Annotated in this window: 48 protein-coding genes and 2 pseudogenes (2 of these 50 only partly in view); 27 read left to right on the top strand and 23 right to left on the bottom strand. The window is 62.8% G+C overall.

Annotated features, from left to right (window positions below):
* A protein-coding gene (locus DLM46_RS26140; RefSeq protein WP_115105328.1) for an ATP-binding response regulator crosses the window boundary here: on the top strand, positions 1–1,807 show its 3' portion. 74 nt of this gene lie to the left of the window's left edge; the window shows 1,807 of its 1,881 coding nt (coding positions 75–1,881); its start codon lies beyond the left edge, outside the window; its stop codon occupies positions 1,805–1,807.
* A gap of 71 nt (positions 1,808–1,878) precedes the next feature.
* On the opposite strand, the gene DLM46_RS26135 is transcribed toward DLM46_RS26140, so the two are convergent.
* The 3 genes from DLM46_RS26135 to DLM46_RS26125 all read right to left on the bottom strand — a co-directional run bounded on the left by DLM46_RS26135 (position 1,879) and on the right by DLM46_RS26125 (position 4,696).
* A complete protein-coding gene (locus DLM46_RS26135; RefSeq protein WP_115105327.1) occupies positions 1,879–2,733 on the bottom strand; it encodes a helix-turn-helix domain-containing protein in 855 nt (284 codons plus the stop codon).
* 365 nt (positions 2,734–3,098) lie between these two features.
* Positions 3,099–4,439, bottom strand: a complete 1,341-nt coding sequence (locus DLM46_RS26130) for a type II toxin-antitoxin system HipA family toxin (RefSeq protein ID WP_115105326.1) — start codon at positions 4,437–4,439, stop codon at positions 3,099–3,101.
* Positions 4,440–4,441: 2 nt separating this feature from the next.
* Positions 4,442–4,696, bottom strand: coding sequence for a helix-turn-helix transcriptional regulator (locus DLM46_RS26125; protein WP_115105325.1), 255 nt, complete (start codon positions 4,694–4,696; stop codon positions 4,442–4,444).
* Positions 4,697–4,982: 286 nt separating this feature from the next.
* Between DLM46_RS26125 and DLM46_RS26120 the strand changes: the two genes are divergently transcribed.
* The 4 genes from DLM46_RS26120 (at position 4,983) to zwf (ending at position 8,872) form a co-directional block, all read left to right on the top strand.
* Complete coding sequence (locus DLM46_RS26120) at positions 4,983–5,306, top strand: FAD-dependent oxidoreductase (RefSeq protein WP_279635226.1); 324 nt, start codon at positions 4,983–4,985, stop codon at positions 5,304–5,306.
* Positions 5,303–5,935, top strand: a complete 633-nt coding sequence (locus DLM46_RS26115) for a C39 family peptidase (RefSeq protein ID WP_115105324.1) — start codon at positions 5,303–5,305, stop codon at positions 5,933–5,935. Before DLM46_RS26120 ends, DLM46_RS26115 begins: the two co-directional genes overlap by 4 nt.
* A gap of 229 nt (positions 5,936–6,164) precedes the next feature.
* Positions 6,165–7,118 carry a bifunctional Delta(1)-pyrroline-2-carboxylate/Delta(1)-piperideine-2-carboxylate reductase gene (lhpI, locus tag DLM46_RS26110; protein ID WP_115105323.1) on the top strand — a complete coding sequence of 318 codons (954 nt, stop codon included), beginning with the start codon at positions 6,165–6,167 and terminating at the stop codon, positions 7,116–7,118.
* 272 nt (positions 7,119–7,390) lie between these two features.
* On the top strand, positions 7,391–8,872 hold the full coding sequence (zwf, locus tag DLM46_RS26105; RefSeq protein WP_115105322.1) for a glucose-6-phosphate dehydrogenase: 1,482 nt from the start codon (positions 7,391–7,393) through the stop codon (positions 8,870–8,872).
* Positions 8,873–9,011: 139 nt separating this feature from the next.
* Here the strand turns inward: zwf and DLM46_RS26100 are convergent, their stop codons facing one another.
* The 3 genes from DLM46_RS26100 to tssJ all read right to left on the bottom strand — a co-directional run bounded on the left by DLM46_RS26100 (position 9,012) and on the right by tssJ (position 11,869).
* Complete coding sequence (locus DLM46_RS26100; protein ID WP_115105321.1) at positions 9,012–9,791, bottom strand: DotU family type IV/VI secretion system protein; 780 nt, start codon at positions 9,789–9,791, stop codon at positions 9,012–9,014.
* Complete coding sequence (tssK, locus tag DLM46_RS26095) at positions 9,788–11,134, bottom strand: type VI secretion system baseplate subunit TssK (RefSeq protein ID WP_115105320.1); 1,347 nt, start codon at positions 11,132–11,134, stop codon at positions 9,788–9,790. Before tssK ends, DLM46_RS26100 begins: the two co-directional genes overlap by 4 nt.
* A 108-nt stretch (positions 11,135–11,242) precedes the next feature.
* Positions 11,243–11,869, bottom strand: coding sequence for a type VI secretion system lipoprotein TssJ (gene tssJ / locus DLM46_RS26090; protein WP_115105374.1), 627 nt, complete (start codon positions 11,867–11,869; stop codon positions 11,243–11,245).
* Between the two features lie 374 nt (positions 11,870–12,243).
* Here tssJ and DLM46_RS26085 point away from each other — a divergent pair, with 374 nt between their 5' ends.
* The 9 genes from DLM46_RS26085 to tssA all read left to right on the top strand — a co-directional run bounded on the left by DLM46_RS26085 (position 12,244) and on the right by tssA (position 23,060).
* Positions 12,244–12,948: a tetratricopeptide repeat protein gene (locus DLM46_RS26085; RefSeq protein WP_115105319.1), complete on the top strand. Its 705-nt coding sequence runs from the start codon at positions 12,244–12,246 to the stop codon at positions 12,946–12,948.
* 37 nt (positions 12,949–12,985) lie between these two features.
* Positions 12,986–13,534, top strand: coding sequence for a type VI secretion system contractile sheath small subunit (tssB, locus tag DLM46_RS26080; protein ID WP_115105318.1), 549 nt, complete (start codon positions 12,986–12,988; stop codon positions 13,532–13,534).
* A 14-nt stretch (positions 13,535–13,548) separates the two neighbouring features.
* Positions 13,549–15,039: a type VI secretion system contractile sheath large subunit gene (tssC, locus tag DLM46_RS26075; protein WP_115105317.1), complete on the top strand. Its 1,491-nt coding sequence runs from the start codon at positions 13,549–13,551 to the stop codon at positions 15,037–15,039.
* Between the two features lie 72 nt (positions 15,040–15,111).
* Positions 15,112–15,615, top strand: coding sequence for an Hcp family type VI secretion system effector (locus DLM46_RS26070; RefSeq protein ID WP_006052923.1), 504 nt, complete (start codon positions 15,112–15,114; stop codon positions 15,613–15,615).
* An 85-nt stretch (positions 15,616–15,700) separates the two neighbouring features.
* A complete protein-coding gene (gene tssE, locus DLM46_RS26065; protein ID WP_115105373.1) occupies positions 15,701–16,180 on the top strand; it encodes a type VI secretion system baseplate subunit TssE in 480 nt (159 codons plus the stop codon).
* 103 nt (positions 16,181–16,283) lie between these two features.
* Positions 16,284–18,122 (top strand): type VI secretion system baseplate subunit TssF, encoded by a 1,839-nt coding sequence (gene tssF, locus DLM46_RS26060; RefSeq protein WP_115105316.1) that lies wholly within the window; start codon positions 16,284–16,286, stop codon positions 18,120–18,122.
* Positions 18,086–19,180, top strand: coding sequence for a type VI secretion system baseplate subunit TssG (tssG, locus tag DLM46_RS26055; RefSeq protein ID WP_115105315.1), 1,095 nt, complete (start codon positions 18,086–18,088; stop codon positions 19,178–19,180). The genes tssF and tssG overlap by 37 nt, the downstream gene beginning before the upstream one ends.
* Positions 19,181–19,215: 35 nt before the next feature.
* Positions 19,216–21,891, top strand: a complete 2,676-nt coding sequence (gene tssH / locus DLM46_RS26050) for a type VI secretion system ATPase TssH (RefSeq protein ID WP_115105314.1) — start codon at positions 19,216–19,218, stop codon at positions 21,889–21,891.
* 65 nt (positions 21,892–21,956) lie between these two features.
* Positions 21,957–23,060: a type VI secretion system protein TssA gene (gene tssA, locus DLM46_RS26045; protein ID WP_115105313.1), complete on the top strand. Its 1,104-nt coding sequence runs from the start codon at positions 21,957–21,959 to the stop codon at positions 23,058–23,060.
* Positions 23,061–23,142: 82 nt separating this feature from the next.
* Here the strand turns inward: tssA and DLM46_RS26040 are convergent, their stop codons facing one another.
* From DLM46_RS26040 to DLM46_RS26020, 5 genes are all read right to left on the bottom strand, one after another.
* Positions 23,143–24,090: an OmpA family protein gene (locus DLM46_RS26040; protein WP_115105312.1), complete on the bottom strand. Its 948-nt coding sequence runs from the start codon at positions 24,088–24,090 to the stop codon at positions 23,143–23,145.
* Positions 24,091–24,094: 4 nt separating this feature from the next.
* The gene (gene tagF / locus DLM46_RS26035; protein WP_115105311.1) at positions 24,095–25,087 is read right to left on the bottom strand and encodes a type VI secretion system-associated protein TagF; all 993 of its coding nucleotides are present in this window, start codon (positions 25,085–25,087) and stop codon (positions 24,095–24,097) included.
* Positions 25,084–28,965: a type VI secretion system membrane subunit TssM gene (gene tssM / locus DLM46_RS26030; RefSeq protein WP_115105310.1), complete on the bottom strand. Its 3,882-nt coding sequence runs from the start codon at positions 28,963–28,965 to the stop codon at positions 25,084–25,086. The genes tagF and tssM overlap by 4 nt, the downstream gene beginning before the upstream one ends.
* Positions 28,966–28,972: 7 nt before the next feature.
* Positions 28,973–29,197 (bottom strand): hypothetical protein, encoded by a 225-nt coding sequence (locus tag DLM46_RS26025; protein WP_115105309.1) that lies wholly within the window; start codon positions 29,195–29,197, stop codon positions 28,973–28,975.
* A gap of 159 nt (positions 29,198–29,356) precedes the next feature.
* Positions 29,357–30,202: a M15 family metallopeptidase gene (locus tag DLM46_RS26020; RefSeq protein ID WP_165848059.1), complete on the bottom strand. Its 846-nt coding sequence runs from the start codon at positions 30,200–30,202 to the stop codon at positions 29,357–29,359.
* Between the two features lie 125 nt (positions 30,203–30,327).
* On the opposite strand from DLM46_RS26020, the gene DLM46_RS26015 reads away from it, so the two are divergent.
* Positions 30,328–31,284 (top strand): hypothetical protein, encoded by a 957-nt coding sequence (locus DLM46_RS26015; protein ID WP_115105307.1) that lies wholly within the window; start codon positions 30,328–30,330, stop codon positions 31,282–31,284.
* A gap of 139 nt (positions 31,285–31,423) precedes the next feature.
* Positions 31,424–31,627 (top strand): annotated as a pseudogene (locus tag DLM46_RS26010) (nucleoside hydrolase); the annotation flags it as partial.
* A 36-nt stretch (positions 31,628–31,663) separates the two neighbouring features.
* Here DLM46_RS26010 and DLM46_RS26005 read toward each other — a convergent pair.
* Positions 31,664–32,620 carry a LysR family transcriptional regulator gene (locus DLM46_RS26005; protein ID WP_115105306.1) on the bottom strand — a complete coding sequence of 319 codons (957 nt, stop codon included), beginning with the start codon at positions 32,618–32,620 and terminating at the stop codon, positions 31,664–31,666.
* A 99-nt stretch (positions 32,621–32,719) separates the two neighbouring features.
* A complete protein-coding gene (locus DLM46_RS26000; RefSeq protein ID WP_115105305.1) occupies positions 32,720–33,772 on the bottom strand; it encodes an NAD(P)-dependent alcohol dehydrogenase in 1,053 nt (350 codons plus the stop codon).
* Between the two features lie 318 nt (positions 33,773–34,090).
* Here DLM46_RS26000 and DLM46_RS25995 point away from each other — a divergent pair, with 318 nt between their 5' ends.
* Positions 34,091–35,056 (top strand): AraC family transcriptional regulator, encoded by a 966-nt coding sequence (locus DLM46_RS25995; protein ID WP_115105304.1) that lies wholly within the window; start codon positions 34,091–34,093, stop codon positions 35,054–35,056.
* Positions 35,057–35,066: 10 nt separating this feature from the next.
* Here the strand turns inward: DLM46_RS25995 and DLM46_RS25990 are convergent, their stop codons facing one another.
* On the bottom strand, positions 35,067–35,480 hold the full coding sequence (locus DLM46_RS25990) for a VOC family protein (protein WP_115105303.1): 414 nt from the start codon (positions 35,478–35,480) through the stop codon (positions 35,067–35,069).
* A gap of 32 nt (positions 35,481–35,512) precedes the next feature.
* A complete protein-coding gene (locus DLM46_RS25985; RefSeq protein WP_115105302.1) occupies positions 35,513–35,854 on the bottom strand; it encodes a zinc ribbon domain-containing protein YjdM in 342 nt (113 codons plus the stop codon).
* Positions 35,855–36,547: 693 nt separating this feature from the next.
* Between DLM46_RS25985 and DLM46_RS25980 the strand changes: the two genes are divergently transcribed.
* Entirely contained in the window at positions 36,548–36,850 is a 303-nt protein-coding gene (locus DLM46_RS25980) for a putative quinol monooxygenase (protein WP_115105301.1), read from the top strand.
* 124 nt (positions 36,851–36,974) lie between these two features.
* Here DLM46_RS25980 and DLM46_RS25975 read toward each other — a convergent pair whose 3' ends face one another.
* Positions 36,975–38,480 carry a sensor domain-containing diguanylate cyclase gene (locus DLM46_RS25975; RefSeq protein WP_208866330.1) on the bottom strand — a complete coding sequence of 502 codons (1,506 nt, stop codon included), beginning with the start codon at positions 38,478–38,480 and terminating at the stop codon, positions 36,975–36,977.
* 278 nt (positions 38,481–38,758) lie between these two features.
* On the opposite strand from DLM46_RS25975, the gene DLM46_RS25970 reads away from it, so the two are divergent.
* On the top strand, positions 38,759–39,691 hold the full coding sequence (locus DLM46_RS25970) for a 2-hydroxyacid dehydrogenase (protein WP_115105299.1): 933 nt from the start codon (positions 38,759–38,761) through the stop codon (positions 39,689–39,691).
* Positions 39,692–39,745: 54 nt separating this feature from the next.
* A complete protein-coding gene (locus DLM46_RS25965) occupies positions 39,746–40,234 on the top strand; it encodes an OsmC family protein (protein ID WP_115105298.1) in 489 nt (162 codons plus the stop codon).
* 72 nt (positions 40,235–40,306) lie between these two features.
* Here the strand turns inward: DLM46_RS25965 and DLM46_RS25960 are convergent, their stop codons facing one another.
* A complete protein-coding gene (locus DLM46_RS25960; protein ID WP_115105297.1) occupies positions 40,307–42,865 on the bottom strand; it encodes an adenosylcobalamin-dependent ribonucleoside-diphosphate reductase in 2,559 nt (852 codons plus the stop codon).
* Positions 42,866–43,355: 490 nt separating this feature from the next.
* Positions 43,356–43,643, bottom strand: coding sequence for a DUF3331 domain-containing protein (locus DLM46_RS25955; protein WP_115105372.1), 288 nt, complete (start codon positions 43,641–43,643; stop codon positions 43,356–43,358).
* 340 nt (positions 43,644–43,983) lie between these two features.
* Between DLM46_RS25955 and DLM46_RS25950 the strand changes: the two genes are divergently transcribed.
* The gene (locus DLM46_RS25950) at positions 43,984–45,063 is read left to right on the top strand and encodes an AI-2E family transporter (protein WP_115105296.1); all 1,080 of its coding nucleotides are present in this window, start codon (positions 43,984–43,986) and stop codon (positions 45,061–45,063) included.
* Between the two features lie 38 nt (positions 45,064–45,101).
* Here the strand turns inward: DLM46_RS25950 and DLM46_RS25945 are convergent.
* Both DLM46_RS25945 and DLM46_RS25940 read right to left on the bottom strand, forming a co-directional pair.
* A pseudogene (locus DLM46_RS25945) lies at positions 45,102–45,316 on the bottom strand (esterase family protein); the annotation flags it as partial.
* A 5-nt stretch (positions 45,317–45,321) separates the two neighbouring features.
* A complete protein-coding gene (locus DLM46_RS25940) occupies positions 45,322–46,443 on the bottom strand; it encodes an OpgC domain-containing protein (RefSeq protein ID WP_115105371.1) in 1,122 nt (373 codons plus the stop codon).
* A 545-nt stretch (positions 46,444–46,988) separates the two neighbouring features.
* Here DLM46_RS25940 and DLM46_RS25935 point away from each other — a divergent pair.
* The 3 genes from DLM46_RS25935 (at position 46,989) to DLM46_RS25925 (ending at position 50,260) form a co-directional block, all read left to right on the top strand.
* A complete protein-coding gene (locus DLM46_RS25935) occupies positions 46,989–48,149 on the top strand; it encodes a porin (protein WP_115105295.1) in 1,161 nt (386 codons plus the stop codon).
* Positions 48,150–48,329: 180 nt separating this feature from the next.
* Entirely contained in the window at positions 48,330–48,746 is a 417-nt protein-coding gene (locus DLM46_RS25930) for a hypothetical protein (RefSeq protein ID WP_115105294.1), read from the top strand.
* Between the two features lie 518 nt (positions 48,747–49,264).
* Positions 49,265–50,260 (top strand): peptidoglycan DD-metalloendopeptidase family protein, encoded by a 996-nt coding sequence (locus DLM46_RS25925; protein ID WP_115105293.1) that lies wholly within the window; start codon positions 49,265–49,267, stop codon positions 50,258–50,260.
* Between the two features lie 51 nt (positions 50,261–50,311).
* On the opposite strand, the gene DLM46_RS25920 is transcribed toward DLM46_RS25925, so the two are convergent.
* Both DLM46_RS25920 and DLM46_RS25915 read right to left on the bottom strand, forming a co-directional pair.
* On the bottom strand, positions 50,312–51,130 hold the full coding sequence (locus DLM46_RS25920; protein ID WP_115105292.1) for an alpha/beta fold hydrolase: 819 nt from the start codon (positions 51,128–51,130) through the stop codon (positions 50,312–50,314).
* A 400-nt stretch (positions 51,131–51,530) separates the two neighbouring features.
* A complete protein-coding gene (locus DLM46_RS25915) occupies positions 51,531–51,929 on the bottom strand; it encodes a hypothetical protein (protein ID WP_115105291.1) in 399 nt (132 codons plus the stop codon).
* Between the two features lie 442 nt (positions 51,930–52,371).
* Between DLM46_RS25915 and DLM46_RS25910 the strand changes: the two genes are divergently transcribed.
* From DLM46_RS25910 to DLM46_RS25900, 3 genes are all read left to right on the top strand, one after another.
* Complete coding sequence (locus DLM46_RS25910) at positions 52,372–52,827, top strand: (2Fe-2S)-binding protein (protein WP_115105290.1); 456 nt, start codon at positions 52,372–52,374, stop codon at positions 52,825–52,827.
* Position 52,828: 1 nt separating this feature from the next.
* The gene (locus tag DLM46_RS25905; RefSeq protein ID WP_115105289.1) at positions 52,829–55,075 is read left to right on the top strand and encodes a xanthine dehydrogenase family protein molybdopterin-binding subunit; all 2,247 of its coding nucleotides are present in this window, start codon (positions 52,829–52,831) and stop codon (positions 55,073–55,075) included.
* A gap of 131 nt (positions 55,076–55,206) precedes the next feature.
* Entirely contained in the window at positions 55,207–56,487 is a 1,281-nt protein-coding gene (locus DLM46_RS25900) for a c-type cytochrome (protein WP_115105288.1), read from the top strand.
* Between the two features lie 73 nt (positions 56,488–56,560).
* Here DLM46_RS25900 and DLM46_RS25895 read toward each other — a convergent pair whose 3' ends face one another.
* A protein-coding gene (locus DLM46_RS25895; RefSeq protein WP_115105287.1) for an amino acid ABC transporter permease crosses the window boundary here: on the bottom strand, positions 56,561–57,048 show its 3' portion. The gene runs 169 nt beyond the window's last position; only the last 488 of its 657 coding nucleotides appear in the window; the start codon falls outside the window, past its right edge; the stop codon is at positions 56,561–56,563.

Raw genomic sequence — 57,048 nt, 5'->3', positions numbered from 1 at the left:
GACCGCGCTCGCGGCGCCGGCCGGCGCGATCGGCTACCTGCTGTACGCGAACCTGCTCAATCCGCGCGCCACTGAACAGTTGACCGGCACTTACGACGGTTTCTACTGGGACGCCGCGCAATTGCAGATTGCCTACGCGCGCTTCGAGAACCAGCTGCTGCTCTATCAGTCGGGTGTCGATGACGACTATCCGCGCTTGATACTGCACTACCAGCTGCTGCAATCGAAGCTGCACGTGATTGCCGGGTCGACGCGCCGGCTAACAGCCCAGCTCGCGCTGCTGCAACGGCAACGGGACGAAATCCAGTCGCTCGATCATCTGCTGGGCGGTATCGGGCCCGAGGTCGATGCGTTGCCCAGCGATCGCAGCCACGCCAACGAGATCGTCGCGGCGTTGCGTGCGCACTGGAACGAGGTCAACGATCTCGCGTTGAGCCGACGTTTCGCGGATGTGGCGGACCGCGAAGCGATGAACCGCGATTTCATCGACAAGCGCCGCCTGCTGTTCGCCGGCGGACTGCTGCTGCTGTTGCTGTCGGCGGCGGCGACCACGCTGCTGGTGCTCAACGGCCGCCGCCGCACGCGCCTGATGCATCAGCAGCATGCCGCGCTCGAAGCGGAGCACCAGGCGAGCCGCGCCGCGCGCGAGGCGAGTCTCGCGAAGGATGCGTTTCTCGGCATGATCAGCCACGAACTGCGCACGCCGTTGCACGCGATCGTGTCGTCGATCGAATTGCTGGGCTTCAACTTTCATTCCGAAGCCGACCGCAAGGTGATCCAGCGGCTCGAAACCGCGGCGCGTCATCTGGAAGCGCAGATGAAGGACCTGACCGACTATGCGCGCCTCGGCGCCGGCAAGCTCGAGTTGCGCCACGAACATTTCGAGCCGCGCGAGCTGCTGGCGTCGATCGTCGACGAGCATGCGATGGCGGCGGCCGCGCGCGGTCTCAAGCTCGAAAGCGAAGCGAGCGGCGTGAGCGGCCTCGTCGATTCCGATCCGCACCGCGTCCGGCAGATCGTCAACAACCTGGTCACCAACGCGATCCGCTATACGGAAACCGGCACGGTGCGCCTGCGGCTGAAGCAACGGCCGGCGGCGCTGATCTTCGTGGTCAGCGATACGGGGCCGGGCGTGCCGAGCGCGCAGATTCCGCTGATCTTCCAGGAGTTCACGCAGCTGGATGCGTCGCGCACGCGCCGCTTCGAGGGCGCGGGCATGGGGCTGACGATCGTGCAGGGACTGGTCAGGCTGTTCGGCGGCTCCGTCGACGTGGCAAGCACGGTGGGCGAGGGCACGACCTTCACGGTAACGATTCCGGTCACGCCGGTCGCGGCCGCGGCGCCGCCGGACGTGGCGACGCACGCCGAACCGGGCGGCGCGCGGCCGTGCGTGCTGATCGTCGACGACAACCGGCTGATTCGCGAGTCGCTCAGCGAAATGGTCGCGCACATGGATTTCGACGCGCACGCCGTCGCCAATGCCGATGACGCGCTGGCGTGGCTCGACGCCCGGCACTGCGACGTGGTGTTGCTCGATCTGCACATGCCGGAGCGCGACGGCTATACCTTTCTCGCGGACTTCGCCGCGCGCGGAGGGCCGTCGGCGGGCGTGCCGGTGATCGTGGTCAGCGCTTATGCGCCCGAGCCGGGTGCGCGGGGTGTGCTAGGTGTAGCGGATGGGCAGGGGCAGGTGCAGGGCGGAACAGCCGGGTCGCAGCCGTTTTTCGATGCGTTATTAAAGCCGGTACATTACGAGGAACTGCGCAGCGCGTTGCAGCGTGCATTGGCTTCGCGGCATATGGCGTGATGCGGCGTCCCGGGTTCGCGCAGGGAGGTGGGCGTCAACCTGAGCCGCACCTTCAGCCGCTTGCCGGCGCGTCAGGGCCGGTTGAGCCGCTTGGACAGATCGGCGACGAGGATCGCCATGCGCGCCGGCTTTTCATAGCAGGCGACGTCGTAATTGCGGATGACCTGGCTGATCTCCGATTCGCTGGCCTTGCCGGTCAGCAACTCGCCGGTCAGCACGAAAATCGGCGCGTCCGGATTCTCCGACGCGCGCACCGAGCGAATCGCCGCTGCGGAAGTTTGCGAGCCGAACAGCCAGTCGATCACCACGCCGTCGAAGACCTGCGTTTGCAGTTGCTCGCCGAATGCCGCGAGGCCGTAAATCGCTACCGCGGTGAAACCGCTCCGCTCCAGGTAGTCGCGCAGATTGTCCGCGGAGGCCTGATCGTCGTCGACCACCGCGATGGTCGGCTTATCGGTTTCGGCGCGGCGCGGATAGATCTCGATCTTGTGGACTTCGTACGCGCTTTGGTAGAGCGTGCCGTCGTGACGCGCGACGCGCCATTGGCCGAGCTTCGAGTAGGCGACGAATTCCGGGCGGCTGCCCGGTTCGAGCGCGGCGCCCACCCACGCGGTGCAAGCCAGCTCGAGCGCGCCGATGCAGAACACCGCTTCCTGGGCGATTGCGCCGACCATGCCTGGATCGAGCGACTGCGCGCCGAACAGTTGCGCGGCGGGTTCGCCATACACCTCGGCGACCTTCTTGATCTGCGACAGGGTCCACGGGCTGTTGCCGCGCAGCTTGCGGTGTCCCTGCGAAAAACTCAGATCGAGGATGCGGCATAGTTCCGTGGTTTGCTGGCGTTTGCCGATGCCATGCCGGCTCATCAACTCGCGCACACGCTCGGCGACTGCGATGGAGTCAGGTGAGTTCGTTTCGTTGGCCATACTGCGTGAGAATCCGCTGTCTTAAAGGGTGGCTCTGGGGAGCGCGATACGATCGCGCAGCATTGCCATGCGTCGGCAAGGCTGCGCGCGGGACAGCAAATGTATCAAAAAAAATATCGCAGACTGTAATTTTGTTTGACCGTCGCCGAGCCGGTCGGGGCGGGGCTCGAAACGGACAAATTCGGCGACTCGCTTATGCGTTCCGAATCAAATGTATTTTACCGATGAAACCTCGCCGCATCTGTAGAGAAATATGTCGGATTTGTCCGGACATGTGCGACGACGCGCTTCGCCGAGGCCGCTACGCCGTGTGTATCGCCGGCGCGCGCCCCATGCAGATCCCATGCATGTCCCCACGCGGGTTTTTACTCCGCGGGCATTTTCTCGAGTTTGGCCGCCGAGTTTTTCAAACCTTTGAAGATGCGCTCGGCGACCTTGCCCGGGAACCGTTCGGGCAATTCGGCCGAGACCCGTTCGATGACCTCCGGCGTCTGTTCGATCAGCCGCTGGATTAGCGGCTCCGCGTTCGCGCCGTATGAGCACTTCAGCGCCATCGTGTTGAAGTGGCGCCGCTGCACGTCGCGGAACGCGTCGTGTTTACTCCTCGACCACATCGCCATGGCAAGCTTGGCCTTGAACCATGACCACTGGTTCGGGCCGTTGCCTTCCACCGGCCAGATCGACATCACGTCGTAAAGCGGCGTCAGGCGGTACTGTCCGCCCGGCAACAGGCGAATGCTGAAGTTCTTCGCGTGGCCGTCCGGCGCCGCCAGCAGCCAGAACAGGATCTGGCTCGCCAGCAGCGTTTCGAGATCCTGCTGCGCGCTCACCGATTGCTGGAGAATCCGCGCGAGGTCCAGCACGCCCGGGCCGCCCTCGTTTTCGTATTTGCGGTGCGACGGCACGCCGTACACCTGGCAAAAATCTTCCTGCGGCAGACGCAGCAACCATTGCCCGCTCGAATGCAATTGCCGGTCGAAGCGCTCGACACTCAGCACCCGCTGCTTGCCGAAAGTCAGGATCTCGGTGTTCGCGACCGGCAACCCATAGGCGCGCAGAATCCGCAAACACAGCCATTCGTTTTCGACCGAGGTGCTGAGGTCGGCCAGCCGGTTGCCTACCAGTCCGAGCGGCAGCTTGAAGATATGCGTGGTGGGCGTGGCGCCATGCGGCCGTTGCCACTTGCCCTCGTGCCGAAGCAGCGCGGTTTTCTCCTGGGCGCCGGCGAGCGAGATGCGGAAATCGTCGGCCTCGTCGGGCGTGCCGAGCGCCGGATTGCCGACGGTGCGCGCCAGCATGGTCTCGATTTCGCTGTCGGAAAGCGGCGTGCCTTCGATCCGCTCGACGCCGACCGGCGCGTCGTCTTCGGCGAGCAGCTGGACGGCGCCCACGCAATCGCGGCCGATGGCTTGCAGCAGATCGAAGGCGTCCAGCGTTTCGGTCTGGTAGCGTTGGGCGATACGCTTTCTGATCGCCTCGCTGTCCGGCAGCAGATTGTCGAAATAATTCAGCACCCGCGGTCCTTTGAGCGCGCTGTTGCTGGGCGTGAACGGCAGTGACAGCGAAAGCGGGCGGCCTGCGGCCGATGCGACCCAGGCGGGATCGTAGGCGAACTCCATGGAGCCGCGGGTGGGAATGCGCCAGGCGCCGACACGTGCGCCGTTGGCCCACACCGAAAGCGCCCGCGAATGGGTTTGGCGGCCCATGCTTACCACTCGACCAAAGGCGCCGGCTCAGGCGCCGGCTGGGTCTTGTCGCGTACCTGCAATTGCAGGCCGTAAGCGCCGCACAATGCCAGCAACTGAGTGAGGGTGAGGGCGGCGGCATCGGTTTCCAGCGCCGAGATACGGCTCTGGCTGACGCCGATCCGTGCGGCGGCTTCCGCCTGGGTCAGGCCCGCCTGCCGCCGGCCGGCGGCAAGCAACTGGGCCATCTGGTCCGGAGTGGCGACGAGGTGGATCATGGCAAATTATCCGCTGGACGAATAAATGCACTTTATGCGTGTGGCAGATATTTGTCAATTATTCGTGTGGCGGATATTTGCAGAATATCCGTTTGACGAATAAACGACAATTATCTGTGCTGCGAATAATGGTTGTCTATCGACAAGGCACATATCGCATCCGCTGCCCGTCAGCGCCAAAGCTGCCGCCGTCCGGTTCTCCCGGGCGCGGCAGCATTGCAGACAAGCGAGCCGCCTGCGAAGATTAGGCCCACGCTTAAAACCCGTCCGAACACCCGCCCGCCCGATGACCACGACTTACCCGCTGCATGCGAGTTTCACCCGTGCCGACCAACGGTTCCCGAGGTTCGCCGATGTCGTGATCGCCGGCGCCGGCATCATGGGCTGCGCCGCCGCCTACTATCTCGCGCGACGCGGCCTCTCCGTGGTGGTGCACGACAAATCGCGCATTGCCGGGCAGCAGTCGTCGCGGGCGTGGGGGTTCGTGCGCCAGCGGGGCCGCGAAGCGGCCGAAGTGCCGCTGATTGCAGCGCTTCTTCGACGGCACGATGCAGCGGCCTCGCAGCATGCTGTAAAAAAATTTCCCCTTCACTCTTCGCGCGACTCATGAACGAACCGACGCTACGCCACACCGGAGTGCCGTACTACACGCAATGGGGCAGCCCTGAATGGGTGCGCCACATTGTCGAGCAACAGGGCGACCCGTGCGACGATCCCGGCTGGCAGCGCAGTGGTTTCACCGAGCCCGAGCGTTACCGGTTCTGGGCCAAACGGCTGTGCGGCCTGACATGTCTCGAATCGGCGCTCGACTACTGGCGCATCGAACACGCGCCGCGCGCGGCGTTGCTCGACGAAGCGCTGCGCCGCGGCGTGTACCGGATGCGCGACGACGGCGGTGTCGACGGTCTGATCTACCGGCCATTCGCCGACTGGACCGGCGAGGCGTTCGGCATTCAGGTCGAGGTATTGCCGCAGGCGCCGCTCGAAGAGCTGGCCGCGCGCATCGATGGCGACACGCTGGCGATCGTCTCCGTGAGCCCGGAGATCCGCTATCCCGAACGGCCCAATCGCCGCCAGGGCGGGCATCTGATTTTGCTGCACGGGCGCGACCGCGGCGGCGCGTGGTTTCACAACCCGTCGGGCGTCGCGCCGCATCAGGCGGATGTGTATTTGCCGTTCGCGACGATGGCGCGTTTTTACGCCGGACGCGGCATGACGCTGACCCGCGCCGCGCGCTGATGTTCGAGCCGCGCGACCATGCCGATAGGTACGGCGGCTATCTGAGCGAGCCGGTCAGCGACACGCCGACTCCGGCATCATCTTCGTGCGCGTCGCGCAACGCTATCCGCACGGCGAACTGGGCCGCGATGAAACGCTCGCCAACGAATCGGTGACCGGCACGCACGCAACTGAAAGCAACTGAACGCAACTGAACGCAACCCATCGCAAGGACTCGACAAACACGCCTATGACCCGCCCGACCACGCAGATTTTCGACGCCGCCGCCACCGCGCGGCTGATTCCGTATGCGGCGCTCGTCGACGCCTTGAAACGCGCGACCATCGACTATGCGCGGCAGCGCATCGCGAGCCCTGAGCGCCTCGTCGTGCCGCTCAACGACGGCGGTATCATGCTGTCGATGCCGGCCACCGCGCCGGATCTCGCGATCCACAAGCTGGTCAATGTGTGCGCGAGCAACGGAGCGCGCGGCTTGCCGACGATTCACGGCCAGGTGATGGCCTTCGACGCCGACACCGGGGAGACGCTCTTCATTCTCGACGGGCCGACGGTGACCGGAAGGCGCACGGCGGCGATGTCGATGCTCGGCATCGAGACCTTCGCCACCATTGCGCCGCGTGAATTCCTGCTGATCGGCACCGGCACGCAGGCCGTCAACCATCTGGAAGCGATTGGCGAGCTGTATCCCGACGCGCGCGTCTGGGTGAAGGGCAGTACGCCCGCACGGGCCGAAGCGTTTTGCGCCGCGCATCGCGAGCATGGTGCACAGGGTGCTGATGCACGCGACCCGCAGCCACTGGCGGATCCTGACGCGAACATTCCCGAGTCGATCGACGTCGTGATTGCGCTGACCACCAGCAAGCGGGTCGTCTACGACGAAGCGGCGCGTCCGGGGCGGCTCGTGATCGGCGTCGGCGCGTTCACGCCGGCGATGGTCGAGATCGGCGCGCGCACGATCGCGGGCAGCGCGCTTTTTGTCGACGACGAAGCCGGCGCGAAGCACGAAGCCGGCGATTTCATCCAGGCGGGTGTGGATTGGGCGCAGGTCGGCGGAATTGCCTCGGCGCTGGACAATGCCGTGTCGATGCCGTCGGGAAAACCGGTCGTGTTCAAGAGCGTCGGCTGTGCGGCGTGGGATCTGGCGGCGTGCCGGGTCGCGCGCGAAGCCTTGTCAGGCGGCTGAACGCGGGTCGCCGGAAGGCTTTAAACATCCCTTTAAAGTCCTGGCAAGGACTCGGCGAGCGCGAGTCAAGTCCTGGCAAAAGGCTCGGCAAGCGTGTGCTTCACCGGAGCAAGTTGGCATATTGCGCCAACCTGCGGCACATGTTGCCGTGCAAACAATCTCAAAACGTTGCACCATAGACGTTTGCCAGAAAAAAGTGCCGGTCAGCCGGCGCTTTCGCCTTTTTCTGTCCCTTGACCGACGCCCTTTCTTCACGACGTTGCGACCGCGCTATGACGACTAAACACGCTTCTGCCACCCCCGACCTGCCGCTCGACATGATCATTTTCGGCGGCACCGGCGACCTGTCGTTCCGCAAGCTGCTGCCGGCGCTCTACATGGCGCATCTGCACTGCAACCTGCCGCCGGACACCCGCATTCTCACGATCGGCCGCAAGCCCTGGTCGCGTGAGGAGTACATCAACGAATTCATGGAATCGAAGGCGAAGCCCTTCATCGAAAAGAAAGCCTTCGATAGCGGCGCCTGGGACAAATTCCTGTCGCTGTTCGAGTACGTGCGCATGGACGTCGACTCGATCGAAGACTACGAGCGCCTGAAAGCGGTGTCGCGCCCCGGCGTGAGGCGCGTGTTCTATCTCGCCACGTCGCCGGATCTGTTCACGAATATTTGCGACAACCTGGCTGCGGCGGGGCTCGTCGACGGGAATTCGCGCGTCGTGCTGGAAAAGCCGCTGGGTCACGATCTGGCGTCGGCGCAGGAAATCAACGTAGCGGTCGGCAAGCATTTCAGCGAAGCGCAGATCTACCGGATCGACCACTACCTCGGCAAGGAAACGGTGCAGAACCTGATGGTGCTGCGCTTTGGCAACGCGATTTTCGGGCCGCTGTGGCAGGCGCCGTATATCAAGCGCGTGCAGATCACGGTGGCCGAAGAGGTCGGCGTGGGCAGCCGCGCGGGTTTCTACGACAAAACCGGCGCGCTGCGCGACATGGTGCAGAACCATTTGCTGCAGCTGCTGTGCATCGTCGCGATGGAGCCGCCGGTGTCGCTCGATCCGGACGCGGTGCGCGACGAAAAGCTCAAGGTGTTGCGCTCGCTGCGCCCCATGACGCCCGAGGATATCGCGCGCGATACCGTGCGCGGCCAGTACACGGCCGGCGCGGTGAACGGCGAGCCGGTGAAGGGCTACCTCGAGGAAGACAACGTGCCGCCCAACAGCCACGCCGAGACCTTCGTCGCGTTGCGCGCGTATATCAACAACTGGCGCTGGGCCAACGTGCCGTTTTTCCTGCGCACCGGTAAGCGCATGCAGAAAAAAGTGTCGGAGATCGTCATCGAGTTTTCCGAGCTGCCTTTCTCGATCATTCCGAGCGGCGGGCGCAACTACGGCAACCGTCTCGTGATCCAGTTGCAGCCGGAGGAATCGATCCAGCTGCAAATGCTCGCGAAGGAGCCGGGCAGCGGCATGCACATGCTGCCGGTGAATCTGAACCTCGACTTGCAGCAGGCCTTCACCGAGCGCCGCGCGGAAGCCTATGAGCGTTTGCTGATCGACGTGATTCGCGGGCGCCTGACGCACTTCATGCGCCGCGACGAACTCGAAGCGGCGTGGGCATGGGCCGAGCCGATTCTGGAAGGCTGGAGCAAATCGGGCGAGCGGCCGCGCGGCTACACGGCAGGCACTTTTGGACCGGCGGCGTCGACTGCGCTGATGGCGCGGGAAAATGCGGTGTGGGCGGAAGAGTCGCAGTAAGCGGTTCTTCGGCGTGACAGGAAGGTGGTAATGCAAAGGCGGCCGCGCGTGAGCGGGCCGCCATTATTTTTTGCAGGGTTGCGCCGTCTCATTACGCCCCTCCGACGGCCTCGCGACGCCTCCTCGACGGCAACTCGAATTACGGCAAGGAGATCGTCAGCGTAGCCGATTGCGGCCCGAGCTTGACCACTTGCGAATACGGCGCGAGCGTGCGCAGCGTCTGATCGCGCAGATACGTGTTCAGGCCGAGGTAAGCCAGCAGCCCGACCAGCGCGAACACCGCGCCGATCGACCACAGCGGCACCTCGCGCTTGAGCCGGTGCGCGACCTGGTCCGGCAGCGGCCAGTGCGGCGCGAACGGCGCGCGCTTGCCCTTCATATGCGCGATTTCATCGCCGATACGCGCGGTCAGATACGCGAGCTTCTCCGGCCCTTCGAGCAGATACTTGCCCTGAAAGCCGAGCAGCAGACACATGTGAAACACCTCGAGAGATTGCAGCCGGGCGGCGCCTTGCGCGCGGCATTCCTCGAGATACTGAAAGAATTTCTCGCCCGCCAGCTGCTCGCCGAACAACACCAGCTGCAGCGGACGGCGCTCCCAATCGGTACGGATTCTGAACGTCGACGACAACACCGATTCGTCGATCGCCGCGCAGAAAGCAAACTTCGACGCGTACAGGTCTTCCGCCGAGGCGTTGAGCTTTTTCGCGCCGCGTTCGAAGTCGCCGAGAAACTGCTGGATACGCTGGCTGAATTCGTGCGCGTCGCCGGGCTCGCGGCCGTTCTTCAGCAGGAACAGCATGAAGAAGCCGTCGTACAGCAGATCGAGCAGCGAGCGAGCCTGGTAGCTCGGCTCGGCGGCGGGGGCGGGCGTCGCGGCAGGCGTGCTGCCGCCAAACAGGGAAGGCGCGTAGCTCATGATGTGACGGCGATCAGTTCGAGTTGAAGATCGTTGATGCCCGACGGTGCGTAGATCATCGCCGATTGGGCCTGCAACATGCGGTCATACAGCGCGCCGCGCGATTCGAAGGAGAAGTAGCATGCGCCCGGCCGGACCGGAATGGCCGGCGGCACTTGCGGCGTATAGACGAGCCGCACACCCGGCATTGCCGAGAGCACCAGTTTGTCGACGTCGTCCGGTGCGCCGACCTTGAAGCGCGCGGGCACGGCTTCGACGAGTTCGGCGGTCGGCATGTCCGCCGACACCGCGATATAGAACATGGTCTTGTCGTCGATCTTGCCCGAGTCGAGCCGGCCGGCATGGAACGACGGCCGTACCTCTTCCAGCGCGATCGCGAAGTAGCGCGTCGAGATCACCGTTTCGAGCAGATCGCGCAGGATCGTGTCGAGCCGCGCGAAGCCCGGGCCCGGATCGTCGTGCCGATAAGCGGGCAGATCGGACAGCGCATAACCCTTCGAGAACGTCATCAACTGGCCGGCAAGACGCAGCAGCTCCTGGAACAGGCGCTCCGGATGCAGCGCCGGGTGCTGATACAGATGCGCGAGCGACGCGAACGCCGCGCTCGCGGTGTGCAGCAGCCAGAACGACGCGATGTCGCCGGAACGGAACTCGATGATGTTCTTGGTTGGCTCGCGGTGAAAACCGTACAGCGCATTGACCTTGGCTTGCAACGCGTCGATCAGTTGACGCAGCCGCTGGTGCAGGATCGCCGATGCGTCGATCGCGAGGCAGGGCGGCACGAAGCTGTCGTCGATCTCGAAGCCGGAAGTAGCGGTGCGGCGCACGCGCACGAGCGGCACCGACAGCAACTGGTCGCGCGGCTCGCTATGCGCAATGAGTTTGACGCTGGTCTTCAGGAAGGTGATGTCGGCTTCGGCGGCGTCGGTGAAATGGTCCGGCACCGGCGTCTGCTCGCTCACGTAACGCGACACGAAGCCCGCGTTGCTGTCCTGCGAATAGTTCGCGCCGGTTTCGCGCAGCGGATGCAGCGCCAGATAAAAGATGAAATCGTTGATGCCGTCGGGCAAGGTGTCCAGCGCAATCGGCGGCGGCAGGCCGTCGGCTTGCGGCGCGGAGTAGAGCGCGCCGTCCGGAAACACCAGCGACAGTTCGCTCGCGCGCAGCACATTGCTGCCGAGCGCATCGCGGTCGAAGCGCACCGAACGCACGCCCCAGTTGTATGGCTGGATCGCCTGAATCGATTCGAACAGGCGTGCTTCGTGATAGGCGTCCTGACGCTGAAAATGCTGCGGCCTGAGAAAGAGGCCTTCCCCCCAGAGCACTTTTGCGGAATAACTCATCTCAAACCTGTTATATGCGTTCAGCTTGTGACGCGCCCGGTGATAACCGATTCGAGCGCCGCATTGTTAATTCTCTAAAAACTGTTAAATCGTATTTGCCCGGCATCTTTAACCGCAACTCACGGAAGAGAGCATATTCAACGGTTGCGCAGGCAATCCCTGTTCAGGCGGGATCACTGTGCCGTTGGTCACCGTCATTGCGCAGTTATGCAGGCCGACCATTATGCCGGATTTCTCCGACTTCGCCGGATCGAAGGCGAATTTCCAGCGCTGCATCGCAGGATCGCGGAATAGCGCGACGATACCGAATGCCTGCGCTTCACGCGAGACTTTTTCAGTGACAACGTAGCGCTGACCCGGGATCAGCGTCACTTCACGCACATTCAGCAAATCGCCGCCGAGCGTGGTCTTTTCCTTCTCCGGATCCGTAAAAGCGTCGAATGGCGCCTGCTGGAATGAAGTGGGGTCCTTCAGCACGTAAAGCCGTACGACTAGCGCCAATGGGCGCTTATCATTGGCGGCATTCAGATTCGGCGCGGCATACAACGTGAGCCCGACATTGCGCGGCGGCTTTTGCGCATCGGGCACATCCGGCTTACCGAGGCCGCTGGCCTGCAAAGCCGCGTTGGCAGCGGCTCCCAGCACGGTCACGCCGGCCGCGCAGCCGCCCAGAAGCGCGCATGCGGCGGCGTTTGCAATCAACAGCGATGCACGGCGAACAAGACGCGAATTCATATACATCGACCGGCTCGACGCCGTCCCCCCGTCAAAACACCAATAACGAAACCAATCGGGCAATTCGCGGCAATCTGTGGCAGCGCTATGCAGTGCAATGCCGTTTTATGCGAAGCGCATTACCGTCACAATACTTTCATGTTGGCTGCCGGCCGAGCGGAAATTTTTTCCGTTCTCTGCTTTGCCGCTATTGCGCCAGGAAACAATTTCTGCATGCATCATTTAAATTTTCCGCATGCGGTTTTTTTGTGCAATGCTTCTTCACACGAAAGTTGAATTATCGAAAATTGGCCTGTACTATACCCGCGCACTTGAAGCAAAGCAAAACTCCGGTTTCTCCTTGAATTAAAAAATTCGCACGTCGGTGAAAAACGATGAATGAGCGTCTGTTAGTAAAATTATCTGGGGTAGTGTTGGCATGCGGCGTGATTGCCGGCTGCGCGACACAAGGCAACAATACAGCGACCACACCGGAGGCTTTTAATAAGCAACTCGCGGACGCCGATACCGTCGCCAAGGGCGGTGATCAGGATCGCGCAATCGCGCTTTATCAGCAACTTTCCAAGTCCGATCCGACCCGCGAAGAACCGTGGTCGCGCATCGCGCAGATCCAGTTCACGCAAGGTCATTACGGCCAGGCCATCGTCGCCGCGCAAGAAGCGCTGCAACGCGATCAGACCGACCGTCAGGCGAAGAGCGTTCTGGCTGTAGCCGGCCTGCGCGTCGCCACGCAATCGCTCGGCGAATTGCGTCAGGATGCGTCGCTCGCGGGCGATGCGAAGTCCGACGCGCAAGCGCTCGCCAAGCAACTGCGCGACACGCTCGGCGAAGCCACGTTGTTCCCGCCCGATCCAAACGACAAACCCGCGGTCAAGAAGAAGCGCATCGTTCGCCACGTTGCGAAGGGCAAGCCCGCAGATGCGGCGGATACGGCCACCACCAGCGCGGCGGCTCCGGCTGCTACGCCTGCTGCTCCGGCAGCGCCTGCGGCACCCGCGCCGGCCGCTGCGGCACCTGCCGCACCCGTCAAAGCCGCAAAGAGCGGCGGTGCATCCGATCCGTTCAGCGCACTGCGCTGATCCACATGCCTGATTCATCTGCATCCGGGAGCCGACGATGGCGAAAAAAGAAAGCATTCAAAAACGCTTGCAAAAAGTGCGGCCGCCCCGCGTTCAATTGACCTATGAGGTCGAGCGCGGCGATGCGATTGAAATAAAGGAGTTGCCGTTCGTCGTCGGTGTGGTGGCCGATCTGGCGGGGCAGTCCGAAGTCGAACAGCCGAAGCTGCGCGATCGCAAGTTTGTCAACATCGATCGCGACAATTTCGACGACGTGATGAAAGCGATCGAACCGCGCGCAGCGTTCCAGGTTGAGAACCGCCTGAGCGAAGCCGGCGGCAAATTCGCCGTCGACCTGCGTTTCAAGTCGATGGCCGATTTCGATCCGGATGAAGTGGTCGCGCAAATCGAGCCGCTCGCGCGCCTGCTCGAAGCGCGTTCGAAGCTCGCCGACCTGCGCAACAAGCTGGCCGGCAATGACAAGCTCGAGGATCTACTGAGCGAAGTGCTCAACAACACGCAGCAGTTGCACACGCTGGCGAAAGAGCAGGGCAACGCAGCGGACCAGCACGCCGGCGTGCCGGATCATGACAAGCAGGGCGAATAAGTACGGGGTGTGAGATGAACCAGCAAACGGCAGCAGCCCAACTCGCCACCGCGCAAGGCGGCACGGAGTCCACGCTGCTCGACGAAATCGTCGAGAAAAGCCGCGTGGCGAAGTCCGATTCGGAACACGCGCGCGCGAAGGACCTGATCGGCGAGCTCGTGCATCAGGTGCTCGACGGCACCGTGGTGGTGTCCGACAACCTGTCGGCCACGATCGACGCGCGCGTCGCGGAACTCGATCGCCTGATCTCCGCGCAGCTGAGCGCGGTGATGCACGCGCCGGAATTCCAGCGTATGGAAAGCACGTGGCGCGGTCTGGACTACCTGTGCAAGGAAAGCAATACCGGGGCGACGGTCAAGATCAAGGCGCTGCACGCGCCCAAGCGCGACCTCGTGCGCGACTTCAAGACCGCGATCGAATTCGATCAGAGCGCACTCTTCAAGAAGGTATATGAAGAAGAGTTCGGCACCTTCGGTGGCGCGCCGTTCGGCACGATCATCGGCGACTTCGAAGTGACCCGTCAGCCGGAAGACGTCTATTTCATCGAGCAGATGTCGCACGTGGCGGCTGCCGCGCACGCGCCGTTCATCGCGTCAGCGTCGCCCGAATTGCTGGGCCTTGAAACCTTCGCCGATCTCGGCAAGCCGCGCGACCTCGGCAAGGTGTTCGACACGGTCGAGTACGCGAAGTGGAAGTCGTTCCGCGACGCTGAAGACTCGCGCTATGTCGGATTGACACTGCCGCGTTTTCTCGGCCGCCTGCCGTTCAATCCGAAAGACGGCGCGACCGCAGAAGGCTTCAACTTCGTTGAAGACGTGGACGGCACCGATCACAGCAAATACCTGTGGTGTAACGCGGCGTGGGCCTTCGCGGCACGCCTGACGGCCGCATTCGACGACTTTGGCTGGTGCGCGGCGATTCGCGGCGTGGAAGGCGGCGGTCTGGTGGAAGATCTGCCCACCCATACGTTCAAGACCGACGACGGCGAAGTCGCGCTGAAATGCCCGACCGAGATTGCGATTACCGATCGCCGCGAAAAAGAACTGAGCGACCTCGGTTTCATTCCGCTCGTGCATTGCAAGAACTCGGATTACGCTGCGTTCTTCGCCGCACAATCGGTACAGAAGCCGAAGAAGTACAGCACCGATAGCGCGAATGCGAACGCCGTGTTGTCCGCGCAGTTGCAGTACATCTTCTCGGTGTCGCGCGTTGCGCACTACCTGAAGGCGATGATGCGCGACAAGATCGGCAGTTTCGCTTCAGCCGGCAATGTCGAAGTATTCCTGAACCGTTGGATCTCTCAGTACGTGTTGCTGGACGACAACGCGACTCAGGAGCAGAAAGCGCAGTTTCCGCTGCGTGAAGCATCGATACAGGTCTCGGAGATTCCGGGCAAGCCTGGTGCGTATCGTTCGGTCGCGTTTCTGCGCCCGCACTTTCAACTGGACGAGCTGTCGATCTCTTTGCGGCTTGTCGCCGACCTGCCGAAACCGGCAAATTCATAAACGAAGTCAGAGCACCCGTGCGGGCCGCACGGGTAGGCTGTTAAAACCACCTCTTTGGGGAGTCGATGAGTTATGAAGGACATCTATTTAAAATTCGGCAATCCGGCGATCAAGGGCGAGTCCGCCGATAAGGATCATGCTGGCTGGATCGAAATCGATTCGTGGAGCCACTCGATCACGCAGCCGCGGTCGGCAACGGCTTCGACGGCAGGCGGTCACACGTCCGAGCGTTGCGAACATGCTGATATGCAGTTCACTAAAGATATCGACGTGGTCAGCCCGCTGATCTATCAACACGCATCGGGCGGCACGACGTTCGACGAAGTGACGATCGACTTCATGCGCTCGGACGGCGAAGGCAACCGCATCAAGTATCTGGAAGTAAAACTCAAGTACGTGATCATCTCGAGCGTGACGCCGAGCGTGGTGGGCGAAGGCCTGCCGAGCGAACAGTTTTCGCTGAAGTACGCTGCCGTGCAGTGGAAGTACACGCAGCAGAAGATCGGCGGCAACCAGGGCGGCAACGCGCAAGGCGCGTGGAGCCTGACGAAGAACGACAAGACGTACGCGGTCTGATGTCGGGGCGCACACGGCGCGCGCGATGCGAATTCGTTTGCGCATGCTGTGTTCGCTTCGCATCGAACCGGTTCTTCGGTACCTGATGAAACGCTTCGAACCCAGCTTTCTCGACAAGCTGTTCGACGACGAACCGCATCTGCCGGCTTCCCCGGCGATGCGGCAATTGTCGTTGGACGAATTGAAGAGCACTGTCGCTCGCGATGTCGAGGGGATCCTGAACACGCGGATCGCGCTGACCGAGCACGAACTGGCGGCGCTGCCGGAATGCCAGCGCTCGGTGCTGACGTACGGTCTGAACGATTTCGCGGGCCTGAGCCTCGCGAGCCATTACGACCGCACGTTCATCTGTAAATCGATTCAACAGGCAATTGCGCGGCACGAGCCGCGTCTGCAACAGGTTGCGGTAACGCTCGAGCTGAACGAACAATCGACCAACGCGCTCAACTTTGCGATTCAGGCGCTGCTGGTCGTGCACCCGGCAGAAGAACCGGTGAGTTTCGATGCGATGCTGCAGCCTTCCACGCTGCAATACTCGGTGACGCGCGCACGCGCGAAGCTTTAGTACCGCACTTTAGTACCGCACTTTAGTACCGCTGTTCTGCCGCCGTTACGCGCGACGGTGGCGATAGTTTGGGCGGAGATGGTTCAGGTCCGGGGATAGATCGATGGAAGAATTGCTGCCGTATTACGAGCGCGAATTATCATTTCTGCGGCGCTATTCGCGCGATTTCGCCGAGCGCTATCCTAAGATCGCGGCGCGTCTGGCGATGTCCGGCGAGCACTGCGAAGATCCGCATGTTGAGCGGATGATCGAATCGTTCGCGCTGCTGGGCGCGCGCATCAACAAGAAACTCGACGACGACTACCCCGAATTCACCGAAGCGCTGCTGGAAGTGCTGTATCCGCACTACCTGCGGCCGTTTCCGTCGTGCTCGATCGCGCAGTTGGGCACCTCCGCCGCGCTCAGTCACCTGACCGAGCCGGTCCTGGTGGCGCGCGGCACTGAACTCAAATCGAAGCCGATTCGCGGCGTGCAATGCCGTTTCCGTACCGCCTACGACGTGACGCTGGCGCCGATCCGTATCTCCGAGGCGAAATACACGTCGGTGGCGATGGCGCCGAGCGCGACCATTTTGCCGGGCAACGCTACCGCGATCGTGTCGATCACGTTCGAATCGACGGCGCCGCAACTCGATCTGTCCGCGCTGAAAGTCGGCACGCTGCGCACGCACCTGCACGGCGAACAATCGTTTATCGCGGCGCTGGCCGATTGCCTGTTCGTCAACGCAATGGCCACCTATGTGGAACCTGACCGGCGCGGCGTGTGGAAGCAACTGCGTGAATCGCCGCTCGTGCAAGCGGGCTTCGATGAGGAAGACGCGCTGATCGACTATCCGGCCAAATCGCACCCGGCGTACCGGCTGCTGACCGAATACTTCGCATTCCCCGAAAAATTCAATTTTGCCGACTTCGATCTGGCGGCGATGACGCGCGCGAGCGGCCGCTGCCAGCGCCTGACGCTGCACGTCGTGCTCAAGGAGGTGCGCAGCGATTCGCACGTCGCGCGGCTGCTCGATTCGTTGTCGGCGCATCATTTCCGGCTGTTCTGCACGCCGGTCGTCAATCTGTTCAAGCAGCACGGTGAGCCGATCCGGATCAGCCATCAGGCGATTTCGTATCCGGTAATCGCCGAAGCGCGTCGCGCGTTTGCGTATGAGGTTTATTCGATCGATTCGGTGCAGCTCGTCAGGCAGCAGGCGCATGAAGAATCGGTGATCGAATTCCGGCCGTTCTATTCGCTGCATCATGGCGAAGCGGCGCGGGCGGGGCATTACTGGTTCGCGCGGCGCAACGGTTGGGTCGCGCAAAAAAGCCCGGGCTACGAGACCGAGATTTCGATCGTCGATATCGACTTCGAACCGGCCGCGCCGCAAACCGACACGCTTAGCCTCGATTTGACCTGCACCAATCGCGACTTGCCCGCTGGCCTCGCGGTGGGCCTCGAGGGCGGCGATCTGTCTCTCGAAGGCGGTTCGCTGACCGGCAGCATCACGATGCTGCGCCGGCCGACCCCGAGTGTGCGCTTCGAGCGCGGGCGCGCCGCGCACTGGCGCCTGATTTCGCATCTGGCGCTGAATCATGTATCGCTTGCCAATAGCGGCTTGTCGGCGCTCAAGGAAATGCTGGTTCTGTATGATTTGCGGCGCACGGCGGTGTCCGCACGGCATATCGACGGGCTGGTGGGCATCGAGCAGCGCTCGGCCGTGCAATGGCTGCCGGGCAAACCGTTCGCGACGTTCGTGCGCGGCATCGAGATCCGTTTGACGATCGACGAAGAGCATTTCGTCGGTACGAGCCTCGCGTCGTTCGTGCGGGTGATCGACACGTTTTTTGGGCTGTACGTGCATCTGAACAGCTTTGTGCAACTGGTCGTCGTGTCGAAGCGTACCGGCGAGGAGGTCCTGCGATGCAAACCGCGCAGCGGCGAATCGATTCTGGCGTAGTCGAGCGGCTTCTCGACGAACCGCATCGCTTCGAGTTTTTTCAGGCGGTGCGGATTCTCGAGAAGTGGTTCGCGCAGCAAACGCCGTCAAGTGCTGGACGTCCTGGCGAAATCGTCGCGCAGCGGATTGCCTTTCGCAATTCGCTGTCGATGTCGTTTCCGCCGAGCGAAATTCACAGCGCACAGTCTTACGACGAGACAGGCGCAGCGCTGAAAGAGCAACGGCAGCGCACGGCCGCACTCGCAGACGGTTCGCTTCGCAAGGTCGATATCACGCCGGCGTTTTTCGGTTTGCTTGGTGGCCAGGGCGCATTGCCGTTGCATTACACCGAGCAGATCATCGAGCGCGAGCAGATCAGGCGCGATCGCGCGGCGCGCGAGTTCTTCGATGTATTTTCCAATCGCGCGACCGCGCTGTTTTACGCGGCATGGAAGAAATACCGGCTGCCGTTTCATTACGAACTGGATCGCGACGAACGCTATCTGCCGCTGTTGCTCGCGTTGGCCGGCGTCGCCGACGACGACACGCGCAACAGCCTGCAAAGCGGCGACGGCGCGCTGTTCGACGAAGCGATTGCCGGCTACGCACTGGCCGCGCGGCATCGGCCGGTGTCGGCGGCGTATCTGCAACGCACGCTGTCGGAGTACTTCAAGATGCCGGTGCGCGTCGAGCAGTTCGTCGGCAAATGGTACGACGTGCCGCGCGATCAGCTCTCCGTGCTCGGCAGCGTCAACGCGACGCTCGGCGCCACCGCGCTGGCGGGCGAACGGGTCTGGCAGCGCGACATGCGCGCGCGGCTCGTGATCGGACCGCTCGACAAACAGAACTACGAAGCTTTCTTACCCGGCGCCGAGCGCGCCGTCGCGCTCGAACGTATGCTGACGCTGCTCGCCGGCGTGACGCTCGAATACGAGGTCTCGCTGGTGTTGCGCCGTGCAGAGGTGGGCGCAAGCATTCTTGGCAACGGCGCACGCCTCGGTTGGGACGCGTTCCTGTGCACCCGGGAAGCCGACCGCGATCGCGCGGATGCCCGCTACGAATTGCACGTGATTCACTGACCATAACGATAGAACCTGGACCCGGATCGCACGACATGAGCACGTCCCTCAACACCCTGATCGCCAAACTGAATCCGACCTGCCGGCAGGCGGCTTTGCTGGCGGCGAACAATTGTCTCGCGCGCGGTCACTATGAGGTCGACCTTGAACATCTGCTGCTGGCGCTGCTCGATGAACCGGCGAGCGATGTCGCGCTGGTGCTGCGCGCGAGCAAGGTCGATGCGCACGCGCTGCGCGCCGATCTCGAGCGCGAGTTGCAGCGGTTGAAAACCGGCAATACGCGCACCCCGGTGTTCTCGATGCATCTGATCGCCCTGCTCGAACAGGCGTGGCTGATTGCATCGCTCGATTCGCAGATCGGGCGGATTCGGTCGGGGCATCTGTTTCTGGCGCTGCTGAGCGCGCCGGACCTCGCGCAGTTTGCCGAGCGCATGTCGCCGCTGCTGCGCGATGTGCGTGTGACGGATCTGAAGCACAAGTTCGACGAGCTGACCGCCGGGTCGCGTGAAGTCGAACGCAGCCAGGCAACGGAGAACGCGCCTGAAGGCGCCGGGAACCCGGCGGCGGCCGATGCAACGCCCGGCGCACCTTCGAAAACGCCCGTCCTCGATACTTACACGAGCAATCTCACGCAACGTGCGCGCGAAGGCAAAATCGATCCGGTGATCGGCCGCGAAGGCGAGATTCGCCAGACCATGGATATTCTGATGCGCCGCCGGCAGAACAATCCGATCATGACGGGCGAGGCGGGTGTCGGCAAGACGGCGGTGGTCGAAGGACTCGCGCTGCGCATTGCAGCGGACGACGTGCCCGCACCGCTGAAAGGCGTCGCACTGCATGTGCTCGATATGGGGCTGCTGCAAGCCGGTGCGAGCGTCAAGGGCGAATTCGAGAACCGTCTGAAGAACGTGATCGACGAGGTCAAAAAGAGCCCGCATCCGATCATTCTATTCATCGACGAAGCGCATACGATCATCGGCGCCGGTGGCCAGGCCGGGCAGAACGATGCGGCGAATCTGCTGAAGCCGGCCCTGGCGCGCGGCGAATTGCGCACCATCGCGGCAACCACCTGGAGCGAGTACAAGAAGTACTTCGAAAAAGACGCGGCGCTCGCGCGGCGTTTCCAGGTCGTCAAGATCGAGGAGCCGAGCGAGACGCTCGCAGCGGCGATGCTGCGCGGCATGGCGGCGTTGATGGAAAAGCACTTCAACGTCCGCGTTCTCGACGATGCGATTACCGAAGCGGTGCGTCTGTCGCATCGCTACATCAGCGGACGTCAGCTGCCGGACAAGGCGATCAGCGTGCTCGACACCGCCTGCGCGAAGGTCGCGCTTGCGCATAGCTCGACGCCCGCAGCCATCGACGACACGAAAAAACGGCTCGAACGTATCGACGCTGAAATTGCCGCGCTGGAACGCGAAGCGGCGAGCGGCGCGCTGCACGACGGGCGGCTCGCGGAACTCCGCAGTCTGCGAGAAGAGGACCTCAAGGCTCTCGCCGAAGACGAAGCGCGCTACGACAAGGAGCGCGCGCTGGTCACGGAGATCGTCGGCTTGCGCGCGGAAATCGACGCGGCGCGGGTGAGCAGCGCGGACGCCGGGCAGGTGGAAAAGGCGCAGCAGGCGCGCGAAACGCTTGCCATGCGCGTCGCCGAATTGCACGCATTGCAGGGCGGTCAACCGATGGTGCCGTTGCAGGTCGACGCTCACGTGGTGGCCGAAATCGTCGCCTCGTGGACCGGCATTCCGCTCGGCCGCATGGTCAAGGACGAAATCCAGACCGTGCTGAACCTGCAGCCGCTGCTTGCCGCGCGCGTGATCGGTCAGGACCATGCGCTCGAAGCGATCGCGCAGCGCGTGCGCACCGCCAGCGCGAATCTCGAAGACCCGAACAAACCGCGTGGCGTGTTCATGTTCGTCGGACCGTCGGGTGTCGGCAAGACCGAAACCGCGCTGGCGCTTGCCGATGTGTTGTACGGCGGCGAACGCAAGATGGTCACGATCAACATGAGCGAGTATCAGGAAGCACACAGCGTGTCGGGCCTGAAGGGCTCGCCGCCGGGTTATGTCGGTTACGGCGAGGGCGGCGTGCTGACCGAGGCGGTGCGGCGCAATCCGTATTCGGTGGTGCTGCTCGACGAAGTCGAAAAGGCGCATCCGGATGTGCTCGAAATGTTCTTCCAGGTGTTCGACAAGGGCACGATGGACGACGCCGAAGGACGCGAAATCGATTTCCGCAACACGCTCATCATTCTGACCTCGAACGTCGGCTCGCAAGCGGTCATGCAAGCGTGCCTGAACAAGAGCGCCGAAGAGTTGCCGGACACTGACGAACTCGCCGAGAACTTGCGCCCGCAGTTGTACAAAGCGTTCAAACCGGCGTTTCTCGGCCGCCTGAAAGTGGTGCCGTACTATCCGATTTCGGACGACGTGCTCGCCGATATCATCGAGTTGAAGCTGGAGCGGATTCGCCGCCGCATCGAATCGAATCACAAGGCGGTGTTCGAATGGGACGAATCGCTCGTCGACGCGGTGCTCGCGCGTTGTACCGAAGTGGATTCCGGCGCGCGCAATGTCGATCACATTCTGAACGGCACGCTCCTGCCTGAAGTCGCGCAGCAGGTGCTGCAGCGCATTGCGAACGGCGCCGCGATCGAGCGGATCGCAGTACGGGCGAGCGATGCGGGTGAGTTCGAATACACGGTTGTGTAAAGAGGCGTGCGGTTGCGCCCGCCAATCTGTTTTAATGCCGTACTGGATACTTATTGCTTTCTGTCATGCCGACCAACCTGAGTACGCTGCTCGCTCCGATCAATGAATCCTCGCCGTGCGGCGAAGATTTGCTGTTTTCGGCCGATTTCGATGCGATCCAGCACGCGCGCCGTTTCGAAGATCCGTCGCTGGATCAGGGCGAATGGGTCACGGATATCAAAGAGGCCGACTGGCCGTTCGTCGTCGAACGCTGTAGCAGCCTGCTGCAAACGCAGACCAAGGATTTGCGTCTGGCCGTGTGGCTGACCGAAGCGCTCGCGATCGAAGAGGGCGTGACCGGTCTCACGCAAGGTTATGCGTTGCTGACCGGGCTGAGCGAACGCTACTGGGATCATGTGCATCCGCTGCCTGAGGGCGACGATACCGAATACCGTCTCGGCAACGTCGCGTGGCTGGTCGGGCGCACCGGCGAACTGCTGCGCGCGATGCCGCTGACTTCATCGCAAGGCAATTCGTACAGCACGATCGATTGGGACGTCGCCACGCATGTCGCGCAAGCGGTCAAACGCGATCCGGACCACGCCGACGATATCGCGCGCGGCAAGCCGTCGATCGAGCTGATCGAGGCTTCGAAACGCGCCACACCGCCTGCGTTTTATGCGGCATTGCTGGTCGATCTGAAAGCGTTCGAAGCGGCGATGCTCGCGCTCGAACAGGAGCTGGACCGGCGCGCTGCGGATTCCGCGCCGAGCTTCCGTCAGGCCAAGGACGCGTACGACAGCGTCTATCGTTTGGCCGAGCGCTTCGCACGCGAGTTGGGCGTGAGTGCGGAAGCGGCGCCGCCGAAAGCACCGAAACCGGAGGAGCACGAGCGCGCCGAGCCCACCTTCAAGACGTCACTGCAACGCGAGGAGCCCGTGTCGGCGACCATGCCGAGCAGTCCGATTGCAGGAATCCACAGCCGTGCGCAGGCAGTCGCCCAATTGCGCGCGGTGGCCAGGTTCTTTCGCAGCACGGAGCCGCATAATCCGGCCGCTTATCTTGCTGACAAGGCGGCGGAATGCGCGGATATGCCTTTGCATCAGTGGCTGTCCTCGGTCGTGAAAGACGATGGGTCGCTCGCGCATATTCGCGAGCTGTTGGGGGTCAAGCCCGACGAGAAAAACTAAAACGTTCGATTCGGAAGCAAACAAAAAAAACCTGGCACGCAAGCCAGGTTTTTTTGTTTAAACGCGCCGCGCAAGCAATAGCTCAAGACCCGGCGCGAAACTCGATGCGCCGATTTCTCGCCCGCCCATCGTTCGTATCGTTCGATGCGATGGGCTGATCCGGGCCGACGCCGGTCGTGGTCATCTGCTGGGGTGCAATGCCCCTGGCGACCAGATAACCCTTCACCGCATCCGCACGCGCCTGGCTCAGCGCGATATTCGACGTGCGATTACCCGCATTGTCCGTGTGGCCGATGATCGCCACCGTCCTGGTCGTCATCTTCTGCAGCACCGCGGCCATCTGATCGAGAATCGCGCGGCCTTGCGGCGTGAGCGTCGCGCTGCCGGTTTCGAACTCGATCGTGCGATTCGCCAGGGTTTGATCGAGCAGGCCCTGTTCGGATGCGCTCACGCGCAGGCCGTTCTTGATCGTGTAGGTCGGATTCAGCGCGTTCGCCATATCGCTCGCGAGTTGCTGGCGCTGCGATTCGTTATGCACTTCGCCTTTCACGTCGATCTGGGTGCCGTCGATCTTCAACTGGCCTTTGCTGATCTGCTTCAACTGCGGGCCGATCAGCTTTTGCACATTGGTGGACCAGTTCGGCGGCGTCGCCACATCGGCGATTTCGATCTGGTCGACCACGTTGGCCGCGCCATAGGTGTCGCGCAGCTTCGCCAGCACAGCCGCCTTGGTTGCTTCATCCGGCACCTTGCCGCCGACCACCACCTGGCCCGGCGCCGCATTGGCAGGCGCCGGCGCCGCGCTGATCGCGCCGGTGCCCGCCCCCGTCGAGCCGCTGGCCGCGGCAAGACCTGGCGTTGCGTTGCCCGACGACGCCGAAGCCTGCGCCGGCAAAATCGTCGTGCGAATCGCCATGCCGCTGTTGTCGACCGGCGTGACGCGCGCCGGGCCGTCGTTGTCGGCATGGGCGAGGGCGCTGATCAGAAGCGCCGCTAGCAGCGTGGCGATGCGTGTGGAGTGGCTCAGCATCGTGTCACTCTCCCGTGAATGCTTCGCGGAACGTGTCGATGCTGACGCGCAGGGACAGTTGCGGTTGGTCGAGGTAACTGACGAGCTTGCTGATGCCATGGTCGTTTTGCGCGTGTTCGTCGATCCACTCGGGATCGTCGATATCGATGTTATGGGCCGCGTACGCCTGCGGATCGACCACGCTGTGCAGCGTTTTGGCCGACGCGCCGTTAAAGCCGATGATGAGCCGTTCGCGCTCGGCAATCGTGCCGATGAAAATCGCCAGTTCGAAATCCGCCTGCGACACGAACGGTGCGATCAGTTCGAGCCAGAACGCGGCCACCAGGCTGCGGTAGAACGGATCGTTCGGCAGCGGCAGCGTCAGCCCGCGTTCGAGATGCGACGAGCCGCTTTGCATCACCGGGCGCAGCAGCGAACCGAGCGCCAGCATCGCGCCGCGCAGCCGCACCGGATGACCGCTCGCGAGCAGCATCTGTTCGAGGCCGGCGAGCGTCTGGTGCTCGACGAAATCGTTGAAGGTGCCGTCGTGCGGATTGCCCGGCCCCCCGCCGATTTCGATCGGCACCTGCGTTTCGCCGAGCGCCTGCAAGGCGCCGGCTGGCTCGCTGGTGCCGAGCAACGGCTTCATTTGCGACGCGACACGAGACCACAGGCGCGCGAACGCGAGCGGACTGCGCGCGAGGAACGTCAGCGGTTTCTCGACTTCCAGAGCGGTCGCGGCAAGAAACGGAAAGCGCCGCGACGACTGGTCGTGACTCGCCACCATATGACCGGCGATCGCCAGCTTGCTGCGCGAACCGAGGAACGCGAAGTGCATCGGCCTGGCGTTTTCGTAGACGATCTTCCAGCGCGGATCGTCGGTGAGCAATTCCATTGCTTCGGCGATCCAGCGGTCGAGCGTCGCCAGCAATTGCGGGTTATGCACGCTCTTTACAAAGTCGCCGCGCGACGGAATCTTGCCGAAGAAGGCGATTTGCGCCTGCACGGTTTGCGTCATTGCGCACCCCCAGTGTTCGAAACCGCGGCGGCGGTCGTGGCCGGCCGTGCCGCTTGCGAAGCCGACGCGGTGGCGGGCGAAGCGCCCGTTGCACCCGTGGCCACTGCATTCACCGAATTACCCGCTGCGCTCACATCCGCCACCGACGACGGCAGCCGCACGCCGCGCAGGCTCTGTTGTTGTGGCGCATCGCCGCTGCCGCCCGATGCCTGCGACGTGCTGATGATGCGCATGCTGACCGCCACCGTCACGTTGCCTTGCGTCCACGACAGATCGAAGGTGCCGTCCGGACGGCGCTTGCGCTGCGCCGAGTTGATCAGCTTCTCAAGACCGTAACGACCCGGCTCGCTGACCAGTTGCAGCGTGCGGCCGTCGAAAGTAGTGGCGCTCAGCGTCGCGCCCGGCGAACCCGACGGATTCGGCCACACGAAGTTGGTCCACTGCGGCGGCGTGTTGCGGTAACGCAGTTGCTGGCCGTCGATCGCAAGCGTGTATTCCGTGGTGCCGCTGCTCGGCTGCGGCAGGATCTGGAACACGGTCTGCGGCTCGGACGAGCTTTGTGCCGACGCGCTCGCCGCTCCGCCGGCAAGCGGCGCCACCCAGCGCGCGAAGCCGCTGGTGAAGTCGGGCGTCAGCGCGAGACCCATATCGCCCCACGTGCGGGCGGTGAGCGTGTCGCCGCGGCGCACCGCGAGCGGCCCGAGCGTGGTGCCGACGAACTTCGCGACCGCACCGTCCGGCCCGAACACCTGGGCGATTTCGCCGGCGCCGGCCTCGACCTTCGCATCGCCCGAGAACGGATACTTGTTCGCCAGCGACCCCTGGAAGGTCTGATAGACCTGCGCATTCCACACCTTGTTGACTTCGACGCTGGCCGGCTGGATCACCACCGCATACGCCGCCATCAGCGGACGCACCAGTAGCGGCCGTAGCGCCTTGCGTTGCGAATCGGTGAGGCCGGTGAGCATCTGCTCGTCGACGTATTTCAACGAATCGCCCAGCTCGGACCCGCTGCCGTCGAGCGTCTGCTGCATCAGCTGACGCGCACCCGGTCCCGGATCGCCCTGGTTCTTGATCACGTTAAAGCGCGTGCGCACCTTCGAGAGCGTGTCCATGTAGCCCTTGAGCATCGAACCGTTGTCGCCGGTGACGACGATGCGGCCCAGCGCCGAGAACTCCTGGCCGATCGGGCCCATCGGCATTTCGACAGGATTGCCGTTGATGTCGATGTTGGCGTTGATCTGGCCGGTCGGCGCGCGCGAGAACCATTGCTTGAACCAGCTGGTGACGCCGGTTTGCGCGCGTTTCAGGCCCGCGTTGAAGAGCGACGGGTTATCCCACGAAGTCTGGTCGTACGCGGTTTCGAGCACTTTGCGGATCGGCGAATCCTGCGGGTCGCCGAGACGGTTCATCGCATCCACTGCCTGACCGAAGCTGCCGAAGCTCTGCACGGCAATGCCTTGCATGAACTTCTGCCAGTGCATCGCGTATTCGGTCTTGTACATCGTCACGAGCGCTTTCTGGATCTGCTCGGGGCTGCCTTCGAGCGTCAGGTCGTCGTGCGCTGACGTGTTGAGCACCCAGTCCTTCGCCTGCAGCTCCTTGGTGGCGGCATCACGAATCGCCGGCTGTACGTACTGGAACCACGCTTCACGCGTGAAGGTGCCGGGGATCGCGTAGCTGCCCGCCACCAGTACCGTATTGTTTTCGCCGACGATGCGCGCGATGGTCATCGGCGCGAAACGGGTCGACGCGCGTGCCTTGATTTCCTCATAGACGCGCTGACGGGCCGGCATGCCGCGCACCACGCGGCGCAGATTTTCACGCGTCTGATCGACGAGCCCGAGGTTCTGGTCGATCATCGGCCAGTCGTTGTCGGATACGCGTGACAGGTAGAAGGTGATCATGCGCTCGGCGCTGCGGATCATCTCGTCGCGGGGCATGTTGCCGCGATTGGTTTCGAGCCAGCCGCGCCAGAAGCGGGCGACCTGATCGGTCAGGTGAGCCGTTTCGACGTGGCGCTTGTCGCTCAGCATCAGGTAGGTCTTGAGCGCGTTGTAGGCGTCTTCGACGTTGGCCGGCGACGCATCGCTGTAGAGGCCGCCCTGGCCGCTGGCCGCCATCGCCGTATGCGCCGACACCGGAATCGCTCCAGCATCGGGCGTACGGTTCAACGGCGCGAGCTGATCGGGATGCGCGTTGACGTCCTTCAGGAACGACGCGAGATTCTGCGAGACCGGGTCGAGCAGAATCTGGCGCACGCCGCTGTAATACTCGGTAAGCAGGTGCTGCTCGAGACGATCGCCCTGATACAGCCCGAGCGACACCGCGAGCGGCTTGTCGCGGCGAAACTGCTCGAGCTGGTCGATACGGTCTTCGAGAATGTCCATGGCCTGCAGGCGCGATTGCAGGTCGTTGCGGTTCTGTTGCAGGCGCACCACGTTGTCGAGGTCCGCCTTCACGTTGTCGGCGAGCTGCTGGTTGCCGATCGTCGACCATGTCCAGCCGCCGAGCGCCAGCGCGAGCACGGCGACGAAGCCGAAGAACGTCGCATAGCGCATGCGCGTCTTGGCCGGACTGGCGAATTGCTTGACCGTCTGACGGTCGGCAAAGATCACCTTGGAGAACAGATCACGCAGGAAGAAGCCGTTCTTCGAGAACGCGCTATGCGGCTTGGGCAGGCTGTCGGCACTCAGGCCGAAGCGATTGGCGATGCGGGTGGCCGCGGCGCTGTTGGTTTCGCCTTCCTGCAATGCACTGGTGAAGTAGAAGCCGCGGAAAATCGGCTTGTACTGGAACGGGTTGCTTTCGAACAGCGTGGCGAGGAACGCGCGCAAGGCGGGCTTGATCGTCGAGAATTCGAGCGGGAAGCTCAGTTGGCCCGGCGAAAGCTTGTTGCCGCGGTTGATCGACATCTGCGCGACGCTGATTTCTTTCAGACCGTCATACAGCTCTTCAAAATGCTCGTCGAACAGCCCGACTACGTCGCGCTTTTCGTCCGGCTCGTAGGGCAGGGTGGCGCCCCAAACACGGTCGTATTCGTGGCGGTCGCTGCCGCTGAAGAATTCGGTGAAGCCGGTAATCAGGTCCACCTTCGTGAACATCACGTACACCGGCGCGAATACTTCGAGCTTCTCGGTGAGTTCCTGCACGCGCTGACGCAGGTTCTTCGCGAGGTTGATCGCGAACTCGGGCTTGCTGCTCGTCAGTTCCGCAATGCTCGCCGTGACGATGATGCCGTTGATGGGCGCCTTCGGGCGGAAGCGCTTGAGCAGGCCGAGGAAGCCGAGCCACTCGGTGCGGTCTTCTTCATGCACGGAATAGCGGCCGGCGGTGTCGAGCAGAATGCCTTCGGTCGTGAAGAACCAGTCGCAATTGCGCGTACCGCCAATGCCGTGAATCACCGCGTTGTTCTTGTCGGCGAAGGGGAATTGCAAGCCCGAGTTCAACACGGCGCTGCTCTTGCCCGCGGCCGGGTTGCCGATCACGATGTACCAGGGCAGTTCGTAAAGCGCCGAGCCGCCCGACACCTGGCCGATTTTTGAGGTCTTGATGGTCTTCACCGCGTCGACGAGGCGCGTGCGCAGCACGTCGAGTTCGGCCTGGCGCGCGGGGGTCGGCGCAGGACCGGTTTCGGTCTGCTTTTCGGCCTGCTGTTCGAGCATTTCGCCGAGCCTGTTGTTCGCGCGCCGCGCGCGCAGCCGGCGCACCAGCCACACCAGCAGCCAGACCGCGACCACCGCGCCGAGGATGATGGCCGGCCACATCAAGTCGATCTGCAAGGTATCGGCGCCGATGAACAATATGGCAGCGAGCGCGAGCAAGCCGATGATCGAGAGCGTGCGTGGGTGGGTCAACACGTTGAGAATGCGTCGCATAAGCCGTTCAGGTCTTGGTGATATGTGTTGTGGCGCGTGGAATGACTAACAGCGTGGCGCGGGCATCGGCAAAGCGGCGCGGCGCGGCAAGTGCGGCGCGTTTGGATCGGCCGGTGCGCCGCGCGGCCCGCATACTCGAGACGCAGCCTTGGGCAAGCGTCGGGGCGGCGGGCGCAAGATTGCGTAAAAGCTCGAACAGAGGTTCGCCACGTTTGAAATGAAACGAAAGCATATTCAGGCGAAAGTGAATGTAACCGGTTTGACCAGTCGGGAATTGACGGCCCCGCCGGTGACCATTGCATCAATGCCGTTATGCGCACGGCATTGCCGCTTTTCGCCGGAAAAATTGATTGAACGCCCCATTGCCAACCTCTTTATTGCCTGCTTCGCCTTAATGACCGCGTCCCAGCACGAAGCCGGGTTTGTGATATTCAACGTGCCCGAGATCCATCATTTTCCAGCGACCACCCCAAGTCAGACCGACCTGTTCAGCCGTCTGCCCGTATAACTGATAGCCTCGCATGGCCCAGGGATCTTTTTCTGAAATGACGAGCTTGCCGTCGCGCAAAAACGCATTGTCAGCGGCAAGACCGTATTGGTGATAGCTCTGAAACGCTGCGGCATTGGTGACGTTGCCCCCCATTTGCGCCAGGCGGTTTTGCCGCTCCGGACTGCGATAACCTTCCAGCAATGCCATTTCATACCCGTATTGCTCGTGCATGATTTTGTAGACGAGCAATAAACGCGTCCTGAAGTCGGCGTCGAGCAAATTCCAGTCGCGGCTCGCATCTTTTAGCGCGGGCCGGATCTGCTCGACTTCCTGCGTTGCAAATACCTCGGGCGGCAGCGGCGGCGGGGGCACAAGCTGTTCGCCATTCAATAACGCAGCAATTTTCTCGTCAGGTACCCGCGCAGTGTCATCGAATTGGAATAATTGCCGGCCGCGTAATGCCAATGCCACCAATGGCGGCGTCGCAAGAATACCTGCGGTGGTAAAAATCAGCAAGCGCCGCTTCGCCAGCAAATTTTGCATATCGATCACAGTCGATTGCGAAATTTTTGCCGAGCGTGCTAATTGGCCGCGAGCGTGCGATGCGCCTCTCGATGCCCGGCGCATAACACGACCATGAATATCGAGCGCGGCGCCTAATAAAGAGGCGCGTACCGCCGGCAATAGCAGCATTGCAGCGAGCGCAACGGCAATGGCGAAATAGGCAACAAGTACGACGGCAATCAAAGGCGACCCCGGAAATTGGAAACAATTGTATTTTGTAATGCTTGCTCTTAGAATCAGGCCTGCTCGGAGACGAGCCGGAACGGTATTATCACGGCGAAATAATCCAGGATTCAATGAGACAGTGAATGAGTGCGCCGGAAAGTTCGAATTCCAAAGCCCCGCCTAGCCTGTTATCCGATAAGGCTAAAGGCGCTGAGGGCAATGGTTCGCGAATTCTCGCGAACCTCGAAGGCCGCGTCGCGCCGCCTGCGGATAAACCACGCCGGTCAAGAACCCCGCTCGCGCTGGTCGCCTTGCTGGTGATCGCTGCCGGTGGCTGGGGCGCGTGGCATATGCAACAGCGCACGCGGACCGAAGCGGTAGCGTCGGCCACGCCGAACAACGCAGAGAAAGTTGTCCCGGCCTCCGCTGCGGGCGGCGCGCCACAGGTCACCGCGAAAGCTGCCGCGCCGGCTGCCGCGTCATCGCAGGCGGCCACGATCATAGCCGACGACAACGACAGCAAGGCCGCTGCGGCGTCCGCTGCTGCTCCCGCGAGCGGCGACGACAGCCGCTTGTCGCGCGCACTCGCCGCTGGCGCGGAGCCGAGCAACGCGTCCACGCCAGTTGCGTCCGCACCGGCCGCATCGGGTCTAGCTGTACCGTCGGCGAAGCATGGCAAGAATACGACTGCCGTAGCCAGCAATTCGAAGCATGAGACTGCGGCGGCCCAAGGCAAGAAGGACAGTGCGACCGCAAGCGCGAGCAACCGTCACGCGAGCGCAACGAGCGAGGTTGCGCAGACCAGGAAGTCGCGCACGTCGAAGAGCGGTAATGAATCGAAAGATGATTCGGACGCCGATCTGTTGGCGGCGCTGGTGGCGCGAACCAAACCGGCTGACGCGAAAGCGGCCGGCGGCAATGCCGCTACCAAGGTGAGCACCTCGGCTACCCCTGCCAACGCCAAGCTGGCCGAGCGGGTAAAGGAGTGTGGTCAACGCGGTTTCTTCGAAGACCAGTTGTGCCGCTGGCGCGTATGCGACGGTCATTGGGGCAAAGACCCTGCATGCCCGGGCGCGTCGTCGCAGGCACGCCAGCCCTGAAATCCCGCAACACGCGTCCTTGTGACGCACTACCGCATCAGGCGCGCCGCTGAATTGATTCAGGTCAATCCGGCGACGTGCTCTGTCTGGAGGCGGCGCATAGCCGCAACGGCTTTCCTGTGCCCGCAGCTCATTTCAGTCGTTTGCCACGCAGACGGTGGATGAATGGGTGGATGTGGATATGAGCTTCGGCGCGAATGACGGCAAGTCAACGGGTTATGCCAGTTCGCCGCCGGCGGGTTTGCAGAAGATGACGATCGTCAAACGCTTCGACAATCCAGGCTTTTTCAATTTCTATGTCGATCTGTTGACGCGGCCGGTGCCGGTCACATTGCCGAACTAACGTACGCGTTTGCAGCGGACCTGCATTGAGCCCGCCTCAGGCGAGATGCAGGCCGCGCAATAACTGGCGGACGCGCGAGAGGTCCTGATCGACGTGTTCGGCTTGCTCGAAGAGTTCTGCGAGCCAGTCGACGAAGGCCCGCACGCGTGGCGACACGCGGCGGTTCTTCACATACGCGACCGAGACCGGCATCGGCACGGGTTTCCATTGCGGCAGCACTTCGCGCAACTGTCCCGAATCGAGGTAAGGCTGCGCGGCGATTCGCGCGGGTTGTATCAGCCCCAGGCCTTGCAGACCGCAAGTCAGATAGGCCTGCTCGTCGCTGACTTTGACGAAGCCTTTCACCTTTACGCTTTGCGCTTCGCCATCCACTTCGAAGTCGAAGTCCACTTCGCGGCCGGTGTATGGCGACATGCAATTGACTGCGACGTGCCCGGTCAAGTCGCTGAGATTCACCGGCGTGCCGTGACGCGCCAGATAGGCGGGACTGGCGCATGTCACGTGCTCGAGGGTTCCGAGCTGCCGCGCGACCAGGTTTGAATCCGGCAATTCGCCTAGCTGGATACTGCAATCGACTGCTTCGGCGATTAGGTCCACCGCGCGGTTGCTGATGCCGACGGCGAGGTCCAGATTAGGGAAGCGCGCGTGGAAGTCCTCCAGCGCCGGCAGGACGATGGTGCCTGCCACGGCGCCCGGCATTTCAATGCGCAGGCGGCCGGTCAGGTTGTCCGTGGCGTGACGGAGGCTCGCTTCCATTTCGTCGATGTCGGCGAGGATTTGCGCACAGCGTTCGTAGTAGGCGGCGCCTTCGGCGGTGACACTCAGGCGCCGTGTCGTGCGGGCCAATAAGGCCGTGCCCAGGAGAGCTTCCAGGTTCTGAACGATCGTTGTCGCTGTCGCGCGGGGGATGTTGAGCGACTCGGCCGCGCGGGTGAAGCTGTTCGTATCCACGATTCGGATGAATGTTCGCATCGCGGCTATTCTGTCAATCATGGTTTTGCTCCAATCGGGGTGGGATTTTTTTGAAATCAAGAGAGAAAATCCCACGCCGCAGGCGTAAAAAACCCAAGCCGCTGCGCGGGCAAAAAACCCTTATTTCCTCAACGAATCCAGATCAATAACAAACCGATACTTAACATCGCTCTTAAGCATCCGCTCGTATGCTTCATTGATCCCTTGCATAGGAATCACCTCAATATCAGAAGTAATCCCGTGCTCGCCGCAGAAATCCAGCATTTCCTGCGTCTCGGCGATGCCGCCAATCAACGACCCGGCCAGGCGGCGACGCTTGAAGATCAGATTGAACACCTGCGGCGACGGATGATCGTGCTCAGGAGCCCCAACCAATGTCATAGTCCCATCGCGTCGAAGCAAATTCAAAAACGGATTCAAATCATGCGGTGCAGCCACAGTATTCAGAATGAAATCGAAGCTGTTCAGATGTGCTTCCATCTCTTCCGGATTCCGGGAAATGACAACCTCATGCGCGCCAAGCCGCTTGGCATCCTCGATCTTCGACGGCGACGTCGTAAACAACACCACGTGCGCGCCCATCGCTCGGGCCAGCTTCACGCCCATATGACCCAGGCCGCCGAGGCCAACAATTCCGACCTTCTTGCCAGGACCGGCACCCCAGGTCCGCAGCGGCGAATAAGTCGTAATGCCGGCGCACAGCAACGGCGCAACACCCGCCGGGTCGAGATTCTCCGGCACACGTAGCGTGAACGCTTCGTCCACCACCAATTGCGTCGAATAGCCGCCGTACGTGATTTGCCCGTCCACGCGGTCCACGCCGTTATACGTGCCGACAAAACCGTTCTCGCAATACTGCTCAAGACCTTCCTCACAACTCGCACAAGTGCGGCACGAGTCGACAAGGCAACCCACGCCGACCAGATCGCCCGCCTTATATTTCGTCACGCCCGCACCCACCGCAGTCACGCGGCCGACGATCTCGTGACCCGGCACGACCGGATAAGTCGTGTTCTTCCATTCATTGCGCGCCTGGTGCAAATCGGAATGACACACGCCGCAAAACAGGACTTCCATTTGCACGTCATGCGCGCGTAGTTCGCGGCGCTGAAATTCGAACGGGGCGAGCGGCGCGGTGGCGTCGGTTGCTGCATAGGCATAGGTCGTGCTCATGGGTAGCTCCAGTAAAGAGGGTAATGGCACAAGGCGCCGGCGATGGCGATGCTCGTCGCCGATGCGGCCAACCTTGTCATGGACCGGGATCACGGCGCCAACGGTGGCGGACGAATTCCCCTAATCGGTGAATCGCCAACCGCGCCCGGCGCAGCGCGGAAAAAGATGATCCGGCAGGGTTCCCATAGTAGGGACCGGGAGCGAGCCAAGGAATACCTGAATGTCTTGAAGATTTGCCTAAAACTCCTGGTGAGCAGCGCGATAGGCTCTTTGGTGTTAAATTTCAAGCACTTTTCTCTCGTGCGTCACCATACCGTCATGTCCACGCGTTCCGCTCAACCTGCCTCCGCCAATCCCGATCAGCATCGGCTGGTCGCACTGTTCGATACGCTGGCGCCCGCCGAGGGCGTTACGCGCTCCGACGTGGAAGGCGTCAATCTGCTCCGCGCCAATCATCCGATGCCGCGCAGGCCGGTGCTTTACGAGCCGAGTATCGTGATCGTCTGCCAGGGGCGTAAGCGCGGTTTCATCGGTGAGCAGGAGTTCCAGTACGACGCGCAGCAGTACCTCGTATTGTCGGTGCCGCTGCCGTTCGAATGCGAAACCGAAGCGAGCCCGGAAAAACCGTTCCTCGCGATCTCGGTGCGCGTCGATCTGACCATGGTGGCGGAGTTGCTGATGACGCTGAACGAAGCGCAAGGCGCCGCGCAGAACGAGCCGCTCGGCATCTATTCGACGCCGCTCGATCCGGCCTTGAGCAACGCGGTGCAGCGTTTGATGGAAGCGTTGGCCTCGCCGCTCGATGCGCGCATTCTGGCGCCGGGCGTGGTCCGCGAAATCTGTTACCGCGTGTTGACGGGAGAGCAGGGCGATGCGATCCGCGCGGCGCTGACGCATCAAAATCATTTCGGCCGTATCGCCAAGGCGCTACGGCGCATTCATGCCGACTATCACGGCCAGCTCGATGTCGATACGCTGGCCGCTGAAGCGGGCATGAGCCTCGCCGTGTTTCATGCGCAGTTCAAGTCCGTGACGTCCACATCGCCGATGCAGTACGTGAAGACCACGCGCTTGCATCACGCGCGCTTGCTGATGGTGCAGGATGGTTTGAACGCGGGCGCGGCTGCGGCGCGCGTCGGTTACGAAAGCGCGTCGCAATTCAGCCGTGAGTTCAAGCGCCTGTTCGGCCTGAGTCCGGTCGATGAAGTCAAGCGCGTGCGTACCGTGCACGATGCGCCGCCGCGCGAGGTCAAGCCGGTCGCGAAATACGTGACGGCTGTATAGACGCGCGTTCTCAGGACGGTTCCGCTGACGGCGCTTCCGGTTCGTGGCAACACACGCAAAGCTTGTTGCCGTCCGGATCGCGAAAGTACGCGCCGTAGTAGTGCGCATGATATTGCGGACGCAATCCCGGCGGTCCTTCGCAGGCGCCGCCGTGAGCGAGCGCGACGCCATGCGCGCGATCGACGGTCGCGCGGTCCGTCGCGAGCAGCGCCAGCATGTGGCCGTTGCCCGCTGCGGCCGGTTGGCCGTTGTAGGGCTTGCCGATCAGAAACAGCGGCCGCGGTCGATCCGCGGCCATCCAGCCGGCCCAGCACGCGTCTTCGTCGCGGAACTTCAGCTTCAGACTCAGCGTGTCCATCAGCGCGCTATAAAAGCCGAAAGCGCGCTCGAAGTCGTTCACGCCGACAAATACGTGGGAAAGCATGGCGGAGGCTCCTCGGTCGCGTGGGGTCCGCTTCAGACCTTCTTCAGATAGGCGGCCTTCAGCATGAAATTGCCTGCGTCCATCTTGCAGTCCACTTCATGATCGCCGCCGACAAGGCGAATGCTCTTCACCTTGGTGCCCATTTTCAGCGTGATCGACGAGCCTTTCACCTTCAGGTCCTTGATCAGCACCACGGCGTCGCCGTCGGCCAGCGCGTTGCCGTTGGCGTCCTTGACGACGCGCTCGTCGGCATCGTCAGCCGCGGCGGCGCTCGCCATCGGCCATTCGTGAGCGCAATCCGGGCAGACGTAGTTGTCGCCGTCCGGGTAGGTATTTTCCATTGCGCACTGGGGGCAGGCGGGGATTGCGGACATGATTTTCTTTCCAGACCGCGGTGTGCCGCGGATAACTTTGGGGGACCGAGAGTATACCGGACGTCCGTTCGGCCCGGACCGTTCAACGCGCCGCGGGCCGTCACAACGCAAGCCCGCAGCGCAAGCCCGCAGCGCAAACCTGCGGCGCAGACCGGCAGCGCAGACCGGCAGCGCAGACCGGCAGCGCAGACCGGCAGCGCAAACCGGCAGCACAAACCGGCAGCACAAACCGGCAGCACAGACCGGCAGCACAGACCGGCAGCACAGACCGGCAGCACAGACCGGCAGCACAGACCCGCAGCACAGATCCGCAGCACAGATCCGCAGCACAGATCCGCAGCACAACACCATTAACGCCGATACCGGGCTGGATGCGAATGGGCTCGAATGAAAGTTGTTCCCGGCGCAAGAGCCGGATCGGCGGATTTACAGCACGTATCAGCACTTGTCAGCACAAGCGGTGAGACGGCGCGGACCGACATGGGCCGAGCGTCGGAGAATGGGAGACCAGGACTGGACGCTTTCCGGCGCTCGTGCTCGCTAAAGGGGCAATATGCCTTTCTCCGGACGCCGCACGGCTGCCGCCTATACTTGCCTGAGAGGCCCGCGAGCCGGCACGTTGCATGGCGCTTTGCGAAGTCAGGCAAAGCGAATCCGTTTGCGCGTCACGCGTGTCACAGAAGGAGTCGCGTCATGGTCAAACTTGCTTTGTTCGTTCGTCTGGAAGCCAAGCCCGGCAAGGAGAAGGATGTCGAGGCTTTTCTGCTTGGCGGTTTGCCGCTCGTCGAGGACGAGCCCGCCACCACCGCGTGGTTCGGCCTCCGTCTGGGGCCGTCTACGTTCGGCATTTTCGACGCCTTTCCGGATGAAGCGGGCCGGCAGGCGCATCTGTCCGGCAAGGTGGCAGCGGCGTTGATGGCGAAGGCCGGCGAACTGTTCGCCGCGCCGCCCGCAATCGAGAAGGTCGACGTGCTGGCGGCGAAATTGCCGGGCTGATGATTCTTGCAGGCAAGCTTCCGCGTAATTTTTCCAACTACGCTGCCGGCCCAGCTTCCAACCCGCTGACGAAGCGCGTGGTGGCATCCGGCCGGAGCCGCGCCGGCGCTCCACGTTGCAGCGCTCAGTCGCCCTGCTTGCCCGAACCCGGCTGATTCGCATAGTGCGTGCGCTTTTCCTCATACATCAGCAGATCGGCACGCTGCACACCGGCCTCGAGCCGCTCGCCGCGCCGGCAGGTCGCCGCGCCCATCGAAAACCTCAGCGGCGAGCCCGGATAAAACTGATTGTTCAGTTCGACCAGTTGGTGGATCGCATCGATCATCGCGATGCCGCCGCGTTCGTCGGTATCCGGCATCAGAATCGCAAATTCGTCGCCGCCGATGCGCGCCGCATGGAACGGCGAGTCCATCGCCTTGGCGAGCACCTCGCCGGCGCGCCGTAGCAGCGCATCGCCGGCGGCGTGGCCGAGTTGATCGTTCACGCGTTTGAGGCCGTTCAGATCGGCCATGATGATCGTCACCGGCCATGGTCCCTTGCGTTCGAGCCGGTTCAGTTCGTCGACGTAAAAGGAGCGGTTGCGCAGCTTGGTCAGCACGTCGTGTTTGCCGAGAAACTCCAGGTAGGCCTCGGCCTTTTTGCGCGCCGTGATGTCGGTAAGGGCCACCAGTACCAGGTCCCAGTCGCGTTCGTGACCGGGCAGCACCGAAAATTGCAGGTGCACGTGCACCTCGTTGCCGTCGAGCGAATAGTTGAGTACTTCGCGTTGCTGGAATAGCTTGCCGTCCCACAGATCGATCAATTGCTCGCGGAAATGCGGGCGCATGTCGTCGCGGAATACGTCGGGCAGGCGCGCCAGCAGTGTTCTTTTATCCTGCGCCGCGAACATCCCCAGCGTGTGCTGGTTCACGTCGAGCACGTGAATCTCCTGCATGCAGCGCTCGACAAACTCGGGATGCACGTCGGTGAACACGCGAAAATCGCTGATGCCGGCCGCGCGTGCTTCGTCGAGCAGACGCTTGACCGCGCTAAAATCCTCCACCCAGAGCGACACCGGCGAATGTTCGAACAGGCCGCGCACATACTGTTCGGCAAGCGTCACGCGATGGCGCGCGCCTTCGAGTTCGGTGATGTCTTCGACAGACACGAGTACGCGGTCCCAGCGGTCCTCGTGACCAGGCAGCACGGCGCCCTTGAGCAACACATCGAGCCGCCGTCCGCCGAGGGTGTAGTTGACCGTCTTGCTCGTGAACTGCGATTGCCCGGCCCACAACTGGCACAGCTCTTCCAGGTGGGTCTTCAGCATGTCGTCGCGAAACACCGAGGCGAGATTGCCGTTGAGCGCCTCGAAGTCGGCGGCTTCGAATTGTGTGAGTGTCTTCTGATTGACCTTGATCACGCGAATGCTGTGTGCGCATTCGGTGACGCGGCGCGGGTTCTCGGCGAAATACGCGCGCAGATCGGTGACGCCTTGCGCCCGCCAGATGTCGAACAATGCGTGCACGCCGCTGAAGTCTTCGAGCCAGAGCGAGACGGGCGCGAGTTCGAACATCTCGGAGTCGTCCCCCAAGGGGACTTCCTTCGGGGCGTCGTTGGCGGGCTCTGGGCCGCGCGGAACAGTATCCAGCATGAGGGGTCCCGTGTTCGGAGTTCCGGCTATTTTAAGGCGGCTTGGGGGCAAGTAACAGAAGGGCGCGCCACGAAGCGCATTTGCGCCGGTCCACACTGGAGAATAACGGCGCGATCAGGGCGGACATCAGGGCGGACTTTAGACGGCGGACCTGAGCCTGTTGAGGTGCGAGACAGCGGGACAGCGAGACGCCAATCAGCGCGGCTGCGCGCGCCTTGTTAAACTCACGCCTGTTGTTCGTGCTGTCTCAACCTCCCTTCAAAAAGCGCGTCAAGGTTATGAAGCCACCCCTGCTGGTTTTGATTCCTTTGAACGAAGCGAGCCGCGCCAGTGTCGAGGCCGCCTTCGACGTCATCTACGCTCCTGATTCCGCCCAACGCGCCGCCGCGATCACACTGCGCGGGGACACGGTCCGCGCCGTGCTCACCAACGGGACGACCGGTCTCACGGCGGCTGAAATCGATCAGATGCCGCAGCTCGAATTTGTCAGCGCGCTTGGAGCGGGCTTCGAAAATCTCGCGATCGACCACGCCCGCTCACGCGATATCGTGCTCGTCAATGGCGCCGGCACCAACGATCATTGCGTGGCCGATCACGCCTTCGCCCTGCTGCTGGCGGTGGTGCGCGACGTGCCGCAACTCGATCGGGCCACTCGCGACGGCGTCTGGCGCGACGCGTTGCCGATGCATCCGAACGTCTCTGGCAAGCGGCTCGGCATCGTCGGGCTCGGCAAAATCGGCGAGAAGGTCGCGCGGCGCGGCGCCGGTTTCGACATGGAAATCGGCTATCACAACCGCAAGCCGCGCGAAGGCGCACCGCTGAGCTATTTCGACAGCGTTGAGAGTCTCGCGCAGTGGTGCGATTTTCTGGTGGTGGCGACACCCGGCGGCGCAGGTACGCATCATCTGATCGGCAAGTCGGTGCTGCAGGCGCTCGGGGCCAACGGCTTCGTGGTCAACGTATCCCGCGGCAGCGTGGTGGACACGGCCGCATTAGCCGAGGCGCTGACCGACGGGACAATTGCCGGCGCGGCGCTCGATGTCTACGAGGGCGAGCCGCATCCGCCCGAGGCGTTGCTGGCACTGCGCAAGGTGGTGTTGACGCCGCATGTGGGCGGTCGCTCGCCGGAGGCGATCACTGCCTCGGTGGACAATTTTCTGGCCAACGCGAAACGGCATTTCGCGGGCGACGCGGTATTGACGCCGATTTGACGCTGCCTGTAGCGCTTCGCATACGCAGGTTTTTCATCACGAGGATCGACTCGCATGGCAACACATACCGCCACTATCGTATGGCACAGCAACGGCAGCAAGTTCACCGACAACCGTTATAGCCGCGCGCATCAATGGCAGTTCGATGGCGGGGCGGTGGTGCACGCTTCGAGTTCGCCGCATGTGGTGCGCGTGCCGTTTTCCGACCCGGCCGCCGTCGATCCCGAGGAGGCCTATGTTGCGGCGCTGTCGAGTTGTCACATGCTGTGGTTCTTGTCGATCGCGGCGGACGAGGGCTATGTCGTCGCAGCGTATCGCGACGAAGCCGTCGGCACGCTGGCGAAGAACGACGCCGGCAAGGAAGTGATGACGCGTGTCGTGCTTCGGCCGCAAATCGTATTTGGCGGCGAAAGGCAGCCTACCGATGCGCAACTCGAACATCTGCACCATGCCGCACACGAGTCGTGTTATCTGGCGAACTCGGTGAAGACGGTTGTCGAAGTCGAGAGCGGTGGGACGCACCCGGCGGCGGCTGTCAGCTAACTGCCCAGGCGCGCGCCCGAACACGTACCCGCGCACGTACCCACGCAGGTACGTGCGCCCATACCCACGCGCTCATCCGCACGCGCCGATTTCGCCGCAGGCGGTGCAAAAATCGCAACCGTCCTTGCGAATCACTGCATTTGCTCCGCACGAACCGCATTTGCGTCCGAGCATGGTGTGCAGCGCCGGCGAGCTGCCGGATTGCGTGGCGGTTCCTTCAGCTTCGCCTGGATGAGGGCGTAGGCCGAAATCCGCCGTCAGCGCAATTTCGGCCTTCATCTGCCCGCGCGGCAGGCGTGCCAGCATCCGCGACGGCACCTGATTGCCTTCGGCGTCGAGGAACCCGCGCCGATGCAAGATCTGCTGGATCGCAAAAGCGAGCGCCGCGACTTCCGAATCGTGCCAACGCGGCGTCCGATGACCGTCGAGTCTTTGCACCTCGCCTAGCCGCACCTGCCCGCGATCCCACGAGACCTTGCGCATGTCCTGCAAGTTACGCGCGACAAAGCCGCCACGCGCCGCGAGCGACAGCGAGCGCATCGTCGCAGTGATCCATTGCTGCGACTCGTCGCGCTGACCGGTCGGAATGAAGAACTCGATCGGGCGCTCGATCGTGACGTCGTCGCCGCCGAGCCGGCCGGTTACTTCGATGAACGACACCGCCACGTACAGCGACTTTTTGCCGGCCTGCGTCAGATACTCGACTTTTTCGATGATCGCCGGCAACTCACCCTTGGGCCGATGATCGATGGCGATGCGCAGCGGATCGAGATCCGTCTCGGCAAGCGTGTCCTCCACTTGCTGCGGGCTCACGCTGAGCACCGCACCGAGCGTTTCGTTGGGCCGGTAAGTGGCGAGGCCCTTGAGTCCGCCTTTCCACGCGTCGAAATAAAGGCTTTCGAACGCGTCGAACGGATAGTCCGCCGGCACATTCACGGTCTTCGAGATCGACGTATCCACGTAGGGCTGCACGGCGGCCATCATGTCGAGATGGTCGTGCGCCGACATTTCGAGCGCACTGACAAAGTAGTCCGGCAACGCCTTGACGTCGCCGCCGAGTTCGCGATAGAGCCGGTACGCGTAGTCTTCGACGTCGAACGATTCGCGGCCGCCGTCGGCCATCACCTTCATGCGCGTGTAGGTCCACGAGAAGGCGGGCTCGATGCCGTTCGACGCATTGTCCGCGAACGCGAGACTGACCGTGCCGGTGGGCGCGATCGACAGCAGATGGCTGTTGCGGATGCCGTCGCGGCGGATGGCTTGCTGGATGTCGTCGGGCAGGCGCGACGCGAACGTGCCGGCTTCCAGATAGCGTTCGGCGTCGAACAGCGGAAACGCGCCGCGTTCGCACGCCAGCTCGACCGACGCCCGATAGGCCTCGTCGCGCATCAGCTGCGCGATGCGCACCGCGAAATCGCGTCCTGCCTGCGAGTCGTAGCGCAGGCCAAGCATCACCAGCGTGTCGCCGAGCCCGGTGAAGCCCACACCGATGCGCCGCTTGGCGCGCGACTCGTCGTATTGCTGCGGCAGCGGCCACAGAGTGACGTCGAGCACATTGTCGAGAAAGCGCACTTGCGTGCGCGTGCGCTGGGCGAGCCCGTCCCAATCGAAGGAAGGCTGGCGGCCTTTCATTTGCACGAACGGGTCGATCACGAAGCGCGTGAGATTCAACGGCCCCAGATTGCAGCAACCGTATGCCGGCAGCGGTTGTTCGCCGCACGGATTGGTGGCGCGGATGGTTTCGAGCGCGCGCAGATTGTTGTCCTCGTTCATGCGCGACATGAATACGATGCCTGGCTCCGCGATATCGTAGGTGGAACGCATGATGCGATCCCAGATTTCTCGGGCGGGCCTTTCGCTGTAGACCCACAGGCCGTCGCCGCGTTGCCGCAGGTCGCCGGCAGCCCGCAACGCGGGTGACGGATCGGCGCGATGGACGAGCTGCCAGGGTTGATCTTCTTCGACCGCGCGCATGAATTCGTCGGTGACCGCGACCGACACATTGAAGTTGTTCCAGCGGCCTTTCGAATGTTTGGCTTCGATGAATTCGAGTAGATCCGGGTGATTGCAGTCCAGCACCGCCATCTGGGCGCCACGCCTCGAGCCGGCGCTTTCAACGGTGCGGCACGATGCATCGAACACGTCGATATAGCTGCACGGACCTGACGCCGACGAACTGGTGGTGTGAACGCGCGCGCCTTTGGGACGGATCGCGGAGAAGTTATAACCGACGCCGCCGCCGCGGCGCATCGTTTCCGCGGCCTGCAGCAATGCGACATAGATGCCGGGGAGACCTTGCTCGTCGACACCTTGAATCGAGTCGCCGACCGGCTGCACGAAACAATTGATGAGGGTGGCGGCGATGCCGGTTCCCGCCGCGCTCATGATACGGCCGGCACCGAGCGCGCCGTGACGCAGATTGTCGACGAAGCATGCTTCCACCGATTCGCGCAGCGCTTCCGGTTCGGCCTGAGCGACGCCGCGGGCGACGCGTTTGAACACGTCGTCAGCCGATTGTTCGTCGCCTTTCGCGTATTTCTCGAGCAGAACGTCGAGGGAGAATTGCTGCGGTGCAACCAGCGGGGCGACGGGGGCCGCAGCCACGCGAGTTTCCGGGGTGTCTTCTGCCATGGTCTGGCCTCTAACGGCGCCGCGAACGGGCAGCGCGGTGGGTGGGAGAGTGGACTACTTCAGCGTGACGCCAGGGACTGCCACAGTGACATGACGCAATGTGGCCCACATTAACGCAGGCGGCATGCGCGGCGCAAGGGCGCAATTGGAGGGCGCTGCTTTGTTCTATTTGCCCTCCCGGCGGGTTTGTTTATGTGCTTGCGATGTCGGGCTTCGTTCGGGTCTTTTGCCTTCGCGGCGCTGGTTGTTTGTATGCTTGCGGCGATGGCACGTTTCTGTGCTTTTTCGGCGTTCGCCGTTCTTTTTTATATTGGTTTATCGGCGTTGCCCCTGTGCGGGCGGCATCGACTTTGCTTTGTGCGCCAGGAGGCCTTCTCTTCGAACTCAAGGCAACGCAGAAAAAGGAAAGGAAGGCAACGCCGTAAGTGCGCAGACATAAAGCGCCACGCGCAGAGAACCGCCAACAAAACAAATCAGAAAAGAGAAAACCTCAAACCTCATCAGCCAGAGCGCACAACACCTCGGCTGCAATCATTGCGGAAGCATTAGAGGGCGCCGGCCGCTCAGCCGGTTTAAAAACAGCGTCGCCGCGACGAATTTTCCGCCGCGACACAGCGCAGGTACCGGAAGTATGCGCGGACCGCCGGCGCCACCGCTGCTCACCGTAGTGGCAGCGCCCTGGCTCGACCCAACGGATCACCAGTGTCGTGTCGGAGCGCTCGAGAATCTCGATGCGTACGCCATTGGCACCGTCAAGGGCGATGGACTCTATGGTCATCATGGTCGGCTCCGTATTGTGGTGTGCCGAATGTAGTCCCGTGCGCGTCGGATAGCCATTGTGCGGCAGTTGAAACACTGTTCTGCAATTAGCAACAATGAAACTTGACATTCGTGCATACCCGAAATCACGGGGCTTGACGGGCATGATCGAGTCAGATTTTGCGATAGCGCGGATTTTTGCAACGCAGTGTTGACCGCAATGCGACGGGAGGAGCCGTCTGTAGAGGGCGTCGGTGCGCTTCCTTTAAGATGTCGAAATTGTCGAGCGACCGTGCGATGCAAGTGTAGCGGGTTTGCATGTTTCCGGTCGGCTCGCGCACATATCGACAAGAGGTCACATGATTTCACGCCCCCCGGCTGCTTCGTCCGAATCGCCGACACCCGGTTGCCTGAAAAAGCAGAAAGCGGCTTCGCTCGTGTTGTACGTGGCACTGGTGCTGCTGGCATTGTGGGTCGTGCGGGATTTCATTGCGGTCGTGGCCTGGGCGGGCGTCATCGCGATCGCTCTGTGGCCGTTGTTGCGCCGGGTGGAGGGAAGCCGCTGGTTCTCCGGCCGCACCACGCTGATCGCCGCGCTATTGACGCTGGCGATTGCCTTGCTGGTGGTGCTGCCGGTCGGCGTCGGCATCGCGCAAGCGTTACGCGAGGCCCGCGACCTGTCGGACTGGTTCAGAACCGCGCAGGACAACGGCATTGCGATGCCGGGCTTGATTGAGCGGTTGCCATTCGGCGCGCAACAGATTTCAACCTGGTGGCAGACCAATCTCGCTGCGCCATTACGCGAATCGCCGGCGATGAAAGGCCTGCACAGCACGACGGTGATGACGCTCGGCCGGCATGTCGGCGAGCGCGTGGCGCACAGCGTGATGGTGTTCGCGTTCATGCTGGTCGCACTGTTCGTGATTTTTCAGGCGGGGCCGCGTCTGTCCGGCTCGATTCTCAAAGGTGTGCGGCGTGGCTTCGGCGACGACGGCGCACGCCTCGTCGAGCACATGGCGGCGGCAGTGCGCGGCACGGTGTCAGGGCTGGTCGTGGTTGGAATCGGCGAGGGTGCGTTGCTCGGCATCGCTTATTTCGTCACGGGCTTGCCGCATGCCGCGTTGCTCGGACTCGTCACGGCGATCGCCGCGATGCTGCCATTCTGCGCGCCGATCACGTTTGGCCTCGCGGCCTTGTGGCTGTTCGCGCAAGGCTCGGTTGCCGCGGCCATCGGGCTTGCTGTGTTCGGTTCTGTCGTCGTGTTCATCGCCGAGCATTTCGTGCGGCCGGTGCTGATCGGCAACTCGACGCGTTTGCCGTTCCTACTGGTGTTGTTCGGCATTCTCGGCGGCGCGGAGACGTTCGGGCTGCTGGGTCTGTTCATCGGGCCCGCGCTCATGACCGTGCTGATGGTGCTGTGGACCGATCTCGTGCAATAGTTGCACGCGAGCTGTGCTTGCATTCAGCCCGGAGGCCTGACTCCGCCGCAAAAGCGCTCGGGTTGCGTCATCGCATAGCGCAGTGCCCCGAGGGGGACGCCCCGCCGATCATCCGTCCGCCGCGCTGCGCTGCGGCTGCATAACGAGCTTCGATCTCGGGCAGCAGATCGTCGAAGAAAGCCATCTCCATCTTCTCCTTGTGATCGACGTACCAATCCGTGGCGCCTTGCGGCATCACGGGCGCGAGCGGCGCAGTCTTCAGGGCGAGGTGCCGAGGCGCAGGGCGGCGAGCCGGTTTAAAAGCCGGGTGCAGAAGCGCGTGAGCGGCTCGGACGCTTTTGCGACAGCGAATAACGCGCCGACCGCGAACGCGTCGGCGACGAGGCCGAACGGATAATCCAGATAGCCGTCGGTGGCGGCATACAGCACCGAATCGACGACCAGCGAAATCACGGCGCCGGCGATAAAACATAGCAACCCCTTGCGGCCGATCATGCCGACCCACGGCAACCATTGAGCGAGCTTCTTCGCCCAGCCAAGCTCGATCAGGTTCGCGACCAGCCACGCAATCGCGAGGAAATTCACCGCGCGCAGATAGGAGAGGTTTTGCTTGAGGCTGGCGTCGAGCGGTTCGCTTTCAATGAAGAGCTTGTAGTAAGCCGCGGCGGCCACCACCGCGAGCGCCAGCAGGCAGACGAGCCAGCCCAAACGGTGCGCGCTGATCCGCTGATAGACCGGCTGGCAACGCGCCAGTACGCCGAGCACGAACAGGACCTGCCAGGCGAACGGATTGAAGTCCCAATGCATGTCCGGCGCGGCCGGCAAATAGGCGTCGATTGCCGGGGCGCCGGCCCACAGCGCGACGCTGCCCGCCAGCAATAGCCATGGCTTGCTGCGCGCGAGCGGCAGAATCATCGGCACCAGCAGGGCGAAGAACGCGTACATCGGCAGCACCGAAGCGAGATACGGCTGACGGCGAAACAGCAGGATGTCGCGCAAGGCGTCCACGGGCGAGTCGATCAGATCGTCGAGATCGGTGGTGGCGAGATTGGGGCCGTCGATGCTGAACGCGGTGAGCACCGCGCTGACCAGCAGCATCAAGCCGGCCGTGACAAGGAACGCGCGATAGATCTCCAGCGAGCGCCGCAGGAAGCGGCTGCGCGCGATCGCCTCGGTACGCCGTTCAGCCAGTGCGGCATAGGCGGTCGCGGTAGCGAAGCCGCCGAGGAACACGAACACCTCGGCGGCATCGCATAGCGCGTACGCATGCAACGTGACACGCGACAGAATGCTGCCGCCGATGTGGTCGACGACGATGATCAGTAGAACCAGCCCGCGAAAAAAATCGAGCTCGATGAGACGGGATTGCGACTTTTGCATTGTATGGCGCCAGGTCATGCAACAGGCAGCCCCATGCGACGGCGCGCTAGTACAGCGCGGCGGGCGTCTCACAAGGCTTTTGAATTGGATTGGGTGCTACGGCGGATGGCCGCCCCGCGGATACGCGATCCGTGTCGCCGCTTTCAGGCCGGCACACGTGGCGCGGCTGCAGGGACAGTAAAAATGACTCGTTTGAATGCGGGGAGTTCCGCTGCAGCGCCGCAAAAAACTTTCAATTGTATTTCGTCGTGTGACAAGGCCGCTTGCAGCTGTGCGGCGCCGGCCCATGTCCCGCGTCGGAGGGCGGGTTTAACTCCGGTCGGCGCGCTGCCGTCTACCTGAATATGTGTCGCTGTAACAGCCGTCCCTGCGCGCTCGTGGAGATTTCGCAACGTTTTGAGATAAGGCAGCGACACCCGATGGACGGCGAGCTAACGGCGTGTGAGGATTTCCTGAAAGTAGGTCGGGGTTGATCAAGGCGTAATCAGAGCGTCATAAGAAAGCGGTCGGGTCGAGTCCCGTTGCTCGAGTGCAGGGAGATCTTCATGAACAAGCAAGTGTTCGCGCTGGCTGTCTCTGCCGCTGTGTCCGCCCTATTTGCCGTGTCCGGGTTCGCGCAGACCAGCGTGACCTTGTACGGCGTCCTCGATGAAGGCATCAACTACACCAACAATGTCGGCCGGGGCCATGTCTACGAACTGGCGAGCGGCTATGCGCAAGGCAGCCGCTGGGGCCTCAAAGGCTCGGAGGAGTTGGGCGGCGGCCTGAAAGCAATCTTCCAGCTGGAAAACGGTTTCGACGTCAATTCCGGCAGGCTCGGCCAAGGCGGCCGGATGTTCGGCCGCCAAGCCTTTGTCGGCCTGAGCGCCCAGCAGTACGGCGGATTGACGTTCGGCCGGCAGTACGACTCGGTGGTCGACTATCTGGCGCAGACCACGGCCAATGGCAGCTGGGCCGGCTCGCTGTTCTCGCACCCCTACGATAACGACAACACCGACAATACGTTTCGCCTCGACAACACGGTCAAGTACACCAGTCCGCAGATTTCCGGCTTCCAGTTCGGCGGCACTTACAGCTTCAGCAACGATACGAACTTCGCGAACAATCGCGCGTACAGCTTCGGCGGCCAGTACGCCTATGGCGGCCTGCTGGTGGCCGCCGCGTATCTGCATGCCAACAACCCCGGCAACGGCGCGAACGGTGCGATCACCGCGAACGACGCCAGCTTTATCGCCGCCCGCATGCGTGTATTCGGCGGCGGCATCACCTACACCTTCGGCCCGGCCACTGCGGGCTTCTCGTACAGCAACTCGCACTACCTGGATCCCACCGGCAACGGCTACCTCGGCGTGACCCCGCTGGTGCCGCCCGGCGTGTTGCTGAACTCGCTCAAATACCAGAACTTCGAGTTGAACGGCAAGTATCAGATCTCGCCGATGCTGTTCGTCGGCGCCCAGTATGTGTACACGATGGAAACCTACGACGCCTCGAGCGGCGGCGTGAAGCCGAGAATCCATTCGTTCGGCCTGATGGCGGATTACAACTTGTCCAAGCGCACCGACCTGTACATTCAGGGCGAGTATCAGCAGGTGACCGGCGACCTGACGTATTCGATACTCGACGAAGCCTTTACGCCCGGCACCCAGGGGCCTTCATCGACGTCGAGGCAGGTCGTGGTGCGGGCGGCGATACGGCATAAGTTCTAGCGGCGGGCACACAGTCGCTGACGAGCTCCGCGACCCACTCGACGAAAATTCACACGCGCGGTGCCGGGCGCGGACGTTCAGGTTGGACTTGAATTCCACGCCGGGCAGGATGTCGAACGGCTTGTCCAGCGGCGTGCCACGTTTCGCCGCGGAAAACCCGATTCCCTTCCCGGAGACTTCATGAGCAATCGCGCGACGCAGATCCTTCCTCATCATCGTTACGCCCATTCGCTGGGCGCGCCGCTGGCTTGCGTGCAAGGCACGATCACGAAGGTGTTCGCCAGTCCGGACAATCACCACGGCGCGAATCACCAGCACTTCGTCATCAAGATCGACAAGGTCGTGAAGTTCGAAGGCGGTACGCAGAATCTGGTGGGCACGGAAGTATTCGTCGCCGTGCGTTTCGGCGACAACGAGGGGCTGGCACAGGAGATTCCGGGCTTGCAGGCCGGGCAGCCTATCGAGGCGCAAGGCGAATACATTCCGGACGCCAGCGCCTATCCGACCGCCGACAACGAGAATCCCGTGCTGCCGGTGCTGCACTTCACGCATCATCCGGTCGGCTATGTGCTTTATCAGGGGCAATACTCTAGCTAGCCTCGCCGCTAGCCCCGCTGGCTGAATTCCGCTCATTCGGCGCACGCCGCCGTCCTCGCTCTCTTCGTCCGCTCGTGCCTTCGCCTGCGGCCGGCGATTCAAGTTTTAGCGGCGCTTTGCCGTTAAAGAAAACGTTATCGGCCGGTCGTCGAGGCGGAGCCGTTGCCGGCTATTTCGACGGCGCCCAGCCGCGCCGCGTGCCACACCGCAAGCAGCGGCCCGCTGCAATACCGTCCGAAATATTTGTATCAGAGTGTTCCGCTCGGCGCGTTTTTGCAAAATGCATTTTACAATTCCGCTTAGATTTTAATCGGCAATCTGGCCCTTTTCGCTGAAGATCGCCGGTTTTAGGGCACCCCGCAGGGGTAGCAGGATTTGAATAAACGGTAGGGCCTGGGTGGGCGCCGCACGAGGCGGCCTCGCCGTGCCGCGGGGATCGCAGCGCGTCGTACGAACGCGCGCATCGCTTGCGGCACGCCGGCACCCCGGCCCGCCAATGAATAAGGCAGGAGTCGAACATGTTGGGAAAGCGTTTCGACAGAACAATGATGGCCGGTTTGGCCGGCGTATGGGTTGCGCTGGCGGTCAGCGGTTGTGCGAATGTGGGGCAGCAGGGCGCGCAGACGGAAGCGGCATCCAGTGCAGCGGCTGCGTCCGGCGCGGCAGCTTCGGATGCACCCGTTGCTTCGGCGACGCCGGCGCCCGATGCGGGTGCTGCGGCGCAGGCAAAGGCCAATTACGACGCGGCGCTCAAGAAGGCGTCGCAGCTGGTGTATCGCGTCAAGCGCGGCGATACGTTGGCGCGCATCGCGCAGCGCAACAATTGCAGTGTCGGACAGTTGCAGGCATGGAACGGCCTGAAGCCGTCCTCGCGGCTGAAGAGGGGGCAGGTGCTGCACGTCGCATCGCCGGAAACCGTGCGGGCGGCCAACGCGGCGGCGGCCGCTGCCAAGGCTGCGGCGGCGTCCGCGTCGGCTGCGCCGCTTGCGGCTCAGTCGGCATCGCCCACGGCCTCGGCGGCAGCCGCTCAGCTTGCGGCTCAGTCGGCATCGCCCACGGCCTCGGCGGCAGCCGCTCAGCCAGCCGCGCCCAGCGCGGCCGACGCGCGCGAAGTCGCGCAGCAGACCCGGCGGCACGCGAAAGGCGTCTCGCTGGCGTGGCCGGCGGGCGGCAAGGTCCTCGAGAGCTTCCAGCCTGGCGAAACGCGTGGCATTGAAATCGGCGGCAAGGCGGGCGATCCGGTGCGGGCTGCGGCCGACGGCAAGGTGATGTATGCCGGCACGGGCCTGAACGGCTACGGCAGTCTGATCATCGTCCAGCACAACAAGGACTTTCTGACCGCCTACTCGCATAACCGCAAGCTGCTGGTCAAGACCGGCGAAATCGTGGTGCAGGGGCAGCAGATCGCCGAGATGGGCGACGAAAAGAACTCGCGCGTTTCCGTGGGTTTCGAGTTGCGCCGCGACGGCAAGCCGATCGATCCGATGCCCTATTTGCCTCAAGGGCGCGGTTGAGGGAGCATCCGGATCAGATACCGAACGAACTCGAGGATCGGCCGAGCGTATTTAATCCAACCAGCGCAGCGCCGCCGCGACAATCGCTTCGGGTGCATCTTCCTGCATCAGATGACCTGCCTTCGGCACCGCCTGAAAACGCGCCCCCGGTATCGCGCCGGCTAGTTGACGGCCGCGCTCCAGCGGAATCCATTGGTCGTCTTCGCCCCACAGGATTTGCGTCGGACACCGCACCTGCGGATAGCGCGCTTCGACCTGGTCGGTGTAGCGCTGGTCCATTTGCGCGATCTGCCGGTAGAACGCGGCTTGTCCGGTTTCGCCGAGCCACGGTGTCACGTAAGGCGCGAGTTCCTGTTCTGGAATATCGCGTGCGACGGCGCCACGCACATACGCTTTCACCACCGCTTCGTGGATATAAGGCGGCAGTCCGGCGAACGCGTCGCCGTGCTCGCGCACGTGCCGCACGAACGGCGAACCCCACGGCGCGACGGCGACCGGATCGATCAGCGTAAGGCTGCGATAGTCGCAACCGTCGATCAGATGCGCACGCAACGAAGTCGCACCGCCGAAGTCATGTGCTATGACGTCTGGACTCTTCAGTTGCCAATGCGCGAGCAATTCCGCCAGCAGAACATTCTGCACGCCGAGCGACACGTCCTGACCGTCGCACTGCTGCGATTGGCCATAGCCGAGCAGGTCGTAGTAATAGACAGTGCGAATCTGCGCGAGGTACGGGGCGATGCGATGCCACACATACGAAGAAAACGGTGTGCCATGAATCAGCACCAACGGCGGACCGTTGCCGGTTACGTGAAAGCGCACGGTTTGAGCACGGAATGCATAGCTTTCGGTGAGCGGCCAGTTTTTCATAGCGGGGAGCATCGTGAGAAAGTCCGCTTACCTTAACAGGCTCATATAAAGAGTGTCGATCGGCTTGCGTCGTCGCGCATTCGCTGTATGTCTCCCGCAAAACCTCACCTTTGATTTATTCAGCAAAGCCAGGGATTGTCATGCATCGCACTGGCCGATCGACTTGCGGGCAGCGCCGGTACGGCGAACTATTACGAATCGAGCACGAATTGCCTTGAAAGAAGGTGTTGTTGTGTCGGCCGGTGCCGGGAAGCTCGGTAATCACGCTGGGCAGGCCGATTCCGAGTTGCAGCGGACGACGCCTTATCGGCCAGAACGCGCGTTCTGCAATGGTGAGGGAATTCGGGAGCCGAAGACGTCTTCGGCCCATGTCGACGAAGTGGATGAGTAGCGCAGCCGGCTACTTCGTTTGAGTGCCCCGCAGCAGTTGCGAGACCTCGCCGTGGTGATGCAGGATCGCCGGATCGGCCTGCAACAGCGGCAGATAACGCGGCAGAAAGGCATTGTCGGGCTGATTGGGAGAGAAGAGCCCCGTGACCGCTTCGACTGCGGCGAGCCGGTCGGCCGAGTCGGCCTCTTTATCGTCGAGAATCTCGTCGACGTTGGCGATGACGGTGGAGAGCGGCGTCAGCCAGCGAAACGCCGAACCGTTGATGAGCACTTGCAGGAATGCCGCGGGCGTTACCGGACCAAATTCCTTTTCATACGAGGCGCGTTCGTGATCGAGAATCGCCTTATGCAGCGTCAATAGCGGTCGGCGAATCTCCGAGAGGAATTGAATGTTTTGCTGGTCGTTCATCGTGCTGCTCCTTTCGCGCTTCTGTCAGACAGTCAGGCCGGATCAAGCCGGCTGATTGGGTCAAGCCATACCCATGCTAACAAAATCGCTCGGCAATGAATCAGGAACAACTCGGCAATCGCCTGCGCTGCGTTAGCGCGAATCGTCGAGCCGACGGTAACGCATTGATTTGAATCCCGTTTCAGCTTCTCCTCGCAATCGGGCCGGGCGCTTGTCCGCGCACGAACACGTGCAGCGTCGCGGCGAATTTTTTTCGCGGCGGCTACAATTTCCCCGTCCCTTATGGCGCTCTCGCGCTGCACCGATCTTCCGCTTCAATCGCACACCAGCCTCATCGCGTATTAGTACGGCTTGTCGAATAAACGCGGCACGCCTTTGCGTTTTGGTTCAACGTCCCCGTCTAAACAGACTGATAAACAATAAACGCCAATCGGAGCCGCCCATGACAACGCTTAACATCAACGGCCAGACCCATACCGTCGATGCACCGCCCGACATGCCCTTGCTGTGGGTCTTGCGCGACATCGTCGGCTTGACCGGCACCAAGTTCGGTTGCGGCATCGCCCAATGCGGCGCGTGCACCGTGCATCTCGACGGCGTCGCGGTACGCTCGTGCGTGCTGCCGGCGTCCGCGGTCGGCGACAGGAAGATCACCACTATCGAAGCAGTGGGCAACACGCCGGCCGGGCAGAAGGTCCAGCAGGCATGGCGTCAACTGGATGTCGTGCAATGCGGATACTGCCAGTCGGGGCAGGTGATGTCGGCGGCTTCGCTGTTGGCAAGCAACCCGAATCCCTCCGACGCGGACATCGACGCCGCCATGGCCGGCAACATCTGCCGCTGTGGGACGTACAACCGCATCCGCGCGGCGATCAAGCAAGCCGCGAAGGGGGCCTGACATGTCCCGGGGATTGCTCGATGCACAAAACGGCGCGCAGCCGTCGACGGGTGGCAAGCGTGGCGGCATCACGCGCCGCACGTTCCTGAAGTTCGGCGTGACGGTGGGCGCGGCGACGGGCGGCGGCCTGCTGCTCGGCTTCAGCATGCCGGCCGTCAGCCAGGACCAGAAAGCCGGCAAATCGGTGATCGGCGGTGACGGCATTGAAGCGCCGCAAAACGGCGTGTTCGAGCCGAACGCGTTCATCCAGATCGACACGGCAGGCAAGGTCACGCTGGTGATGCCGAAGGTCGAGATGGGCCAGGGCGTCTATACGTCGATCCCGATGCTGATCGCCGAAGAACTCGAAGTGCCGCTCGACTCGGTTACGCTCGACCACGCGCCGCCGAACGAAAAGCTCTTCATGGACCCGCTGCTCGGCGGCCAGCTCACCGGCGGCTCGACGTCGATCCGTTATGCGTGGGAGCCGATGCGCCGCGCCGGCGCGGCCGCACGCACCGTATTGATCAGCGCGGCTGCGCAGCAGTGGCAGGTGGACCCGGCCAGCTGCCATGCGCAGGCAGGCCAGGTGATTCACGCGGCCAGCAATCGCAGCATCGACTACGGGCAATTGGCCGGGGCCGCCGCGAAACTGCCTGCGCCGCAGAACGTCAAGCTCAAGGACCCGCAGGATTTCAAGCTGATCGGCACGCCGGTCAAGCGCCTCGACTCGCCGGAGAAGGTCGACGGCACCGCCCTGTTCGGCCTCGACGTACGCGTGCCGGACATGGTCTACGCGGCGATCGCGAACTGCCCGGTGCTCGGCGGGACGCTCGCGAGCGTCGACGATACCAACGCGAAGAAGATTCCCGGCGTGCGCCAGGTCGTCAGGATCGACAATGCCGTGGCCGTGATCGGCGACCACACCTGGGCGGCCAAACGCGGCGTGCAAGCGCTCGATATCAAGTGGAACGAAGGCGCGGGCGCGAATATCTCGATGAAGCAGATCGTCGACGATCTCGCCAATGCGTCGCAGCGCAACGGCGCGGTGGCGCGTAAGGAGGGCAACGTCGGCAACGCGTTTTCGAACGCGAAGACACGCGTCGATGCGGTCTATCAGCAGCCATTCCTTGCTCACGCCACGATGGAGCCGATCAATTGCACGGTCCACGTGCGGCCGGACGGCTGCGATATCTGGCTCGGCTCGCAAGTGCCGACGCGTGTGGTGGATGCCGCCGTCGCCGTGACCGGTTTGCCCGCCGGGAAGATCGTCGTGCACAACCATCTGATCGGCGGCGGCTTCGGCCGGCGGCTCGAGTTCGATATGGTGACGCAGGCAGTGAAGGTCGCCAAACAGGTGTCGACGCCGGTGAAGGTCGTCTGGACGCGCGAAGAGGACATCCAGCACGACATGTACCGGCCGTACTACTACGACAGGATTTCCGCCGGGCTCGACGCGAACGGCAAGCCGATCGCATGGCAGCACCGGATCGTGGGCTCGTCGATTCTGGCGCGCTTCGCGCCGCCCGCGTTCACAAACGGACTCGATCCGGATGCCGTCGAAGTCGCGGCGGACTTGCCGTACGACTTGCCGAATCAGCTGGTCGACTACGTGCGTCAGGAGCCGCATGCGGTACCGACTGCCTTCTGGCGCGGCGTGGGCCCGACGCGCAGCGCGTTCGTGGTCGAGAGTTTTATCGATGAACTGGCGGCGCAGGCGAAGATCGATCCGGTCAAATATCGTCAGGACCTGCTCGGCAAGACGCCGCGCGCGCTCAACGTGCTCAATACCGCGTCGCGGGCCGCGAACTGGGGCAACGCGATGCCGAAGGGGCAGGGGCGTGGCGTCTCGGTGATGCACGCGTTCGGCAGCTTCTTCTCGATAGTCGCCGATGTCACAGTCGACAAGGGCGAGGTGACGGTGAACCGCGTGGTGTGCGCGGTCGATTGCGGCATGGTGGTCAATCCGAACACGGTCGAAGCGCAGGTGCAGGGCGGCATCATCTTCGGCATCACGGCGGCGCTTTATAGCGAGATCACGATCAAGGACGGCCGCGTCGAGCAGAGCAATTTCACCGACTACCGGATGTTGCGCATCGATCAGACGCCGGCCATCGAGGTGCATATCGTGAAGAGCAGCGAAGCGCCCGGCGGCATCGGCGAACCGGGCACGGCGGCGCTCGCGCCCGCACTCGCGAACGCGATCTATGCGGCCACCGGCAAGCGGCTGCGGCAATTGCCGGTCGGCAGCCAGTTGCAATCCGCCTAACAGCTTTGCATGGGATCGGAGTGCATAGCATGGGATCGGAGTAAGTGCTTTGCATGGGACCGGAGTAACACGCTAAAGCGTGAACTCCGGTCGACAGCTAAAGCGCTAACTCCGATCGACAGGAGCCCGACATGAAAAACACACTCAAGAGTTTCGGTGCGGCACTGTGCGTGGCACTGCCGTTCCTGACCCAAACCCCGGCGCGCGCCGCCGATCAGGCGCTGGTGCAACGCGGCGCGTATCTCGCGAAAGTCGGCGATTGCGTGGCCTGTCACTCGGCGCCGAAGGGCAAGCCGTTCGCGGGCGGCCTGCCGATGGCCACGCCGATGGGCCAGATCTACACGACCAACATCACGCCCGATCCGGCCACCGGCATCGGCAGTTACACCGAGGAGGACTTCGCGAGGGCGATGCGCGAAGGCGTCGCGAAAGACGGCCACAACCTGTATCCGGCGATGCCGTATCCGTCCTACGCCAAGGTCAACGACGACGACATGAAGGCGCTCTACGCGTTCTTCATGAACGGCGTCGCGCCCGTGCAGCAGGCGAACCGCGAGCCGGACATCAAATGGCCGTTGAACATGCGCTGGCCGTTGAAGATATGGAACATGGTGTTTCTGGAGAAAGGCGTCTATCAGGACAAGCCCGGCAAGGATGTCGCGTGGAATCGCGGCGCGTATCTGATTCAGGGGCTGGGGCACTGCGGCTCGTGTCACACGCCGCGCGGCATCGCGTTCCAAGAGAAGGCGCTGGATGAATCCGGCAGCGCCTTCCTGACCGGCGGTCCGCTCGACGGCTGGTTCGCGGCGAATCTGAGCGGCGAGCACAACGTCGGTCTCGGCCGCTGGAACGAGCAGGATCTGACGGCGTTCCTGAAGACCGGCGCGAATCGCCATGCGTCGGCGTTCGGCTCGATGACCAGCGTGATCAACAACAGCACGCAGGCCATGAAAGACGCCGACATAGCCGCGATGACGACGTATCTGAAGTCGTTGCCGCCGGCGGGCGGCACGGGCGCGGCGCCTTACACCTACGATCCGCAGGCCACGAAGGTGTCGTTGAACCGCCCCGCGAACGATGCCGGCGCGCGCGTCTATACGGCGTATTGCATGCATTGTCACGGCGTCGATGGACGAGGCTTCGCGCCGATGCTGGCGCCTTTGGCCGGCAATCCGAACGTGCTGGAGAAGGACCCGTCGTCGCTGGTCAACGTGACGCTGAACGGCACGGGCGATCTGGTGATCGGCGGTGTTCCCGCGCCGTACCCGATGCCGCAATACGCACCGGTGCTCAACGATCGGCAGATCGCCGACGTGTTGACGTTCGTGCGCGCCGGGTGGAGCAACGGTGCGCCGGCGGTGAGCGCGGAAGACGTGGCGAAGCTGCGGAAATCGACGCAAGCAGCGCGCTAATCACGCCGGATAGGCAAAAAAAAGCGGCAACCGTGTAGAACGGTTGCCGCTTTTTTTCATGGCCGCAAATCAATCACCGGTGCTGCCCGACCTTCTGCCGCTTCTCCAGCACTCGCGCATACCATGTCAACGGGAAGCACATCGCGAAGTAAATCATCGCGACCATGCCGTAGATCGGGAACGGCCGGAACGCGGCGTTGGTGATCATCGTGCCGGTCTTGGTCAGCTCGGTGAAGCCGATGATCGACGCGAGCGCGGTGCTTTTCACCACTTGCACGAGAAAGCCGACTGTCGGCGCAACCGCGATTTTCAGCGCCTGCGGCCACACGATATAGCGCAGTTGCTGACCGAACGTCATGCCGAGACTGGCGCCGGCGGCCCACTGGCCGCGCGGCACCGCTTCGACACAGCCGCGCCAGATATCGACCAGATACGCGCTCGTATAAAGCGTCAGCGTGACGGTTGCCGCGACCCAGGGCGACACGTCGACACCGAGCAGCGGCAGCCCGAAGAATGCGAGAAACAGCTGCATCAGGAGCGGCGTGCCCTGAAACACTTCGA

Source organism: Paraburkholderia lacunae (assembly GCF_003353175.1).
In the GTDB taxonomy this organism is placed as follows: domain Bacteria; phylum Pseudomonadota; class Gammaproteobacteria; order Burkholderiales; family Burkholderiaceae; genus Paraburkholderia; species Paraburkholderia lacunae.
This window is presented reverse-complemented; position numbering and strand designations above follow the sequence as displayed.

Bases quoted from the DNA above. Each gene is read 5' to 3' on its own strand.
- lhpI (WP_115105323.1), top strand. From the start codon at position 6,165: ATGACCCGCCCGACCACGCAGATTTTCGACGCCGCCGCCACCGCGCGG.
- DLM46_RS26070 (WP_006052923.1), top strand. From the start codon at position 15,112: ATGAAGGACATCTATTTAAAATTCGGCAATCCGGCGATCAAGGGCGAG.
- DLM46_RS25965 (WP_115105298.1), top strand. From the start codon at position 39,746: ATGGCAACACATACCGCCACTATCGTATGGCACAGCAACGGCAGCAAG.
- DLM46_RS26005 (WP_115105306.1), bottom strand. From the start codon at position 32,620: ATGATTGACAGAATAGCCGCGATGCGAACATTCATCCGAATCGTGGAT.
- tssA (WP_115105313.1), top strand. From the start codon at position 21,957: ATGCCGACCAACCTGAGTACGCTGCTCGCTCCGATCAATGAATCCTCG.
- zwf (WP_115105322.1), top strand. From the start codon at position 7,391: ATGACGACTAAACACGCTTCTGCCACCCCCGACCTGCCGCTCGACATG.
- DLM46_RS26085 (WP_115105319.1), top strand. From the start codon at position 12,244: ATGAATGAGCGTCTGTTAGTAAAATTATCTGGGGTAGTGTTGGCATGC.
- DLM46_RS26000 (WP_115105305.1), bottom strand. From the start codon at position 33,772: ATGAGCACGACCTATGCCTATGCAGCAACCGACGCCACCGCGCCGCTC.
- DLM46_RS25950 (WP_115105296.1), top strand. From the start codon at position 43,984: ATGATTTCACGCCCCCCGGCTGCTTCGTCCGAATCGCCGACACCCGGT.
- tssM (WP_115105310.1), bottom strand. From the start codon at position 28,965: ATGCGACGCATTCTCAACGTGTTGACCCACCCACGCACGCTCTCGATC.
- DLM46_RS25980 (WP_115105301.1), top strand. From the start codon at position 36,548: ATGGTCAAACTTGCTTTGTTCGTTCGTCTGGAAGCCAAGCCCGGCAAG.
- DLM46_RS26135 (WP_115105327.1), bottom strand. From the start codon at position 2,733: ATGGCCAACGAAACGAACTCACCTGACTCCATCGCAGTCGCCGAGCGT.
- DLM46_RS25940 (WP_115105371.1), bottom strand. From the start codon at position 46,443: ATGCAAAAGTCGCAATCCCGTCTCATCGAGCTCGATTTTTTTCGCGGG.
- DLM46_RS25935 (WP_115105295.1), top strand. From the start codon at position 46,989: ATGAACAAGCAAGTGTTCGCGCTGGCTGTCTCTGCCGCTGTGTCCGCC.
- DLM46_RS25975 (WP_208866330.1), bottom strand. From the start codon at position 38,480: ATGCTGGATACTGTTCCGCGCGGCCCAGAGCCCGCCAACGACGCCCCG.
- DLM46_RS25905 (WP_115105289.1), top strand. From the start codon at position 52,829: ATGTCCCGGGGATTGCTCGATGCACAAAACGGCGCGCAGCCGTCGACG.
- DLM46_RS26120 (WP_279635226.1), top strand. From the start codon at position 4,983: ATGACCACGACTTACCCGCTGCATGCGAGTTTCACCCGTGCCGACCAA.
- DLM46_RS25930 (WP_115105294.1), top strand. From the start codon at position 48,330: ATGAGCAATCGCGCGACGCAGATCCTTCCTCATCATCGTTACGCCCAT.
- DLM46_RS25960 (WP_115105297.1), bottom strand. From the start codon at position 42,865: ATGGCAGAAGACACCCCGGAAACTCGCGTGGCTGCGGCCCCCGTCGCC.
- DLM46_RS25970 (WP_115105299.1), top strand. From the start codon at position 38,759: ATGAAGCCACCCCTGCTGGTTTTGATTCCTTTGAACGAAGCGAGCCGC.
- DLM46_RS25900 (WP_115105288.1), top strand. From the start codon at position 55,207: ATGAAAAACACACTCAAGAGTTTCGGTGCGGCACTGTGCGTGGCACTG.
- tssJ (WP_115105374.1), bottom strand. From the start codon at position 11,869: ATGAATTCGCGTCTTGTTCGCCGTGCATCGCTGTTGATTGCAAACGCC.
- DLM46_RS25995 (WP_115105304.1), top strand. From the start codon at position 34,091: ATGTCCACGCGTTCCGCTCAACCTGCCTCCGCCAATCCCGATCAGCAT.
- tagF (WP_115105311.1), bottom strand. From the start codon at position 25,087: ATGACGCAAACCGTGCAGGCGCAAATCGCCTTCTTCGGCAAGATTCCG.
- DLM46_RS25910 (WP_115105290.1), top strand. From the start codon at position 52,372: ATGACAACGCTTAACATCAACGGCCAGACCCATACCGTCGATGCACCG.
- DLM46_RS26125 (WP_115105325.1), bottom strand. From the start codon at position 4,696: ATGATCCACCTCGTCGCCACTCCGGACCAGATGGCCCAGTTGCTTGCC.
- tssE (WP_115105373.1), top strand. From the start codon at position 15,701: ATGAAACGCTTCGAACCCAGCTTTCTCGACAAGCTGTTCGACGACGAA.
- tssK (WP_115105320.1), bottom strand. From the start codon at position 11,134: ATGAGTTATTCCGCAAAAGTGCTCTGGGGGGAAGGCCTCTTTCTCAGG.
- DLM46_RS26130 (WP_115105326.1), bottom strand. From the start codon at position 4,439: ATGGGCCGCCAAACCCATTCGCGGGCGCTTTCGGTGTGGGCCAACGGC.
- DLM46_RS26100 (WP_115105321.1), bottom strand. From the start codon at position 9,791: ATGAGCTACGCGCCTTCCCTGTTTGGCGGCAGCACGCCTGCCGCGACG.
- DLM46_RS26025 (WP_115105309.1), bottom strand. From the start codon at position 29,197: ATGCTTTCGTTTCATTTCAAACGTGGCGAACCTCTGTTCGAGCTTTTA.
- tssB (WP_115105318.1), top strand. From the start codon at position 12,986: ATGGCGAAAAAAGAAAGCATTCAAAAACGCTTGCAAAAAGTGCGGCCG.
- DLM46_RS26115 (WP_115105324.1), top strand. From the start codon at position 5,303: ATGAACGAACCGACGCTACGCCACACCGGAGTGCCGTACTACACGCAA.
- DLM46_RS26015 (WP_115105307.1), top strand. From the start codon at position 30,328: ATGAGTGCGCCGGAAAGTTCGAATTCCAAAGCCCCGCCTAGCCTGTTA.
- DLM46_RS25955 (WP_115105372.1), bottom strand. From the start codon at position 43,643: ATGACCATAGAGTCCATCGCCCTTGACGGTGCCAATGGCGTACGCATC.
- DLM46_RS26040 (WP_115105312.1), bottom strand. From the start codon at position 24,090: ATGCTGAGCCACTCCACACGCATCGCCACGCTGCTAGCGGCGCTTCTG.
- tssF (WP_115105316.1), top strand. From the start codon at position 16,284: ATGGAAGAATTGCTGCCGTATTACGAGCGCGAATTATCATTTCTGCGG.
- tssG (WP_115105315.1), top strand. From the start codon at position 18,086: ATGCAAACCGCGCAGCGGCGAATCGATTCTGGCGTAGTCGAGCGGCTT.
- DLM46_RS25985 (WP_115105302.1), bottom strand. From the start codon at position 35,854: ATGTCCGCAATCCCCGCCTGCCCCCAGTGCGCAATGGAAAATACCTAC.
- DLM46_RS25990 (WP_115105303.1), bottom strand. From the start codon at position 35,480: ATGCTTTCCCACGTATTTGTCGGCGTGAACGACTTCGAGCGCGCTTTC.
- tssC (WP_115105317.1), top strand. From the start codon at position 13,549: ATGAACCAGCAAACGGCAGCAGCCCAACTCGCCACCGCGCAAGGCGGC.
- tssH (WP_115105314.1), top strand. From the start codon at position 19,216: ATGAGCACGTCCCTCAACACCCTGATCGCCAAACTGAATCCGACCTGC.
- DLM46_RS25925 (WP_115105293.1), top strand. From the start codon at position 49,265: ATGTTGGGAAAGCGTTTCGACAGAACAATGATGGCCGGTTTGGCCGGC.
- DLM46_RS25920 (WP_115105292.1), bottom strand. From the start codon at position 51,130: ATGAAAAACTGGCCGCTCACCGAAAGCTATGCATTCCGTGCTCAAACC.
- DLM46_RS25915 (WP_115105291.1), bottom strand. From the start codon at position 51,929: ATGAACGACCAGCAAAACATTCAATTCCTCTCGGAGATTCGCCGACCG.